Annotated in this window: 55 protein-coding genes and 2 pseudogenes (2 of these 57 cut by a window edge); 53 read left to right on the forward strand and 4 right to left on the reverse strand. The window is 31.0% G+C overall.

Annotation, left to right across the window (positions count from 1 at the left end):
* The 10 genes from B5X81_RS17025 to B5X81_RS27575 all read left to right on the forward strand — a co-directional run.
* On the forward strand, nt 1-1,048 hold the final stretch of the coding sequence (locus B5X81_RS17025) for an efflux RND transporter permease subunit (protein ID WP_079493345.1). 2,027 nt of this gene lie to the left of the window's left edge; 1,048 of the gene's 3,075 nt are visible here — the last part of the coding sequence; the start codon falls outside the window, past its left edge; its stop codon occupies nt 1,046-1,048.
* Nucleotides 1,049-1,360: 312 nt separating this feature from the next.
* Nucleotides 1,361-2,350 carry a helix-turn-helix domain-containing protein gene (locus B5X81_RS17030; RefSeq protein ID WP_079493688.1) on the forward strand — a complete coding sequence of 330 codons (990 nt, stop codon included), beginning with the start codon at nt 1,361-1,363 and terminating at the stop codon, nt 2,348-2,350.
* A gap of 160 nt (nt 2,351-2,510) precedes the next feature.
* Nucleotides 2,511-3,212 carry an ABC transporter ATP-binding protein gene (locus B5X81_RS17035; protein WP_079493346.1) on the forward strand — a complete coding sequence of 234 codons (702 nt, stop codon included), beginning with the start codon at nt 2,511-2,513 and terminating at the stop codon, nt 3,210-3,212.
* Nucleotides 3,172-4,125 carry a SufB/SufD family protein gene (locus B5X81_RS17040; RefSeq protein ID WP_170917479.1) on the forward strand — a complete coding sequence of 318 codons (954 nt, stop codon included), beginning with the start codon at nt 3,172-3,174 and terminating at the stop codon, nt 4,123-4,125. Before B5X81_RS17035 ends, B5X81_RS17040 begins: the two co-directional genes overlap by 41 nt.
* A gap of 45 nt (nt 4,126-4,170) precedes the next feature.
* The gene (locus tag B5X81_RS17045) at nt 4,171-4,620 is read left to right on the forward strand and encodes a Fur family transcriptional regulator (RefSeq protein WP_079493349.1); all 450 of its coding nucleotides are present in this window, start codon (nt 4,171-4,173) and stop codon (nt 4,618-4,620) included.
* A 172-nt stretch (nt 4,621-4,792) separates the two neighbouring features.
* Complete coding sequence (locus B5X81_RS17050; protein ID WP_079493351.1) at nt 4,793-6,166, forward strand: response regulator transcription factor; 1,374 nt, start codon at nt 4,793-4,795, stop codon at nt 6,164-6,166.
* Nucleotides 6,163-7,518: a LuxR family transcriptional regulator gene (locus B5X81_RS17055; RefSeq protein WP_079493352.1), complete on the forward strand. Its 1,356-nt coding sequence runs from the start codon at nt 6,163-6,165 to the stop codon at nt 7,516-7,518. Before B5X81_RS17050 ends, B5X81_RS17055 begins: the two co-directional genes overlap by 4 nt.
* Nucleotides 7,519-7,726: 208 nt before the next feature.
* Nucleotides 7,727-7,855 (forward strand): hypothetical protein, encoded by a 129-nt coding sequence (locus B5X81_RS28495; protein WP_280175287.1) that lies wholly within the window; start codon nt 7,727-7,729, stop codon nt 7,853-7,855.
* Nucleotides 7,856-7,920: 65 nt separating this feature from the next.
* Nucleotides 7,921-9,588 (forward strand): hypothetical protein, encoded by a 1,668-nt coding sequence (locus B5X81_RS17060; RefSeq protein ID WP_079493354.1) that lies wholly within the window; start codon nt 7,921-7,923, stop codon nt 9,586-9,588.
* A gap of 94 nt (nt 9,589-9,682) precedes the next feature.
* A complete protein-coding gene (locus B5X81_RS27575) occupies nt 9,683-9,880 on the forward strand; it encodes a DUF5320 domain-containing protein (protein ID WP_079493355.1) in 198 nt (65 codons plus the stop codon).
* Nucleotides 9,881-9,926: 46 nt separating this feature from the next.
* On the opposite strand, the gene hydE is transcribed toward B5X81_RS27575, so the two are convergent.
* A complete protein-coding gene (gene hydE / locus B5X81_RS17070) occupies nt 9,927-10,955 on the reverse strand; it encodes a [FeFe] hydrogenase H-cluster radical SAM maturase HydE (RefSeq protein ID WP_079493357.1) in 1,029 nt (342 codons plus the stop codon).
* Nucleotides 10,956-11,207: 252 nt separating this feature from the next.
* Here hydE and B5X81_RS17075 point away from each other — a divergent pair, with 252 nt between their 5' ends.
* Nucleotides 11,208-11,387 carry a DUF5320 domain-containing protein gene (locus B5X81_RS17075; protein WP_079493358.1) on the forward strand — a complete coding sequence of 60 codons (180 nt, stop codon included), beginning with the start codon at nt 11,208-11,210 and terminating at the stop codon, nt 11,385-11,387.
* Between the two features lie 32 nt (nt 11,388-11,419).
* Entirely contained in the window at nt 11,420-12,262 is an 843-nt protein-coding gene (locus tag B5X81_RS17080; protein ID WP_079493360.1) for a damage-control phosphatase ARMT1 family protein, read from the forward strand.
* 99 nt (nt 12,263-12,361) lie between these two features.
* On the opposite strand, the gene B5X81_RS17085 is transcribed toward B5X81_RS17080, so the two are convergent.
* Nucleotides 12,362-14,260, reverse strand: coding sequence for a 5'-nucleotidase C-terminal domain-containing protein (locus B5X81_RS17085; RefSeq protein ID WP_079493361.1), 1,899 nt, complete (start codon nt 14,258-14,260; stop codon nt 12,362-12,364).
* Between the two features lie 316 nt (nt 14,261-14,576).
* Between B5X81_RS17085 and B5X81_RS17090 the strand changes: the two genes are divergently transcribed.
* The 18 genes from B5X81_RS17090 to B5X81_RS17175 all read left to right on the forward strand — a co-directional run bounded on the left by B5X81_RS17090 (nt 14,577) and on the right by B5X81_RS17175 (nt 39,760).
* Nucleotides 14,577-15,569: a hypothetical protein gene (locus B5X81_RS17090; RefSeq protein ID WP_079493363.1), complete on the forward strand. Its 993-nt coding sequence runs from the start codon at nt 14,577-14,579 to the stop codon at nt 15,567-15,569.
* Between the two features lie 145 nt (nt 15,570-15,714).
* Nucleotides 15,715-18,081, forward strand: coding sequence for a DUF3160 domain-containing protein (locus B5X81_RS17095; protein ID WP_079493364.1), 2,367 nt, complete (start codon nt 15,715-15,717; stop codon nt 18,079-18,081).
* 86 nt (nt 18,082-18,167) lie between these two features.
* Nucleotides 18,168-19,196, forward strand: coding sequence for a CapA family protein (locus tag B5X81_RS17100; RefSeq protein ID WP_079493366.1), 1,029 nt, complete (start codon nt 18,168-18,170; stop codon nt 19,194-19,196).
* Nucleotides 19,197-19,533: 337 nt separating this feature from the next.
* On the forward strand, nt 19,534-20,598 hold the full coding sequence (locus B5X81_RS17105) for a mandelate racemase/muconate lactonizing enzyme family protein (protein ID WP_079493367.1): 1,065 nt from the start codon (nt 19,534-19,536) through the stop codon (nt 20,596-20,598).
* Between the two features lie 229 nt (nt 20,599-20,827).
* On the forward strand, nt 20,828-21,991 hold the full coding sequence (locus tag B5X81_RS17110; protein ID WP_079493369.1) for a DUF819 family protein: 1,164 nt from the start codon (nt 20,828-20,830) through the stop codon (nt 21,989-21,991).
* Between the two features lie 25 nt (nt 21,992-22,016).
* Complete coding sequence (locus tag B5X81_RS17115) at nt 22,017-24,110, forward strand: CocE/NonD family hydrolase (RefSeq protein ID WP_079493370.1); 2,094 nt, start codon at nt 22,017-22,019, stop codon at nt 24,108-24,110.
* Between the two features lie 408 nt (nt 24,111-24,518).
* A complete protein-coding gene (locus tag B5X81_RS17120; RefSeq protein WP_079493372.1) occupies nt 24,519-25,073 on the forward strand; it encodes a helix-turn-helix domain-containing protein in 555 nt (184 codons plus the stop codon).
* A 159-nt stretch (nt 25,074-25,232) separates the two neighbouring features.
* Nucleotides 25,233-26,975 carry an ABC transporter ATP-binding protein gene (locus tag B5X81_RS17125; RefSeq protein WP_079493373.1) on the forward strand — a complete coding sequence of 581 codons (1,743 nt, stop codon included), beginning with the start codon at nt 25,233-25,235 and terminating at the stop codon, nt 26,973-26,975.
* 1 nt (nt 26,976) lies between these two features.
* Complete coding sequence (locus B5X81_RS17130) at nt 26,977-28,701, forward strand: ABC transporter ATP-binding protein (RefSeq protein ID WP_079493375.1); 1,725 nt, start codon at nt 26,977-26,979, stop codon at nt 28,699-28,701.
* Between the two features lie 257 nt (nt 28,702-28,958).
* Complete coding sequence (locus B5X81_RS17135; protein ID WP_208985080.1) at nt 28,959-29,918, forward strand: helix-turn-helix domain-containing protein; 960 nt, start codon at nt 28,959-28,961, stop codon at nt 29,916-29,918.
* Nucleotides 29,919-30,252: 334 nt separating this feature from the next.
* Nucleotides 30,253-31,632, forward strand: coding sequence for an MATE family efflux transporter (locus tag B5X81_RS17140; RefSeq protein ID WP_079493378.1), 1,380 nt, complete (start codon nt 30,253-30,255; stop codon nt 31,630-31,632).
* A 45-nt stretch (nt 31,633-31,677) separates the two neighbouring features.
* Nucleotides 31,678-33,432 (forward strand): ABC transporter ATP-binding protein, encoded by a 1,755-nt coding sequence (locus B5X81_RS17145; protein WP_139380381.1) that lies wholly within the window; start codon nt 31,678-31,680, stop codon nt 33,430-33,432.
* Nucleotides 33,429-35,189: an ABC transporter ATP-binding protein gene (locus tag B5X81_RS17150; RefSeq protein WP_079493379.1), complete on the forward strand. Its 1,761-nt coding sequence runs from the start codon at nt 33,429-33,431 to the stop codon at nt 35,187-35,189. Before B5X81_RS17145 ends, B5X81_RS17150 begins: the two co-directional genes overlap by 4 nt.
* Before the next feature lie 240 nt (nt 35,190-35,429).
* The gene (locus tag B5X81_RS17155) at nt 35,430-35,909 is read left to right on the forward strand and encodes a helix-turn-helix domain-containing protein (RefSeq protein ID WP_079493381.1); all 480 of its coding nucleotides are present in this window, start codon (nt 35,430-35,432) and stop codon (nt 35,907-35,909) included.
* A 24-nt stretch (nt 35,910-35,933) separates the two neighbouring features.
* A complete protein-coding gene (locus B5X81_RS17160) occupies nt 35,934-38,384 on the forward strand; it encodes a heavy metal translocating P-type ATPase (protein WP_079493382.1) in 2,451 nt (816 codons plus the stop codon).
* Between the two features lie 11 nt (nt 38,385-38,395).
* Nucleotides 38,396-38,605 carry a heavy-metal-associated domain-containing protein gene (locus B5X81_RS17165; protein WP_079493384.1) on the forward strand — a complete coding sequence of 70 codons (210 nt, stop codon included), beginning with the start codon at nt 38,396-38,398 and terminating at the stop codon, nt 38,603-38,605.
* A 166-nt stretch (nt 38,606-38,771) separates the two neighbouring features.
* A complete protein-coding gene (locus tag B5X81_RS17170) occupies nt 38,772-39,059 on the forward strand; it encodes a DUF5320 domain-containing protein (RefSeq protein ID WP_079493385.1) in 288 nt (95 codons plus the stop codon).
* Nucleotides 39,060-39,391: 332 nt separating this feature from the next.
* Nucleotides 39,392-39,760, forward strand: coding sequence for a DUF134 domain-containing protein (locus B5X81_RS17175; RefSeq protein ID WP_079493387.1), 369 nt, complete (start codon nt 39,392-39,394; stop codon nt 39,758-39,760).
* A gap of 1 nt (nt 39,761) precedes the next feature.
* On the opposite strand, the gene B5X81_RS17180 is transcribed toward B5X81_RS17175, so the two are convergent.
* Nucleotides 39,762-40,196, reverse strand: coding sequence for a Fur family transcriptional regulator (locus B5X81_RS17180; protein ID WP_170917480.1), 435 nt, complete (start codon nt 40,194-40,196; stop codon nt 39,762-39,764).
* A 248-nt stretch (nt 40,197-40,444) separates the two neighbouring features.
* Here B5X81_RS17180 and B5X81_RS17185 point away from each other — a divergent pair, with 248 nt between their 5' ends.
* The 8 genes and pseudogenes from B5X81_RS17185 (at nt 40,445) to B5X81_RS17215 (ending at nt 47,241) form a co-directional block, all read left to right on the forward strand.
* Complete coding sequence (locus tag B5X81_RS17185) at nt 40,445-41,347, forward strand: metal ABC transporter solute-binding protein, Zn/Mn family (RefSeq protein ID WP_079493390.1); 903 nt, start codon at nt 40,445-40,447, stop codon at nt 41,345-41,347.
* A gap of 11 nt (nt 41,348-41,358) precedes the next feature.
* Entirely contained in the window at nt 41,359-42,126 is a 768-nt protein-coding gene (locus B5X81_RS17190; RefSeq protein ID WP_079493391.1) for a metal ABC transporter ATP-binding protein, read from the forward strand.
* Nucleotides 42,107-42,925, forward strand: a complete 819-nt coding sequence (locus tag B5X81_RS17195; protein WP_079493393.1) for a metal ABC transporter permease — start codon at nt 42,107-42,109, stop codon at nt 42,923-42,925. The genes B5X81_RS17190 and B5X81_RS17195 overlap by 20 nt, the downstream gene beginning before the upstream one ends.
* Before the next feature lie 60 nt (nt 42,926-42,985).
* Nucleotides 42,986-43,705, forward strand: a complete 720-nt coding sequence (locus tag B5X81_RS17200) for a permease (protein ID WP_244282143.1) — start codon at nt 42,986-42,988, stop codon at nt 43,703-43,705.
* Nucleotides 43,706-43,720: 15 nt separating this feature from the next.
* Nucleotides 43,721-44,068, forward strand: a pseudogene (locus tag B5X81_RS28175) (permease); the annotation flags it as partial.
* A gap of 10 nt (nt 44,069-44,078) precedes the next feature.
* Nucleotides 44,079-44,912, forward strand: a complete 834-nt coding sequence (locus tag B5X81_RS17205; RefSeq protein ID WP_079493394.1) for a TIGR03943 family putative permease subunit — start codon at nt 44,079-44,081, stop codon at nt 44,910-44,912.
* Nucleotides 44,913-45,131: 219 nt separating this feature from the next.
* Nucleotides 45,132-45,584, forward strand: coding sequence for a MarR family winged helix-turn-helix transcriptional regulator (locus B5X81_RS17210; RefSeq protein ID WP_079493396.1), 453 nt, complete (start codon nt 45,132-45,134; stop codon nt 45,582-45,584).
* Between the two features lie 280 nt (nt 45,585-45,864).
* Nucleotides 45,865-47,241: an MATE family efflux transporter gene (locus tag B5X81_RS17215; RefSeq protein WP_079493397.1), complete on the forward strand. Its 1,377-nt coding sequence runs from the start codon at nt 45,865-45,867 to the stop codon at nt 47,239-47,241.
* Between the two features lie 305 nt (nt 47,242-47,546).
* On the opposite strand, the gene B5X81_RS17225 is transcribed toward B5X81_RS17215, so the two are convergent.
* Nucleotides 47,547-47,816, reverse strand: a complete 270-nt coding sequence (locus B5X81_RS17225; RefSeq protein WP_079493400.1) for an ATP-binding cassette domain-containing protein — start codon at nt 47,814-47,816, stop codon at nt 47,547-47,549.
* A 320-nt stretch (nt 47,817-48,136) separates the two neighbouring features.
* Here B5X81_RS17225 and B5X81_RS17230 point away from each other — a divergent pair, with 320 nt between their 5' ends.
* The 15 genes and pseudogenes from B5X81_RS17230 to aroF form a co-directional block, all read left to right on the forward strand.
* Nucleotides 48,137-49,246, forward strand: coding sequence for an ABC transporter substrate-binding protein (locus B5X81_RS17230; protein WP_079493402.1), 1,110 nt, complete (start codon nt 48,137-48,139; stop codon nt 49,244-49,246).
* A 7-nt stretch (nt 49,247-49,253) separates the two neighbouring features.
* Complete coding sequence (locus B5X81_RS17235; RefSeq protein WP_079493403.1) at nt 49,254-50,264, forward strand: FecCD family ABC transporter permease; 1,011 nt, start codon at nt 49,254-49,256, stop codon at nt 50,262-50,264.
* On the forward strand, nt 50,261-51,007 hold the full coding sequence (locus B5X81_RS17240) for an ABC transporter ATP-binding protein (RefSeq protein WP_079493405.1): 747 nt from the start codon (nt 50,261-50,263) through the stop codon (nt 51,005-51,007). The genes B5X81_RS17235 and B5X81_RS17240 overlap by 4 nt, the downstream gene beginning before the upstream one ends.
* Nucleotides 51,008-51,019: 12 nt before the next feature.
* Nucleotides 51,020-52,033, forward strand: a complete 1,014-nt coding sequence (locus tag B5X81_RS17245) for a methyltransferase (RefSeq protein WP_079493406.1) — start codon at nt 51,020-51,022, stop codon at nt 52,031-52,033.
* A 30-nt stretch (nt 52,034-52,063) separates the two neighbouring features.
* The gene (locus B5X81_RS17250; protein WP_079493408.1) at nt 52,064-52,513 is read left to right on the forward strand and encodes a MarR family winged helix-turn-helix transcriptional regulator; all 450 of its coding nucleotides are present in this window, start codon (nt 52,064-52,066) and stop codon (nt 52,511-52,513) included.
* Nucleotides 52,514-52,798: 285 nt separating this feature from the next.
* Complete coding sequence (locus B5X81_RS27890; RefSeq protein ID WP_208985081.1) at nt 52,799-52,954, forward strand: hypothetical protein; 156 nt, start codon at nt 52,799-52,801, stop codon at nt 52,952-52,954.
* A gap of 30 nt (nt 52,955-52,984) precedes the next feature.
* A pseudogene (locus tag B5X81_RS28840) lies at nt 52,985-53,053 on the forward strand (hypothetical protein); the annotation flags it as partial.
* 6 nt (nt 53,054-53,059) lie between these two features.
* A complete protein-coding gene (locus tag B5X81_RS17260) occupies nt 53,060-53,251 on the forward strand; it encodes a hypothetical protein (protein WP_079493411.1) in 192 nt (63 codons plus the stop codon).
* Between the two features lie 71 nt (nt 53,252-53,322).
* Nucleotides 53,323-53,607, forward strand: a complete 285-nt coding sequence (locus tag B5X81_RS17265; RefSeq protein ID WP_079493412.1) for a DUF2325 domain-containing protein — start codon at nt 53,323-53,325, stop codon at nt 53,605-53,607.
* 87 nt (nt 53,608-53,694) lie between these two features.
* A complete protein-coding gene (locus tag B5X81_RS17270) occupies nt 53,695-54,090 on the forward strand; it encodes a transcriptional repressor (RefSeq protein WP_079493414.1) in 396 nt (131 codons plus the stop codon).
* 118 nt (nt 54,091-54,208) lie between these two features.
* Nucleotides 54,209-54,430: a FeoA family protein gene (locus B5X81_RS17275; protein WP_170917481.1), complete on the forward strand. Its 222-nt coding sequence runs from the start codon at nt 54,209-54,211 to the stop codon at nt 54,428-54,430.
* 84 nt (nt 54,431-54,514) lie between these two features.
* Nucleotides 54,515-54,739: a FeoA family protein gene (locus tag B5X81_RS17280; RefSeq protein WP_079493417.1), complete on the forward strand. Its 225-nt coding sequence runs from the start codon at nt 54,515-54,517 to the stop codon at nt 54,737-54,739.
* Nucleotides 54,740-54,795: 56 nt separating this feature from the next.
* The gene (feoB, locus tag B5X81_RS17285; protein ID WP_079493418.1) at nt 54,796-56,841 is read left to right on the forward strand and encodes a ferrous iron transport protein B; all 2,046 of its coding nucleotides are present in this window, start codon (nt 54,796-54,798) and stop codon (nt 56,839-56,841) included.
* A gap of 12 nt (nt 56,842-56,853) precedes the next feature.
* A complete protein-coding gene (locus B5X81_RS17290; protein ID WP_079493420.1) occupies nt 56,854-57,018 on the forward strand; it encodes a FeoB-associated Cys-rich membrane protein in 165 nt (54 codons plus the stop codon).
* A 639-nt stretch (nt 57,019-57,657) separates the two neighbouring features.
* Nucleotides 57,658-57,671: the start of a 3-deoxy-7-phosphoheptulonate synthase gene (gene aroF, locus B5X81_RS17300; protein ID WP_079493423.1), read on the forward strand. The gene runs 1,000 nt beyond the window's last position; the window shows 14 of its 1,014 coding nt (coding positions 1-14); it begins with the start codon at nt 57,658-57,660; the stop codon falls past the right edge of the window.

Genomic DNA, 57,671 nt, shown 5'->3' on the forward strand with positions numbered 1-57,671 from the left:
ATTGGAAAAAGTGGCTAAAATGATAGAGGCTGAAGCTAGAAAGATAGAGGGTACTAATAATTTAAGTGTAGATATGGCCGATGATACCTTCCAGTTTGAAGTACATGTTGATGATGATAAAGCCAGCAGTATGGGAATTTCAAAATATGATATTCAAAGACAAATCAATATAGGTTTATATGGAGCTACGGCTACGGTTTACAGAAGAGACGGTAAAGAATATGATATTAAGGTTAAAAGCAATATGAATAATATTAAGGATCTTCAAAACTTTGAAATAAAATCTTCAATAACTGGGGAAAAGGTGACCCTCAAGCAAATTGCAAATATAGACTTCGGACCTAAAAAGGATACTGTAAAGAGATATAAATGTAAAAAGACAGTTTCTGTAGAAGGCGGTGTTTTAGAAGGATATGATGCATCGGTAGTGGAAAATAGAATAGAAAATGAAATTCTTCCTAAGATAGATACCTTTGGTACAAAGATAACCTTTGATGGGGAAAGGGAGATGATTAAGGAGTACTTTACAATCGTGGCGATACTTGCGGTTATAGCTATATTTATAATATATATAATCCTTGTAGTCCAGTTTAATTCCTTTATTCAACCATTGGTTATTCTTGTGACAATACCACTGTCAATTATAGGTTCTGTTGTTGGATTGTTTATATTTGATAAGCCCCTATCCTTTATGGCATTTTTAGGTGTTGTTGCCCTTATAGGATTGGTTGTTAAGAATGGAATTCTTCTTATTGAATATATCAATGATTCAAGGAAGAAAGGACATTCTATAGATGAAGCATGTGTTGATGCAGTAGGTAAAAGATTTAATGCCATTATTTTAAGTGCTGCTACAACAGTAATGGGACTTGTGCCATTGGCTTTTTCCAAAAGCGAATTATTTCCACCTATGGCTATTTCCCTTATGTCAGGTCTTATAGTATCTACATTCCTGACCATGGTGATAATTCCTGTAATATACAGTCTTGTAGAAACCTTTATTGAAAAGCGTAGAAATAGAAAGATAGAAGTAGAAAATAGAGCTTAGAAACTTATGAAATATTAAAGAGATGACTTTTGTTTTGATCAAGAGTCATCTTTTTTAATATGTGGATTTTCTATTAAAGATAAGGAATATTGGGGATTAAAATATCTATGTTTTTGACATTTTGTTAATGTATAAATTAAGTTTTGCTATGGCAATCTATATAAATGTAAGAATTGACAAAGAAAGAAATAATAGATAAAATTATGGTAAATGATAATTATTATCAAAAACTTCTTCCTAGGTGTTTTAGTGGGTTTTAAAAAAGCTTATTTTTTTATTAGCTTTATTGTTATAAAAAGGAGCTATTATAAAATGAAAAAAGACATAATAGATAATTATTACAAATATATAGAAGATAGATATTGCTCTATGACATTGGATGAATTATTGGGAAAAAAATATATTGTTTCTGAAAAATTTGGCATTGGAAGCTTTTTAAGGATGAAAATAGAAGATGGTTTAGAAATAGCAAGGATGGAATTTGATCAAATGGAAATGGATATTGATAATAGAGGATATAGGGATGATGTTTTAGAAGTCGCCTATTGCTATAGTGGAAGTATAAAAATTACATCCCTGCCCGATAATAGGAAGTATGTACTTAAAGCAGGAGATATCTGTATTTATAAGATGCTTAATGATTTAGATTATTTTAAATTTGAATATGAAAATTGCAAAACTATATCTATTCATATGTATTTTAAAGCTATTAAAAGCGTTATAAGTCCATCCTGGGAAGATAAAGTTATAATAGATTGGCAGGAAAGTATCAATAATATATTTAAAGGAAATACAATAGTAATTGAAAAATCAAGCTACGATTTAAAGGAAATAGCTAGGCAAATAGATTATATATCCAGTAATAATGTAATGAGTTATATGAAGCTGAAATTAAAAACAATTGAATTTTTAGCCACCTTTCTTGAAGAAAAATTAAGGGGAGATAGTAGGAATTTAGAAAAACAAGAAAGTGAAATAGTATCTAAGTCAAAGGAGATAATAAATAGAAATCTTGCCTATCCCCCTTCAGTTAAAGAATTAGCCATGAAATTAAATATTAGTGTTTATAAATTACAAAAAGCCTTTAAAGAAATTACAGGGAATACAGTGTATAAATATATAAAAAAAGAAAAGCTTGAAAAAGCTAAATATTTATTGAAAAATACAAATATGTCAATTTTAGAAATTTCAATTGAAATAGGATATGAGAACCCAAGTAAATTTGCAAACTTGTTTAAACAATATAACCATATGACTCCTTTAAAATATAGGAAAATTCAAAATAGCATTGAAGAAAAATAACATAATTTTGTTTTTGGAGCTTTTTTTATTTATATTGGAGTAGAAAATGATAATCATTATCTCTTAAAATAATATTAAGATGTATAACAAAGCTTTATTATTGGAAATCTATAGATCGCCCATAGTAAAACTTAATTTATACTGAAGGGAGTGGGCTGAAATGAGTTTTTTGAGAATTAATAATTTATCTACCCAGGTAGATGGAAAAGATATTTTAAAAAAAATAAATTTAAAAATTGAAAAAGGAGAAACCCATGTATTATTAGGGGCTAATGCATCGGGAAAGTCTACATTACTTTATACATTAATGGGTTTTCCTAAATATAATGTTGTAGAGGGTAATATAGTTTTTAATGGAAAGAATATAACGGGCTTAGAAATAGAAGAAAGGGCGAGAATGGGAATTGCTGCGGTTTATCAGAATCCTCCTGCTATAAATGTAAAGCTATCTAAGCTTTTAGATAAGATATCTAAGAGAAAGATAGAGTTAGAAGGAACTAAGGAATTGATGGAAAGAGAGGTGAATATAGGTTTTTCTGGAGGAGAAAGAAAGCTGTCGGAGGTTATTCAGGTTATTAGCCTAAATCCAGAATTTATAATTTTAGATGAACTAGATGCGGGATTAGATATAAAAAATCTTGAGAGATTAAGCTCTATAATAAAGAAAGAATTAGATGGCAAATCAATTCTTTTAATTACCCACAGGGGAAGAGCACTTAGATTTTTCAAACCAGACTTTGCCCATGTTATGTTGAAAGGAGAAATTGTTTGTTCATCAAAAAATTGGCAGAAAATATGGAAAACAATTGAGGAGGATGGTTATGAAAGATGTAAAAGGTGCGAATTATACTCAAATAGATAATAAAGCTCAAATAGTTCAGCAAGAGAATGTTGTGATTTTAACTAGTCCCAAGGCCTATGAAAGGTTTGACTGGAGCAGAGAGCATTTTCCAACGAAGCCCTATGAGGGATATTTTATTTGGATTAAGAATTCTTTAGCAGATCCCTTAATTACTAATACTTTAATATGTTCTGAGCATGTCAGTCAAAGCACAATGAATTTAGTAGTAGTAGAGGAAGGCATAAGGGCAAAGATGTATAATACCTGTGCTGCTAAAAGGCAAAATTTATATGGAAAGCATGTGGGGCGTACAAAAACTATTGTAAAGAAAAATGCTATGCTTGAAATAAATCATTTACATAGCTGGGGGAAAGATGATCAAGTAAGTTCAAGCATGGAGCTTATTTTAGAAAAGGGTGCAGAAATATATCTTACGCAAAAATGTCAAAGGGCCCCTATGAAGCTAGTCCTTGAAAATCGTAATTATTTGGATGAAAAGGCTTCTTTGAATTATTCAACTACTATTTTGGCTAATGAAAGTAAAATAGAAATGTATGATGACACTTATTTAAATGGAAAAGATGCAAATGGTATATCAAGGGTAAAGGTTATTGCTAAAAAGAATACTGAAATAAATACGAAAAGTCGAATGTTTGCAAACGAGTCTGCAACAGGGCATTTGGATTGTATGGGACTTCTGTTATCCAATGATTCAAGTATTGTTGCTGTACCTGAGCTTATAAATAAGAATAAAGATGCTTCCCTTACCCATGAAGCTTCAGTGGGAAAAATTTCTGATGAGGTTTTAAATTATTTAAGGAGTAGGGGCCTGAGTGAGGATCAGGCTATAGATTTAGTAATAACAGGCTTTTTAGGAGAAGAAGAAAAAATAGTTATTGGAGATACTGTTATTTCCTCAAAGGTAAATATGTAAAGAAGCTTAGGACTTTAAGAAGATTGAGTGTAGAGAGGTGATTTGATGGACTTACAAGTAAATAATGCTATTAAGGAATTAATGGGAAAAAATGATGTGAGAATAACAAATCAGAGAAAAAGGGTTCTTGAAATTCTAATTGAGAATAAAGACAAGCATATTTCCGTTGAAGAAATTTATAGTCTTTCTAAGAAAAAGGGGAATGTTATTGCTCTCCCAACTATCTATAGAACTATGGATATTTTAGAGAGGATAGGTACAGTTATTAAGCATGATTTTGGTGATGGAGCTGCAAAATACGAGTTTTTTATGAAGGAAGAAGAAAACCATCATCATCTAATTTGTGAAAAATGTGGTAAAATTATAGAAATCTCTAATGCCCTACAAGATGATTTGGATGAGAGGATATTAAATGAAAATGGATTTTTGTGTGAAAAAAAACAGTTGAAAATTTATGGCTACTGCAAAGAATGCATAAATGTATTAAATGAATGATAGTAATTTTCTTTATAATAATCATTTCTAAAATCTAACCATTTGGTTAGATTGATTTTTTTGAAATAAAAAAGATGATATAATATTACTAATAAAAGTAGAATTTAGATTTAAATTATTATTAAAGATAGTTATTTTTATTATCATTATAGGATAATAAGGAGAGTAGTAGATGGGGAAAAAATTTTGGTATCTAGTTTTATCCTATGGATTATTTTTAGGATGGTTGTTATCATTTCTATATAATGGACCTGCCCTTAATATAATATTTAGAAGCAGCGAAGTAAACTGCAATCATTTAGCAATAGCATATATATTAACTCCTTCCATTGTCTTTTTCTATATAGGATTTTATAATATAAAGAGAAATTATAAATCTGCATTTATGAAATATAGCATCATACTGTGTTTTGCTGGCACAGTTCTTACTATTCTTATAAAGGATTATAATAATCCTATTCTTGCTTATATTATTGCAGGTATTATGGGGTGCTGTAGCGTACTCTTTATAACAGGCTGGGGATGCTATTTTGTAGAATTATTAAATATTAAGAATATGTATAAAAATATGGCATATGTGATTTGTTTAGGTTATATAATATTTAATATCAATCAAGAGTTGGATTACAGAGCTTTAGACACCTTGATTATGACTTCTCTTTTTATATGCTTATCTGGAGCCTATTGGGCTTCTTCAAGACTTATAGGAACGGCTGCAGAGAAAAAACAGGACTTTAATATTAAACTTCCTACTGATTTACTTGTTATGATGTGCTTTTTAATGTTCCTATTAAATATTGGAGGCGGAGTAGTTCAAACATTAATTAGTCCCTTAGTAGAAAAGAAATTTGGGAATATACATATTTTCGATATAAGTGTATATTTTTTTATAGCTGTAGTGATTTTTAAAATAAAAAAAAGATTTCAAACAGATATTATTATTACTCTCTCAATTGTGGTGATAGCCTGTGGCTATATGACATTAGTTATTTTTACAAAAAACCCTGTATTTGCTTATATTTTAATAATTTTAGGCTATGCTATTTTAGACATTTTTCTTTGGACATTGGTAGGAGAAATGGGATATATTTTTGGAAGACCTATAAAAATATTTCTTTTTATTATGTCATCTAATTTAATGGCAGTTTTTATGGGCAATCTTTTAGGAATGTTTTTAAAGAGTAAAAATGAACATATATATATATCAATATCTGTTTCATCCATAGGTGCTATTTTAGCATTCGCATTTTTACCTTTCATAAATAAATTGATGAAAAAGGGATTTGATGAGATGGAGGATATCAAGAACACAAGGCAAGCTATGGAAGGGGTAGTAACAGAAGATAAGGCAGTCAAATTACTCACAGTTAAGGAGCTTGAAATTTATAAGCTTATGCTCCTTGGTCTTAAAAACAAAGAAATAGCTAAAAAAGCAAATATTACTGATAATACATTAAAAGGACATGCCAGGAAAATTTATAAAAAATTAGGAGTGAAAAATAAAAAAGAGCTTCTTGCTAGTTTAAATAAGGAGGCTAATCTTTGATAAAATCATACATAAATATTTTTAAAATATATCCTTTTATTATATTAACCCTAGGATTTACATATGGAGCTACTATAGTATTTACTTTTTTTGGCCCAGTTTTGACTATAACAGTAGGGAAGCTTACTCCAACTTTAAGTATTATTGGTGTACTGGTCCATGTATTTAGTTTTTTTTTAAAACCAACTGAGCTAGAGAAGAATCAAAAGTTCTTTTATGTCTTTTTAGGAATAGTTATTCCACTTATTTTATTATTTTACACATTACCTTATTATTTTCAGATACTAACCATAATGCTTTATGCTTATATGATTGGCAGAATCGGTTGCTTTTGGACTTATATGGCTAATGCAGTTATTCCTAGTCACATAAGAGGTAGAACAATATCTTTATCCCTCTTTATTTCTTTTGTAATTTTATTTCTTCTCAATATTAGTTTTCCTTTATTAACTAACAGAGTGGCCCTAATATTTCCAGGGGTTATAAGTATTATAGTTGTTGTTTTCTATTCAAAAATAAATAGGAATCATAAAAACAATGTAGTAAGTTATAAAAATAAAGCCTACAGTAATATACATTCATATTATATATATGCTTTTCTTATAGTAATTTATATAGCGGGAGGTTTTTCCTATGCTGGAATATATCCTTCCTTTGAGCCATATATGCATATTGACAGGTATTATAATGTTCTTTTCTATTTATTAGCTATAATTACAGCGGGAATTGTTCTTGATAAGTACGGGAGAAAAATAAATTTTATGTTAGGAGTTGGGTTTTTAGGGATTTCATTTACATTTTTTATAATGCCTTCCTCTGTTATTACCTACTTTATTACACAAACCTTTTTACAATGTGGCTGGGCTTTTGTTAATGCCTTTGGATGGAGTTTTTCCTGGGATATGTCAGAGAGCTTAAAGAAAAATTATGTTTTTCCTAGAGGGATAGCAGCTATGCTTTTAGGAACAGCAATAGGAGCTTTTTTGTCCCAGACTATTGAAAAAATAGGTTTTGGACATTCTTCGGTATATGGTATAGTTACTTTTATACCCCTGTTTTTGGCAATCATGATTTTAGTTTTTTTTCCTGAGACGTTAAAAAGGGATAAGAGAAGGAAAATTGAATTTAATAAATTACAAGGAATAGAAGAATTAAAGATATTAACTCCAAGGGAATTAGAAGTATGCTATCATGTGATAAATGGATTTAATAATAAAAGAATAAGCAAAATTTTGTTTATTAGTGAAAATACAGTTAAAACTCATATCAGTAGGATTTATAGTAAATTATACATATCATCCAGAAGTGAATTAACGAGCTATATATATGAGATAATTCAATACCACCCCTAGTATACCACCCTTAAAAATCATACTTTTTTTAACTAAAAGTATGATTTTTTTTTATGCTTTTTTTGGTAAATTGATTATAAATTGAGGAATCGGGAGTTTTAATATTTCCTAAGTTATATTTGAAAGCAAAAAATTTGATTTACTAGCACAATAGGTTAATTAGATATGATTGTATAGATGAAATTTTTCTTAGAAGGGAAGGTGTGTGATGGATATTATGTTTTATGTAACTATTGTTCTATTAGGAATAATAATTTTATCTAGTGCAGGATATTTGATGCATTATTTTGTAAACAATAGAAAAAGTTCTAAAAATACGGATGGAAGGAAGATGTAGAAAGCATTGTGTATTTATTAAGTTTTAAAAATTTTAAATAAAAAACAAAAATAGGAGGTTATTCAGTGTTGAATTTAATGAGGAAAATATTTTTGATGGTCACAATATTAATGTTTATTTTTGTAAATTTTACTTATGGTGCAGTGAAGGTTTGCCCTGTTCCTGAGAATGATAGGGGATATATGATGGAGAATGTATTTAATAATTCTCATGTAACATACTCATATTCAAATCTTAATATTGGCGGAAGCTCAACAGGGATTACAGGTGGACAATATAATTCTAATTCAACAGAAAATATGATTCATAAAACTGCAGTTTTTGAACTCAATGTGGAAAAGGAAGGTATGGTTACCTTAGATGTAACTCCTGTAAATGGAGGGTATAATGTATCTTCAAATATTAATATATATTTTGTTTCTTCCGTATCTGGTGTTAAAAAATACTACAATCCCAATGTCAGTTCTATTTTAGAAGTAGGTAATGGTAATTGTAAAAGAGCCTTTTATGCATATCCAGGGAAATATTTTATTTCTGTAGGAGGGACTAATTATTCTCAAAACAGCATGACAACCAATCATAGAATATTCTTAGAATTTTCTATAAAGGCTATGCAGGAATTTTTTCAAGTTGAAAATAATAAGGATACAAGTCAATCAAATCTATATAAATTAAATTTTACAGATTCAGTAGTTATAAATGGCAATATCGGCATGAAAGCAATATGGGGGAGCAAATGGTATGTTGATAAAGAGGATGGATATATTTTTACGGCTCCAAGAACAGGAAAAATAAATGTATCTCTATATAATATAGATAGGGGTGGGCTTAAAATTTTTACTAAAAAGCAAAATTATATAGATGGTATCAAAAGCTTATCCAATGAGTGGAAGGATTATGTTAATTTAGTAGGAAGTCTTAGGGATCCAGGGAATATGGGATTATGTAATTTAAAAGTTAATCCTGGAGAAAGTGGCAGGGCAGTAGTAGATGTGGAAGCAGGGAAAAAGTATAGATTTAATATAAATAATAGTTTTCCATGTGAATATAAAGTTGTGCTTTCCTATATTGGAGGCAGTGTTATAGAAAAGGAAGAAGCTTCTCTTAATATAGAAGGAGATTATATAGTAAATGGCTATAATATGGTTCAGCATAAGGAATACAAAGGCCAAATGAGTCAAGAAGCGTCAGGAGTAAAAATGGTAGGAGATATCCACACTAATGGTAGGTTAGTAAACAATTATAGAGATGGAAATAGGATTGATACAGTAAATTCCTTTGATGTAAAAAATAAAACTGTATATGGATCCTTCACAGTATATGGAACAAATTATTGTGCTTATACAGGTCTTGCTGTAGAAAATATTGCAAGTGGAGGATATGTGACTACTCATCACAGTTGGGCAGGAAGTAAGGTTGTTAAGAATGGAACAAAAATATATAAAACCCTTTCTTTTACAGATGATACATGGAAGATGACTATTTCAACAGGAAATTATTATGGAAAACCAAAAAGCATCCTAATTGAAGAAAAATCTGGTTCCCTTTCGGAAGCTGCTAAAAAAGCAATTAACAGTCCACAAAAAATTATATTTTTCTTTGGAGATAATTATGGTGGTCCTTCTAATTATATGATCATACATGATTTATTTATTGAAGATAATGACAATAAAGTTGTATCTTTAATCAGTGATAATCACAATATGGATACAGCCAGTCATGATATATTTTAAAAATTTTGCACAATAATTATTGACATATACCCAAAACCTGTTATAATGTAATTGTAAATGGCATATACCCAAAATAAAAGGAGATGAATTTAGGATGCCAAGAAATGATGGAACAGGACCATTGGGTCAAGGACCTATGACGGGTAGAGCTTTAGGTAATTGTGGTGATGGAAAGACTGCTAATACAAGTTCAAGCATTAGAGGGTCTGGATTAGGAAGAGGATTAGGAAGAGGAAATGGAAGAGGACTAGGAAGATTTCTTAATAATGAAAAATTCAAAAATCAAAAATAAGGGAACGAATTTTAATTCGTTCCTTTATTTTTTAAAGACTCTGAAGTTATTTTATTGCATCTCCTCTATCTGAAGAGATTTTTCTTCCCATCATTTTTACATAGTTTTCAATTTCTTTTCTCTCATTTTCTATACTTTGTTCTTTAATAGAGGGGTTAGGGTATATTTCATAAAGTCTTCTATATTCAAAGGGCTGAACTTTTCTCATTATTACATTGGCACCTGTATAAAATGCATTTTCCCTATCCCTTACATTAGTTACTTCTAATGATGTAGTTGTAGGTAAGTGGGGTCTTTTTAATAAAATTCTGGTAATAGCAAGGGTTTTTAAGGTTAAATTAGTACTTCCAGTAGGGTTGTTTCTAAGTCTGGTTTGAGGATGTGAAATAAAAGGACCAATACCAGCCATGTCCACATCTAATTCTTTTAAAAGTAATATATCCTTTGCTATTGTGTTTAAAGTTTGACCAGGAATTCCAATCATAAATCCACTTCCTGTCTGATATCCTAATTCTTTAAGCCATTTTAAACATTGTGTTCTGTTTTTGAAGGTAGAATGGGGATGAAGATAATTGTATAATTCTTCATCGGCAGTTTCATGTTTTAAAAGAAATCTATCGGCCCCGTCTAATTTCCACTGTTTATAATCATCATATTCTCTTTCTCCAACACTTAAAGTGATTGCAATATCACCAAGCTTTTTAATTTCTCTAATGATATAAGATATTTTTCCTCTGTCATACCATGGGTCTTCACCGGATTGAAGGACCATTGTCTTATATCCGGCTTCGTATGCTCTTTTAGCATATTCAATTATTTCTTCAGGATTCATTCTATATCTTTCTAAAGATATATTTTGCCTATTTATTCCACAATATAAGCAGTCACATCGACAGTGATTTGAAAATTCGATTATAGCTCTTAAGTGTATCTCATCACCACAATATTTCTTTCTTATATTGTTTGCTTGCTGAAATAGATAATTATCGCAATTAGAATCGAGTACATTAACAATGTCTTCTATATTGGCATTGGAGCTTACAATCATTTTATCAATAGTTTTTTTAATATCCATTATAGATTTCTCCCCATATGTTATATATATAGTAAAAACAAACTAAATGGTTATTTCCTTTGTAATTATATCAAATTAGGAAATTATTGTCTATTGATCAAAGCTATTATAAATCATTTGTATGTTCCATAAAATGGGATAAAGATTATTGACATATACCCAAAACTCTGTTATTCTTATATTAGAGTATATGGCATATGACATTAATCATTACTATGTAAGCTATGGGGAATATAGGAAGGGGGTATTAATATGCCAAAATTTGATGGAACTGGTCCTAAGGGTGAAGGTCCAATGACAGGTCATGGAAGAGGATACTGTGTAGTTCCTTTAGAGGATGTTGAATCGCCAATGATTAGAAAACAACTTGATTCAGATTCTTCTCTAGAGGATGATAAAAAAATTACTTCAGATAAGGAAACTAATGAATAAATATGTGATATTTATATAGGGGAGAGATAAAGTTGGAGATACAGCTTGATTGTATACCTTGCTTTCTAAGACAGGTTTTAGAAGCATCTAGGATGAATACAAAGGATGAAGAAATACAAAAAGAAATACTGCTTGAGTCAATAAATATAATTGCAGAAATTGATAAATATAAAAGCGCACCAGAAGTAGGAAGAGACTTACATAGACTGGTGAAAAAATACACAAAAGTTGAAGACCCCTACAAAGAACTTAAAGAAAAATCCATAGAAACTGCTGAAAGGATTTATCCTGATATGAAGCATTTTCTATATAAACAAAAAGAGAGGCTGTATTGGGCTTTAAAAATTTCTTCAGTGGGAAATATAATGGACGCAGCAATTTATGGTGATAAAAGCATAAAAGAGAATTTCTTAGAAGAATTTGATAAGGAATTCAAGATATGTGAAATAGAAAAATTTCAAAAGTGCCTTAAAAATGCAAAAACTTTGTTGATTATAGGAGATAATGCAGGGGAGACAGTTTTTGACAGGGTTTTAATTGAAGAATTATTACAGCTTGATGTAATTTATGCAGTGAGAAGTAAGCCTATTATTAATGATACTACTACAAAAGAAGCTTATGATTCCCAATTACAATATAGTGCTAAAATTATATCAACGGGATGTGATGCTCCAGGGGTAATTTTAGATGAATGCAGTGAAGAATTTAAAGAAATATATGATACAGCTGATGTTATTATAAGTAAAGGTCAAGGAAATTATGAAACCCTATCCGATGAATCAAGGGGAATATTTTTTCTGCTTAAGGCAAAATGTCCTGTAATTGCTAAGGATATAGGAGTAATGGTAAATGATTATGTATTAATGCAAAAATAATTTATATATTAAGGGTCTGTTTCACATTTTATTGTGAGACAGACCCTCTTTACTTGAAATTACAAATATATTTCTAAAAAGAAAAATATAATAGTTTTTCTAATTTGCAGGTATTAATAATTCTTGTCCTGGATAAATTAAATGAGGATTTTTCAATTTATTTAATTCTGCAATTTTTTGATATGTAGTTTCAAATTTTTCTGCAATTTTCCAAAGCATATCATTAACTTGAACTGTATAGGTTTTTAAATTATTAGGTTGTTCTTGAGGCTCATTAGTTGCTTGTTGAGTTTCGTTTTCTACTTGTTCTACTTGATTATCAGCTTTCTCTATTTTTGAAGCTTTTGTTTCTTCAGTTTCAGTTGTTTGAATAGTTTCTTCTATAGTAGTAACTTTTTCATTTTCCGTAGCTTCTTCTACGGCTTCACTTACTTCAATGAGATAATCAACAGGCTCAGGGGTAATAGATTCAGCTTCCTTTATATTTTCCACAAGTAAATCTCTAACTGGAACATAGGTATTTACTATATTTTTTGCATTGGAAAAGTCATATTCATCTCCACCAGTTATCATAAAGTCATTAACGACAACTGTATAATATTTATCCATCTCAAGGGGAGTACCATCTTCTAAGGTTATAGAAGTTATTCTATTTCCAAATTCTTTGTTTCCATTATATTCAACCTTAAGACCCGAGAATTGTCCATCGGTAACCTTAGGATTTAATATACCGTGATCAATTGCTTTCTTTAAATCTTCACCTGGGAGTTCCATAGTTACAAGGGTATTATCAAAGGGGATTATTTCATACAAATCACCCATCGTAATATTTCCTTCTAACAAGGACGTTCTAAGACCTCCACCATTTTGTATAGCCACTTGGCAATTGGCTTCTTTTCTCATAATATCTGTAACCCATTTACCCAACAATGATACATTTGGCTTTGATCTGTCGTGGGTGAATTCACCAGCTGCTGTTCCTAAGGACTCATCTAAAATTGGGCCTAATTCCTTACTATATTCATCATATATTTTGGAAGCTCCTTCATCTGCTGCTATGTCATTTTTGATTTTATACACATCGTCAATTGCAGCAGTAATATCTTTTACTGTTTTATCTTCGTTTAATTCAATAGATATTTTTCCAAGGGAACGACCATTTTTATAAGCTTGAACAATTGGAACTTCATTCACATTGCCAACAACTGTTTCATGGCTGTGGGCAGATATAATTGCATCTAGGCCTTCTACGTTATTAGCTAAATCAACTGCATTTCCAGTAATTTCTTTTGTTTCTCTATCTTGGGAAGAATCAATATGGGTTAATGCTACTATAACATCAGGAGTACCTTCTTCTGCCTTTCCTTCTTCTAAGTAATCAACCCATGTTTGTGCAGCTGTCACTGGATCTCTAAATTCAAGGCCATCTACATTTTCAGCCTTTGTTAATGTAACGGTATCAGGATGAGCTAGACCTACAAAGGCAACTTTAATCTCTCCTTTTTCAACTATTAAATAAGGTTTTGCCCAATCTACAGGTTCATCTGTCTCAGTATCATAAATATTTGCAGCAAGAAAGTCAAATTCTCCATCTTTAGCCCATTTTTCTATATACTCTACGCCCCAGTCAAATTCATGATTACCTACGGCAGATGCAACTACGCCCATGGCTTTCATCATTTCTGATACGGGAGCTCCATATGTAAGGTTTGATGGAGCTGAACCCTGATAGTTGTCTCCTCCAGATACTATAATGGTATTGGGATTTTTCTCTGCAATTTCCTTAACATATCCTACAAGTTTTGCCATACCAATATTTTTGCCACCTTCGCTTACATCTTCTGCTAGGCTTCCGTGGAAGTCATTAAAGGTAATAATATCAACGGTATTAACTTCTTCGGCAAAAACAAAGGATGTACTCATTGTAAATAACATCATTGCTACTACTAACAAGCTTAGAAGTGATTTTCCTTTACGGACTTGCATAAATTTTCTCATTTCCTTCCCTCCATTAATAGATTTTATATTTTTGACATATCTAATAAATTCTATGATTTCTAAAAATATCCTTCTTATATTTATAAATTTTATTTTGTAAGTTTAATATAGATCTAAGGTGTTTTAAATATATCAAGAAATCTTAGACATGCCAGGATATTTATGACATAATATGTCTATAGAGGTAATAATAATTTAAACCTTTATAAGAAGAATTTAGCTTAAATTTTCTTCAGGTGGAGTAGAGTTTCCATCTGAAGCTTTGATGCTTTACTTTAGCAAAGAGAGTTCATTTTATTTAAAAGAGGTATATCATATGTTTAAAAAAAATAGGCTTGCTATTTTATTATTAATAATTATATTATTTTTTTTGTCTATTGGAGTATTGTTTGAGTATGAAGCTCAGATAAAGATAAGAAACAATGATATTGAATATACATGCTTCTTTGGGAAAATATTAAATTTTCATGTTTTGGGAATTAAAAATAGGTACTATCCTTCAAAAATAAAATTATTAGGTTTTTCAAAGGAAGCTGTAAATTTAGTTGGGGTTTTAAAATCAAAACATCAAAACAGTTTAATATTTACTTTAGGAAATCTTATTAAGCAGTATTCATTAAAGGGATCTTTAAAAACCTATAGATTTAAAAATGATGAAGCTATAGTAAGTACTTATATATCAGATATAGATAATGATGATAATGATGAACTTTTGATTATTACAGGAAAAAAGAAGGAGAAGTTTGGAGAAAAATTAATGATTTTTTCCTTTGATGATGGGCTAAAGAAAATCTATACAAAAGCCTTTAAGGATATGAATCCATGGAAAATACAGACTGCAGATGTAGATGGGGATGGAGAAAAGGAAATATCAATTGGAGTATATAAAGAATCTCAGTTTCATCCTGTAAAGTCTAAGAGACCATTTATATATAATTGGAATGGTGACAGTATATCTCCCAAGTGGAGGGGATCTAGGCTTTCAAGACCCTTTGAGGACTACATATTTTTAGATATAGATAATGATGGTCTTGATGAGCTTATTTCTATAGAGATATTCAAAAACGGTAAAAAAATTATAAATTCATATAAGTGGAAGGGCTTTGGGTTTGAAGGTATGGCAGAAAGTAAAGAGTACCAGGATATACTATTTTTTGATAATATTACGAATAAGGAAAATAAAAATAGCATTATAATTAAAGTGAAGAATGGAAGTAAATATGAATGGATATTAATGAACTATATTGATAAAAAAATCAAAGTAAAAAATAGATTTAGAGAGTATATACCAGTATTTAATATTGATTGAGGAAATTGCATAATTACTTTCAGTGAAAATTAATTACTATATACAGCATACAGCTTTAAGGTTTCTAGAGGAATACCATAAAGATTATGGAAGCTAGCCTAATTTTAATTATGCCATTATCTTAATTAGTTGAAAGGGGAAAATTATGAGGATAAGAAAAATTTCAATCTATTTTTTGTGTGTAGTTTATGTTTTTGTAACAGTGTTTGGAACTGTAGGCTGTGCTAATAATAAAGATACAGTAAGACAGAGATTAGAAGAGTTTGAAACAGAAAATATTAATTATGAAGCTGGAAAAATTGAAGAAGAAGCTTTAAATTCTGAAGAAAATAATGTAGATGAAGAAAGTGTAATTAGAGAAGAAGAGAAAGACAATGATGATTTTATCAAAGAAGAACGTGGGGAAAAAGGAGAATCAAAGCTGGGCTTGTTAAAATTCACATCACAAAAAGATAGAAAAGTAATTGATGTTCCATATGAAGCAATAAACATTGAGCCCAAGGCTAAATCATATACCGTAATGGAGGATTTATCAAATGTAATTAATGTGGATAGCTTTGGAGAGTTCAGCCCAGAGCAGAAAAAGCTTTTGGCAAAGAATGGCTTTGTAGTAAATCCTACAAAGGAGGAGCAGCTTTTTTATATTTATGAAAAAAATGAATATAAAAAAATACCTAGCTTTATAACAACTGATTCAGTTCTTCAGGTGTACCATATATTTTATGACTATTCCTTAAGGCTTCTTGAGAAAGAGAAGCTGTTGGGCTTTGTTGAAGAATTAACTGAAAGTATGCTTAATAAATCAATACTTCTATTTGATGAAATAAATAATGAAGAAATAAAAAATGCTCAGCTGAAAAACATAGCTTACTTTGGAGCAGCAGCTCTTTGTCTTGAAAAGGATCTACCGAAAGATATGCCAGAGGAAGCAAGGGAAATGGCTTTAGCAGAATATGAATTAATTAAAGAGCAGGCTGGCTTTAAAAAATCTAAAATATTTCCATATAAATTGGATTACAGTCAATATAAACCAAGGGGACATTATACAAGAAACGATGATTTTAAAAGATATTTTAAAGCTATGATGTGGTATGGACAGGCGCCATTTCCACTTTACAAGGTTGATGAAAATAATAATGAAGTAAGAAATATTGAGCAAACACTTCAGGCATTACTTATAACCTATAGTGTGTTTTTAAATAATGATAAAGAAGATGATATAACTTTATGGGAAAATATATATGATCCAACTGTATTTTATGTAGGAACAGCCGATGATCTTAATATATATCATTATAAGGATTTACTTATAAATGTTTATGGGGAAAATCCTGATATTAATCAATTAAATGATGGAGAAAAGCTAGATAAGCTATATTTGGAAGCAAAGGAATTACCTGAGCCCCAAATAAAGGCTAAATATACTGATGTGGATACTCCAGTAGGTAAGCAATTTAGATTAATGGGTCAAAGATATATTCCCGATTCAGAAATCATACAAAAGCTGGTAGAGCCTATAAATAGACCTATACCTTCTGGTTTAGACGTAATGGGAGTTTTAGGTTCTGACAGGGCATATGATATACAAATAAATCATTATCATGAAGATAAAAAGTCACCTAGATATATAGACATCTTTAATAAATTAAAGACAGAATTTAATGAATTAAATGAAGAAAAATGGCGTGGTAATATGTACTACGGCTGGCTTTGGACACTCAAGGGATTACTTAAAGAGTTTAAAGACGGATATCCTTCTTTTATGACAAATAAGGCATGGACAGATAAATCCTTAAGTACAGCACTAGGAAGCTGGGCCCAGCTTAAGCACGATACGATTTTATATGGAAAACAAAGTGGAGTAGAGTGTGGCGGTGGAGAAGAGCCACCTCAGGTTAAGGGATATGTTGAACCGAACATAGAGGTTTATAATAAGCTATTGTGGTTAACTAAATATTCAAGGGAAAACTTAAAGCAGAGAGATATGCTTATAGAAACTATGGAAAGTAAAATGCAAAGATTTGAAGACCTTCTTCAGTTTTTAATCAATTGTTCAGTAAAGGAACTTAATAATGAAGAACTTAATTCAGATGAATATTATCAGCTTTTAGTTTATGGAGGACTTTTAGAATATCTTACAAGCTCCTTTGCAGGAGATGGCATGAGGTGGTTTGAAATAACCTCTGAGACAGATAAAAATATGGCAGTAATAGCTGATATTCATACCATAGCTCCAAATGAATTTAGCGATGGAGGATATTTTGAAGTAGGAGTTGGTCCTGCATATGAGATTTATGTGGTGGTTCCCATAGGTGGAGAGCTATATCTTACCAGGGGAGCAGTATTTAGCTATTTTGAATTTGATTATACCCATAGGCTTACCGATGAAGAATGGCAAAAAACAATTAAAGAAAATATAATGCCCCAGCAGCCCGACTGGATGGACAGCTTCATAAAAAGAGGTAAGGAAGAAATTCCTGCTCCAGCAGAGCCATATAGTACAGGGTGTTAAAAAAGTTCTAAGTGCTATGTTGTAAGTTCTAAGATTTAGGTCGTATCTCTTGGGTAAGTAACAAAGATTTAAGGAGAAAATCAGCTATGAAAAAGCATTTTTTATTATTAATATTATTAATATTGATAATTGGAGTTGTACTGAAAGATTGTTACCCAAAAGAAGTAGTTTTATGTGCTGTGGGAGATATATTATTGGATAGAGGTGTTAGAGCACAGATTAAGAATGATTATGACTATCCCTATAGGAAAGTAAAAAATGTCCTTGGAGGAGCAGATATTACCTTTGGAAATTTAGAATGTCCCATAACCAATGATGGCACTCCTGCTTTGAAAAGACCATCACTTCTATTTAAGGCAGATCCTGAAAATGCAATTGCTATTAAAGAAGCTGGCTTTGATATATTAAATTTAGCTAATAATCATACTATGGACTATGGCAGTGAAGGTATTATAAATACAATGAAAACACTAAAAAAATACAATGTTGATTATATTGGAGGAGGACATGATTACAGGGAAGCCAGAAAACCCCTTTATATAAAAAAGAAAGGCTGCAAAATAGGATTTCTTGGGTATTCAATTTTTCCTCCAGAAGGATATATTAGCTTTAGCGATAGAGCCGATGTTGCAAAGGTTTATATTGAAACCCTAAAGGAAGAAGTAGAATCAGCCAAGAAAAATTGTGATTTTTTAGTTGTATCCTTTCATTGGGGAAAAGAATTTGAGTTTTATGCAGGGAAAATGCAAAAGGAGCTTGCCCATACAGTTGTAGATAGCGGAGGGGATTTGATACTAGGACACCATCCCCATGTGCTTCAAGGAATTGAAAAATATAAAAATCGTTTGATATTTTACAGTCTTGGGAATTTTGTTTTTGATAGACAAATTCCAAATGGGACAGATGAAACTATAATAGTTAAATTCAAAATAAAGAATAAAAAGATTCAAGAAGTAAATATAATTCCAATAAAAATAAAGAATTGTCAGCCCTATGTAGCAAAGGATATTCAAGCTGAGTATATATTGAATAGACTTAAAATGTATTCAGATGGAATGAATATAAAGATGAATATTAAAAAAGGCATAGGGGATATACAGTTTTACCAGCATTAAGATCACAAAAAAGGCTGCTAAAAGTAAAATCTTTTAGCAGCTTTTTTCGTGTGCCACAATCTCCAAGTGAATTTATGTTTATCACCATCAAATAGAATTTTATTCAAGGATTTTATAATTTTTGACATAGGAACTTCATCAGTAAGAGCATATTATTGGGGAAAAGTGAAGAATAGGATTAGACTATGATAGTAAATTCAAAATTTACAGAATTTTATTGACAAATTAATTAATATATATTACAATTATCTTTAATTATTTAAATATAACTTAATTAACAAATATTTAAATATGTCAGAAAATTAAAATAAATTCAATAGGCAAGGGAGGATTTAAATTGAAAATTACTAATGTAAAAGTTGAAAAAGTCCAATTGCAATTGTACAGCCCAATTAAAGTTGCATTTGGAGTCATTGAGCATGTATATACTGTGCTTGTGAAAATTGAAACTGATGAAGGAGTTTATGGAATTGGAGAAGGTTCCCCTTTAGAATTTGTTACAGGAGAGACTATAGACCATGTAATAGTATCTACAAAACTTTTTGGAAAGAAAATTATAGGTCATGATCCTCTGAATATCGAAAAGATCCACAATATAATGGATAGTACCATATCAAAAAATACTAGTTCAAAAGCAGCAATTGATATAGCTTTATATGATATTAAAGGAAAAATTATGAATGCTCCTTTATATAAAGTTTTAGGTGGGAATTCAAATAAATTTGATACGGATATTACTTTATGGATATCTTCTCCAGAGCAAATGGCAAAGCAAGCTAAAGAGAGAATCGAGCAAGGTTTTAAGATATTAAAAATAAAGGCTGGAATTAATCCCCAGCAGGATATTGAAGCCATTAAGCTAATTAGAGAAGCTGTAGGTTATGATATCAGATTAAGAATGGATGCTAATCAAGGATGGTCAGTTCCTGAAGCAGTTAAGGTTATGAAGGCTGTAGAAAAATATAAGGTTGAAGCTGTAGAGCAGCCATTACCCCATTGGGATATAGACAATATGGCATTAATAAGAAATAAAGTAGATATAGGAGTAATGGCTGATGAGAGTGTATTTTCTCCTGTAGATGCCATAAGAATAGTGAGAAATAAATGTGCTGATATAATAAACATCAAGCTAATGAAAAGTGGCGGATTATATAGGGGTGAGCAAATAAATGCCATAAGCGAGGCCGCCAATATAAAATGCATGGTTGGATGTATGCTTGAAAGTAAAGTTGGAATTACAGCAGCAGCTAGTTTAGTGGCAGCGAAGAAAAATATTACAGAGGCTGATATGGACAGCTTTTTGTATATTAAAGATTCAGATATAGATGGAGGTTTAATATTTGAAAAGGGTACAATTACTCTTCCAGAAGCACCTGGGCTGGGTATATCTATTGATTTTTAGGTTGATAGTTCCATATGTCTATTAATTATAAATTAAAATTTGAATCATAATATAGATATTCCAGTAAAACAGTTAATTTATACACATCAAAAATCCCCAAAAACATCGGATATTTTGATATGTATAAATTAAGTTTTACTATGGGAAATCTATATAGATATTCCAGCAAAACAGTTAATTTAATTCATTATAGAATTCAAAAAAATACTATTTACAGGGAGGACAAATTATGGATAATGTAATATTTTCAAGTTCAGGAAGTCTTATAGCAATTATAGCCCTTATTGTAGCTCTTAGTCTTTACCTTCAAAAATTTAAAGCTTTTAAAAGTATAGGCCCGGCTTTAACTGTAATAATATTTGGTATACTACTTTCAAATTTAAAAATTGTACCTACAATGGCCAATGTATATGTGGTTATATTTCAATATGCAATACCTCTATCCATGACAATGATGTTATTGAATGTTGATTTGAGTAAAATGCTTAAATTATCTAAGCAGCCTCTATTAGCTATGTTATTTGCTGTATTGAGTGTAGGGTTTGTTTCCCTTTTAACTGGATTTATTTTTGCTCCTAAATTGAATGAAGGATGGAAAATGGCAGGTATGTTTGTAGGGACTTATACTGGAGGAAGTTCAAACTTGACAGCCATTGGAACAGGATTAAATGCCAGTGCTGAAACCTTTGCAGCAGCCAATGCTGCCGATTATGTAATAGGTATGCCTACTTTGATATTTTTATTTGCAGCACCAGCAATACTTAAAAAGTCAAAGAAATTTCAAAAATTCTGGCCCTATTCTTTGAGTGAAGATGAATTACTTGGAGAAGGACATGAGGAATTGATGAGCGAAAAAGAATGGAGTATTAAAGATATTGCATGGTTATTTGCAATAGGATTTGTTGTTACAGAAATAGCCACTTTAATTTCAACAATGGCTCCAGGAACATTGCAAAGTGCAGTAAGAATACTTCTCATAACAACAATAGCAATTGCTTTAGCTCAAGTTAAACCTGTTAAGAAGATAAAGGGGAGTATAGATTTAGGTTTGTATGTGGCATTATTCTTTTTAGCTATTATAGGATTTATGGTTAATTTAAAAGATTTTTTTGGTTCTACTATGCTTATTTCATTATATATACTATCAGTAATAGTGTTTTCTTTACTTCTTCATTTAATATTATGCAGATTATTTAAAATTAAGTATCAATATGTTATTGTTTCAATAGTGGCTTCTATTGCCGATGGGTCCACCTCAGCTCTTGTAGCTGCTTCAGCCCAATGGAGGTCTTTAGTTAGTATAGGTGTTGTCTTAGGGGCCATTGGAAATGCCCTAGGTAATTATTTGGGAATATCAATAGCTTACCTTCTTAAAACTATTATTGGTGCATAATTAAGAAAAAGGATGTGTTCATTAAATGTTAGAGTACTCTCTTTATCAATCAGGAATTCATTGTGCAGATATAATATTTAAAGATGATTGTATAGAGCATATAAAAAAGGATGTTTTTAGCAATAAATGGCTGGAAAAGACTATATTAAAAAGTAAAGACATAACAAAATATGAAGAAATATATAAAATAAATCTTAAGGATTTGAATAGTAAACTTGATGAATTTAATAAAATTTTTAATATTGAAAAATTTCAAGTAGAGACTCCATGGGGAGCATTATATCAGAAATCTGAAATAAATAATAATATTTGGTGTGAAAGAAATAAAAAGTTCCCATTAGATATAGTTTTAGTGGAAAATGAGGTTGTGGGATTTATAGTAACCACTAGAGAAGTTTGTAATGTTTTAGTGAAAAAAGGTTATGAGGATTATACGCCTTTAAAATTGTGGAAAGAAAAGGAGGTATCTAATCCTCAATATGCAGTGGAATTTAAAGGTACATTTATGGTTCCTATGAGGGACGGTGTTAAATTAGCCACTGATGTTTGGCTTCCCCGAAATATAAATAAAAAGATTCCCACTATTTTTGTGAGAACCCCCTATGGTAAAAAGCTGTTTTCTCAGGCTCATTTTAAATATGTACAAAGAGGATATGCGGTAGTTATTCAAGATACAAGGGGGCGGGAAGATTCAGAAGGTAAATGGATACCTATGCACTTTGAAATTGAAGATGGCGATGATAGTATTAATTGGATTGTTAGCAATGATTGGTCGGATAAAAAAGTAGGAATGATAGGTGCTTCCTATGGAGGATATGTTCAATGGGCATCAGCAGCCAGTGGAAACAAACATTTAAAAGCCCTTGTAAGTATAGTTACTGCAGGAGGACCCTTTATTGATATGCCTAGAAAGGGTGGTACATTGGCTTCTGGTATGCTGGCTTGGGCCTTTGCAATGGCAGAAAAGAGATTTAAACCAGAAAATATGATTAGAGATGATTGGGATGAAATATTAAAAATAAGACCCTTAAAGGATATAACAAAAAAAGCCTTAAATACTGATGTATCATTTTGGAATTATTGGCTAAAGCATGATGAATACGATGAATTTTGGAGTAAGTCAAATTGGTTTAAACATAAAAATAAAATAAAAGTTCCGGCAATGGTGGTTTCCGGTTGGTTCGATGATAATGGAATGGGAACTACAGAGGCTTTGGATATAGTTAAAGAATATGAAAAGGGAAATAAGAAAGTATTTTTAGGTCCATGGATGCATAGTGCCAATACTACAAGGGATATTCATGGAGTAGGCTTTGGGAACAATGCCGTAAGATACGATTTGGATTACTATTATCTTGCCTGGTTTGATAAACATTTGAAAAATATCGACAATGGAATAGAAAAGGAAAAGGAAGTAGAATATTATACCCTAGGAGATAATAGGTGGAGAGAAGCTGAAAACTGGCTTCCAAAGGAAGTTAAACTTAAAAATCTATATCTAAGCAGCAGTGGAAATGCCAATAAATCAGATATAGATGGTAAGCTTATTTTTGAGAAGGTTCAAGCTGAGAATCATGATACTTATGTTTATGATCCAGAAAATCCAGCGCCACATTTAATAGACCTATCAGAAAATGAAGTAGGGGTTCCAGATAATTATATTAATGTAGAAAAAAGGTCAGATGTACTAGTTTATAGCACTGATAAGCTTAAAGAAGATATTACTATTGCAGGAGATATTCATGTTGAATTTTTTGCATCAAGTTCAGCAAGGGATACAGACTGGATTGTACGACTAACAGATGTGGATGAAGATGGAAATTCAATTAAACTTGTAGATGGAGTTTTAAGAGCTAAATTTAGAAATAGTTTTGATAAAATCGAATTATTAAAACCAAATAGAATAGAAAAATATATAATTAGAACTTCTAAAATTGGTAATACCTTTAGAAAAGGGCATAAAATACGGTTAACTATAACATCCAGTGCAGATAATTTTATATTTCCAAATTCAAATACGGGAAATGATTCATCAACTGATACTGAAGTTGTTAAGGCAACACAGAAGATATATCATGGTGGCAAGTATACATCACTAATCAAATTACCGGTATTGTAAATTAACTCGTTGCTTTAGTCCCCACAGGGGGAGTCTTAATATTTCTTTTTCGCTTATGCATAGATATACGCCAATAAAACTTTTAAGGGCGTATATCTATATGTAGTGAAACAAATTGAAAAGTTAATTTATACATCATAAAAGAATCTTTTAAAAACTATGAATAAGATTTTGATTAATTATTGTTGGATTGAACGTTCTTTTTATTAAAAAATATTGTAAGTTGTGATAAAATATTAATAGTCAATGGTATATAAATCTTAATTTTACATCCTTTGGAAATTTAAAATCTCTTGCATAATATATGGTAGATTTCTAGAGATTTTAAAAATGGATGTAGTAGGTAGTTTTTTATGATAGGTGAGGAAATTGCATATAGTAAAAATCCTTAATAGAAGGAGGGCGTAAATGATTGGAAGTAAAATCCGAAAAATAAGACAAGAAAAAGGACTTACCTTGAATCAAGTTGCTAATATAACGAATTTCACTGCCAGCTATTTATCTCAGATAGAGAGAAATATGACAGAACCTTCAATTTCTTCTCTAAGGAAAATAGCACAAGCCTTTAATGTACCAATATATTTTTTCTTAAGTGATGAGGACGAGGAAGAAAAATTTTTTATAAAGACTAAAGATAGAAAAATAATGAAACTTCCTAAAAGTAATATTTTCTATGAATTTTTAACTCCTATGCCAAATGAAATGGATTGGCAAATGAAGTTTGTATCTGGTTATTTTGAAATAAAGCCAAAAAAATCTGCCAGCAAAGATTTTTTTATACACAAGACCGATGAAGCAATAATAATATTAGAAGGAACAATGGAATTGATTTTAGGTGAAAAGCACTATTTTATGGAAAAGGGAGATTCTGTATATATCAAAGAGAATATTCCCCATAAAATGATTAATAATGGAAATAGTACAGTTAAAGGAATATTTATAATATCTCCTCCCGTATTTTAAGTTTAGGGAAAAGTGAGCTGTCTCAGAAGATGAGGAAGCTCTTTTTAATTTTTTGGAGCATTTTTTCTATGCTTTGGAGTAGAAAATGATAATCATTATCAAGTATAATAACATAAGTGACAATTATAAAGCTTATGCTTATTAGCGAGGAGGATTAAAATGAAGGAAAGATCAAATTTAAAATTTCTTCTGGAGGTATCTGGTAAAGAAAAAATCAAATTATACATTTCTGCTGTATTTAGTGTTATAAGCTCAGTGTTTTCTATAGCACCCTATATTTTAATGTATTATATAATTCTGGAGCTGTTTAAACCATCGGTAAATTATGAAGCAGTTAAATCAATGGCAGTAATTGTAGGAATAATTGTAGTGGCTAGAATGGCAATATTCTTAGCTTCAGGAGTATTTTCTCATATTGCGGCCTTTACAATACTTTACGAGCTTAGGATGAAGGCGGCTAAACATATGGCAAAACTAAATATGGGTTTTTTTAAAGGACATACCATTGGAGAGATTAAGAAAACCATAAATGAAGATATAGAAAAATTAGAAAATTTTATAGCCCATCAAATCCCAGATTTGGCTTCAGCGGCGGCAACTCCTGTTATAGTTATTGCTTATCTTTTTTATTTGGACTGGAAACTTGCATTGGTTTTGTTTATTCCAATTATTTTAGGCTTTATGTCACAAATGGCAATGTTCAAAGGGATGAAAGAAAGGATGGAGCATTATCATCATCTCCTTCAAAAGCTTAATTCCACCATTATACAATATATAAATGGAATGAATGTAATGAAGGCCTTTAATCTTTCTGCAAAATCCTTTAAAAATTATAAGGATTGTACAGAGGAATATTCAGATTATTGGGAAGAAATAACTAGAACAATGGTTCCCTTTTATAGTGTATTTTTGATTCTTATTGATTCGGGACTTTTATTTATAATTCCCATTGGAGGGATTATGTTTTTAAATGGAAGTATAGATGTTTCTACTTATATACTATTCTTAATTTTAAGTGCCACCTTCCTTAATTCATTTAAACAATTATTAGAATTTGGAGAAAGCTTTTCTCTTCTTTTAGAAGGAGCTGGAAATGTTAGGGATATTATAGAACAAATGCCCCAGAAAGAAGGGAATGAAGAAATAAATGAAAAAATTAAAGGGGAGATAGAATTTAATAATATTACCTTTAAATATGACAAGGAGGAAGTTATAAAAAATCTATCATTAACTGTAGGAGCAGGTAATATAGTGGCCCTTGTTGGACCATCGGGCTCGGGGAAAACCACCTTGGGGCAATTGGTAGGAAGATTTTGGGATGTTGATAAAGGCAATATTAAAATTGATGGTATAGATATAAGAGACTTCAAAATGAACAGTTTGATGGATAATGTATCCTTTGTATTTCAGGAGGTTTTCATGCTCCATGATACCATAGGGAAAAATATTAGAATGGGATCAGATAAGGAAATGGAGGAAATTATTGAGGCTGCAAAAAAAGCCCAGATACATGATTTTATAATGGGCTTGCCTAAGGGATATGATACCCTTCTTGGGGAAAATGGAATAAAGCTCAGCGGAGGGGAAAAGCAGAGGATATCCATTGCAAGGGCCATATTAAAGGATAGTCCCATTGTAATTCTAGATGAAGTAACTTCCTACTCCGATGTAGAAAACGAATCAAAAATACAAGAGGCACTTAGAACTCTATTAAAGGGTAAAACTGCCCTTATTATAGCCCATAGATTATATACCATAAAAAATGCAGATAAAATTGTTGTGCTTAAGGAAGGGGAAATTCTAGAACAGGGAACCCATGATTTCCTTATGAGGAAAAAGGGGCTATATAGACATCTTTGGGATATGTATGATTATGATTTGACTATGGAAAGGGGTGCATAATATGTTTTCAAATATAAGAGAATTATTAGGAGATGAAAGAAAAACCCTTCGAAAGCCCTTGATTTTATTAGCTCTAGATACTATATTTCATATGTTTTCCTATGCTATGCTGTATTTTGTTTTATTAGATTTGCTTGATAATGATTTGAGCATCTCAAAGATAAAAACCTATACAATAATTATGATAGTGGCCCTTATTATCAGAGCGTTAGTAAATTCAAAGGGGTATATGGGGATACAAATTAAAGGAGCTAGGGCTATTCAAAAAATGCGTATTTCATTAGGTGACCATATTAGAAATATAAATTTAGGATACTTTAATAAAAATAGTATAGGAAATTTATCTAATATAATGACAAATGATCTTCAAGACTTTGAACAAACGCTGACTCATAGTACCAGCGATTTAATAAAAACGGTTTTTCTGAGCCTATACCTTCTTGCAATAACCTTTGCAATTGATGTGCAGCTGGGGACTATTCAGGTTTTAGTAGTAATAATTGCATTTCCTATAATCTATTATGGGGGAAATAAGGTTACTAAAATAGGTAAACATAAAAAGGAAGTTATGAATCGGGTTATTTCAAGGTTGGTTGAATATTTAAGGGGAATGCAGGTGTTTAAGGCTCATAATCTGGCTGGAGAAAAGTTTGAGAGATTAGAAAAATCCTTTAAAGATTTAAAAAAGGAGAGCATAAGAACTGAAATTTCTATTGTGCCCTATGTATTATTATTTCAAATTATTGTAGATTTGAGCTTTCCCATATTATTACTTACTGCCGTAACAAAATTTGGCACTGGTACAATAGGAAAAAAAGAGCTTTTGACCTTTATTATAATAAATATAGCCCTTACAAATGTACTTAGGGGATTTGCAGCCCAATATGGAAAGCTTCGTTATTTAAAACTAGCATCTGAAAAGCTTATTAGTACTTACAACGAGAAGGAAATGAGCTATAAATATGAAGATGTAAATTTTGATAATTATGATATTGAATTTGAGGATGTAAGTTTTGAATATGAAGAGGGTGAAAATGTTATTAACAGCTTAAGCTTTAAGGCTAAGGAGGGAACCATGACTGCCCTTATTGGTCCTTCGGGGTCTGGTAAAACTACCGTTACAAGTCTTATAGCCAGATTCTGGGACATAGATAAGGGGAAAATAAAAATTGGGGGAAGGGATATAAGGAATATAAATCCCGATTCACTATTAAAACATGTAAGCATGGTTTTTCAGGATGTATATCTTTTAAATGATACAATATACAATAATATAAAGCTTGGGAATCCAAATGCCAGCAGGAAAGAAGTAATAAGAGCTGCTGAGATTGCCAACTGTCATGAATTTATAGAAAAGCTTGAAAAGGGGTACGATACAATTGTAAGTGAAGGGGGTTCCACTTTATCGGGGGGAGAAAAGCAAAGAATATCCATAGCAAGGGCTATACTTAAGGATGCTCCTATAGTATTATTGGATGAAGCTACTGCTTCCCTTGATGCAGACAATGAATTGGAAATTAGAAAATCAATTAAGGAACTTACAACAGATAAAACTGTAATAGTAATAGCCCATAGATTAAATACTATTAAGGATGCAGATCAGATTATTGTTTTAAATGAAGGAAAGGCCGAGGAAAAGGGAAATCACATGCAATTAATAAAGAATAGGAGGAGGTATTATAATATGTATAATGAAATGGAAAGGGCCAAAAGGTGGGCAATTTAATTTGACATATTATAATCCCTTTTATATAATAACAATGAAATGATAACCGATATCAATAATTAATGGTTATCATTTCATTGTTTGAAATTATAACTTAGAGTATATAAAAATGAAGGAGTTTTGTGATGTGCACCAATAAAGCTAATAGGAGAATATTCTTGTAATATTTCTAAGAAATACTATATAAATTCCAAGGCTTTTAGTTTTGAAGCAAAATAGATATTCTAAAGGAAGGTATAACAAGAATGCGGAATATAATGAGTGATTCATTCTATTTAAACAAGATGGCTGTATTATCAAATTACACCGAAGATTATTTTACGTATAAGCTTTTGCCTGAATACGGAGAAGGAACATTTACTATCTTTAAAATAATACCGGGATTTTATTTATCATTTAATAATTTTGTTATGAAAAATAAGATAATTAATTGTGATAAGAAATACGAATTGTTTTCACAAACCCGTATGAAAATTGATTATTGCTTAAAGGGTAAAGTGCTAGCTTATAATAGAAAAGGGAAGGTGTGCGTTTCCAATAAAGGAAAGACTTCATATTATACTGGTGTTGAAAATCTTTATACAGTAGAGCATTTTGATAAACAATATGAGAGTATTACACTATATGGATACATTAATGAAATTGCAAATGTTTTTGAAGAAATATTTAAAGTGAAGAAAAAAAGTTTTTTCGATTTTTGTAAGTTGGTTAATGAAGAAAAGGAATTTATAGTTATTAAAAGAGATACTACAGCTATACGTCTTGTTAATGAGATAAAGGAAGGTCTTAAGAATAAAGAAAATGAGAATACTAGACTTAGAGCTATTGAATTACTATTATATGAACTTAAAAATTTTAAAGGAAATAAGAGACGGAAAGAAGTCTATTATAGTAGGTCTACAATTGACAAGATTATAGATATTGAAAGGTATATAATTAATAATTTGGATCAAAAAATTACCATAAACAAACTTAGTAGCAAATTTGATATTTCTGTAGACATATTAAAGAAATGCTTTAAGCAGGTGTTTTCTACTAGTGTATATGCATATGTTAAAAAATCTAGAATGGAAAAGGGAAAAGAACTACTAAAAAATAGCGATAAGCTTATTACGGAAATAGCATTGATTTGTGGATATAACAACCATCATAGTTTTAGTAAAGCATTTAAGGGGCACTATAAAATTACACCAAGAGAAATGAGGAAATCAGGTTAGGCTTTCATATTTAATTAAGAAACTTGCATAATTAACATTATTAATTTTAAAATACAATATGCGGATAGCTCTCTTGGCTCTCTCCACTACATTTTGTATTTTAAAATTCTTCACATGTATTATGCAATTTCCTCAATTATATGAAGGCTTTTTTTATTTTTAAAATAAAATTTTAAAATCTTTATTTAAAACTCTTTTTGGAACCCTTTTACCCTTTTTGCGAAAGAAGCTAGTTGTTTTTTATGTTAAACTTATTGATAATGATAACCATTATTGAAATTCATCCCTATGGTATATAGAAGTAAGAAATATTTAGAAATGGAGGGTTAAAACTATGAATGATAGTAGAAAAGATTTATTGGAAATGAGCATGGGAAAACTCTTTATGAAGCTTGCTGTACCTGGCATGATAGGTATGCTGGCAGTAGGGTTATATAATATGGTTGATGCTATATTTGTTGGGCAGCTTGTAGGAGCTGCTGGAGTTGGAGCTATAACAATGGGATATAATATTGTTTTAGTAAATCAAGCAATTCTTACATTGTTTGCCACTGGAGCAATGTCACTTTTATCAAGGGCTATGGGTGAAAAGGATCAAAAAACAATTGATAAGCTATTTGGCAATGTGCTTATAGGCGTAAGTGTTTTATCGGTAATTCTTACAGCCATAGTATTAAGTGGCGCAACTAATATTCTTAAATTTCTTGGATCAAAGGGAGAAATATTGGTCTTAGGTGAAAGATATATAAAAATCATTGCATTAGGCTTCATATTTGGTGGGGTGGGACCTGCCCTTAATATGTTAATTCGTGGTGAAGGTAATATGAAATCTGCTATGAAGATTGTATTTGCAGGTATGATAATAAATATAATTCTAGACCCAATTTTTATTAGTGTATTTGACATGGGTATAGAAGGTGCGGCAATAGCTACTGTCATTAGCCAATTAATATATTTGTTAGGGGATATAATATATTTCAAATCAGGTAAAAGTGTTATTAAGCTAACAAAAAGAAGCTTTAAACTATCCCTTGATATTATGCCGCGAATATTGTCAGTTGGTTTTTCAGGTATGCTTATGCAAGTAATGTCTGCTGTTCAATTGGCTATTTTACTGAGATTAATGTCTTCCTATGGAGGCAACAATAGTATTATTATTCTAAGCTGTGCTCAGAGAATACTGATGTTCGCTTTTATACCTATGTGGGGAATCGGGCAAGGATTACAGCCTATATTAGGAGCCAATTATGGTGCAAAGCAATTTGATCGTGTTAAAAGAGCATTTTTATCCTTTACAAAGATAGCAATAGGAATATCAGGTGGATTATGGATTTCTTTCATGCTGTTTCCTAAATTTATATTAAGTTGGTTTATAACAGATCCTATATTGGTTCAATTTGGAGTAAATAATTTCAAGATATATTTATGTGTATTTGTGCTGTATGGGTTTATGATAACATCTATTACACTCTTCCAAGCTCTTGGTAAAGCAGGTAAGGCTGCAATAGTAGTTATGGGAAGACAAATATTATTTTTTATTCCAATAGCTTTAATTTTACCAAGGTTTATAGGTGAATTAGGTGTATGGTTAGCGCTACCTCTTGGAGATTTGTTGGTAATTATACTTTCTTCTATTTTCGTTATAGGAGAGTTTTCAGCTTTAAATAATAAAAGTAAAAGTTATATAAATGGTAAGTTGAAAGAAGAATTTTAAAAGCATAGTAAAGTTTTGTTATGCTAATTCAAGGAAGGTGAAAAAATGGGAGAAATAATGAAAATCTTTTCTTATGCAAAGGATTATAAAAATAAGACCTATATATCAGTTGTACTTTCAACAATAAGTGTTTTTGTGGGAATAATACCCTATTATTTAGTATATAAAATTATCATGGCATTTGTAGGAGATACCCATGTGACAATTAATTATATACTGATGATATCAGGGTTTATTCTAATTAGTTTGCTTCTTAAATCCTTGTTATTTTTTATGGCAATGGCTGCTTCCCATGATGCTGCCTATGATACTCTTATGGGAATGAGAAAAAAGTTAGCTGATAAAATGATAAAAATGCCAATGGGTGAAATAAACAAAAAGAGTTCAGGAAATTTTAAAAACATTTTTGTAGACTTAATAGAAGAAATGGAATTAATTTTAGCCCATATGATACCAGAAGGTATATCTAATTTAGTTGTTCCCTTAGTAGTTTTAGTATATCTATTTATTCTTGATTGGAGAATGGCATTATTATCATTAGGTACTATTCCCCTTGGAATGGTTATGTATAAACTTATGTTGCGTGGAGCTGGTGAAAAGATTAAGCAGTATTTTAAAGCATCCAATGAAATGAACTCAAATATTATTGAATATATAGGTGGTATGGAAGTAATTAAAATATTTAATCAGACTACGACTTCCTTTGAAAAGTATACGAATTCAGTTAAGAATTACAAAAAATTTACCCTTGATTGGTATAAACAATCATGGATATATATGACTGGTTTTTTTACTATTGTACCTTGCACCATGTTATTTGTAGCACCCTTTGGAGCATTATTTTATACTAAGGGGACTCTTTCTTTAGGCACATATGTTTTATGTATGCTATTATCTATTGGATTAGGTGCTCCTTTAACTCGATTAGCAGAATTTGTTGAATTTACTCATATGTTAACTGAAAAAAGTAAAATTATTGAGGATTTGTTTGATAGTAAAGAGATAGTTGAAAAAGATATGTACAAAATACCTGAAAATTATGATATTTCCTTTAACAATGTTACCTTTGCCTATGATAAACAGGATGTTTTAAAGGGTGTTAGCTTTAAGGCTAAGGAAAATACAGTAACAGCCCTTGTTGGAGAATCTGGTTCAGGTAAGTCAACCTTAGCAAAAATATTAGTTAGATTCTGGGATGTAGAAAAAGGCGGAATTAGAATTGGTGATGTCAATATAAAAGATATTCCCTTTGAAAAATTAATGGATTATATAAGTTATGTTTCCCAGGATATATATCTTTTTAATACTTCAATTATGGAAAATATACGTATGGGTAAGCCTAATGCAACAGATGAAGAGGTAATACAGGTGGCAAAATTAGCTCAGTGCCATGATTTTATTATAGAGTTTGGAGATAAATACCATACCAGTGTAGGGGATACAGGTAATAAGCTTTCAGGAGGACAAAAGCAAAGAATATCAATTGCAAGGGCACTGCTAAAGGACGCACCCATTATAATTCTTGATGAAGCAACTGCCTTTACTGATCCTGAAAATGAAGATAAAATACAAGAAGCATTAAACAGTTTAACAGGTGGTAAGACTATTATTGTAATAGCCCATAGATTGTCTACTATAACAGATGCAAACAATATAATTGTAATGGATAAGGGCAAAATATCAGCTCAAGGAACTCACGATAAGCTCCTTAAAAAATCAAAAATTTATAGCTCCATGTGGGAAGCCCATACAAAAGCTATGGACTGGGATATTAAAGTAAAGGAGAATAAGATATCATGATTAGAATCATTAGGAGAATGTTAAAGCTTGCAGATGAGTTTGCAGTTAATATAAAAAAAGCAATGGTATGTGGGTTCTTTTTAGGTGTATTTAGAAACATGCCTATTTTTGCTATCCTTTATATTTTATTTAAAATAGTAAATGGAACTATTAATACAAATACCGCTTTTATAAGCGGACTTATAATTGTAGTAGGCTTAATTGGACAGTATGTTTTTAAGTATCTTGTTTACATTTTGCAAAGTGGAACTGGTTATAAAATTTTCGAAAGAGAAAGAATAAAGATCGGAGATAGATTTAAAAGATTTCCCATGGGCTTTTTCAGTGATGGTAATATGGGTAAAATTTCGGCAGTAATAACATCGGATTTAACTTTTGTAGAAATGTGGAGTATGGACTCAATAGATAAAGTGGTTACTGCATATGTTAACATAATTATCGGTTGTATTTTTCTGTTGATATTGGATTACCGTTTAGCTTTAGTATCAATAATAGTAACTATTTTAGCGATGATGGTATTGAGAAAATTACAGGTTATTGGAAAAAAGCAATCCTACATAAGGCAAAGTGAGCAATCTAAAATGGTTTCTGCTGTTCTTGAATATGTACAGGGAATATCCGTAATAAAAGCATTTAATATGAGTGGAGACAAATCAAGGGCGACTAAGGAAGCCTTTGAAAAATTTAGAGATATTTCTTTAACGATGGAAAAGAGATTTATGCCTTCCATGTTTCTATTTGAATCATTTTTTTCAGTTGGTATTGCTGGCACGATATTTTTAGCAGCAAGCTTAACATTAAATGGAAGTCTTGACATGTCTATAATGCTAATGATGTTCATATTCATTTTTGAGTTGTATTTGCCATTAAAAGCTCTGGGGGTTTTAACTGCTAAACTTAGAATTATGGAGGCTGGTCTTAATAGATATGAAGCATTAAAGGATATAGAGATAATTGATGAAGATGGAAGAGATATTAGCCTTAATAAATTTGACATTGAGTTTAAGGATGTAAGCTTTGCTTATGAGGAGAAGAATGTATTGAAGGATATTAGCTTCAAGGTTCCTGAGCGCAGCATGACTGCTCTAGTAGGAGCTTCAGGTTGTGGTAAAACTACAATAGCCAACCTTATTGGGAGATTTTGGGATGTACAAAAAGGAGAGGTATTAGTAGGAGGAATTAATGTAAAAGAAATGACCTGTGATAGCCTTCTTAAAAATATCAGCATGGTATTTCAAAATGTATATTTATTTAACGATACAATTTTAAATAATATAAAATTTGGGAAGCCGGATGCTACCGATGAAGAAATAGAAGAAGCAGCTCGAAAAGCAAAATGCTATGATTTTATTATGGAGCTTGAAGATGGATTCGATACCATAGTTGGAGAAGGGGGCTCAACATTATCAGGAGGAGAAAAACAAAGGATTTCAATAGCTAGAGCCATTTTAAAGGATGCACCTATTATTCTTTTAGATGAAGCAACTGCAAGCGTTGATCCTGATAATGAAAATCAAATCCAAATGGCTATAAATGAGCTTGTCAAAGATAAAACCCTTGTTGTAATAGCCCATAGATTGTCTACTATACGTAGTGCCGATCAAATACTAGTTGTTGATGATGGTAAATTAATTCAAAGTGGAACCCATGAAGATCTTATACAAGAGGAGGGGCAATACAATGATTTTTGGAAGAGAAGGATGAAGGCTAGAGGTTGGAAGATTAATAGTAATGTAAAATATCAAGTAGAAATCTAGAAAAATTTTTGTTGATTTTCAGAATCATACTTTTATATAGTCTGTATAGTGTTTTGTCAAAATATTATATAGGCTTTTTTAATTGAGCAAATTACATAGTTACCTTCTGTAACTACAAATGCGTAGTAAGACACTTTGCTTTTCGATATACCCAAAACGGAATAATAATGGACAAAAATAAACAAAAATACTTGAAAATCATTATCAATATGGTATAATAAAAGAAAAAAAGGAGATTCCATGGAAGAAAAATATTATACAATTGGAGAAGTTGCTAGCAAATTGGAAGTACATACAAAAACAGTAAGAAGATACATCTATAATGGTAAAATACAAGCTTTGAAGGTGGGTGGTCAGTGGAGAATTTATCAAGGTGCACTTGATAAGTATTATGAAAGCTCCAAGTATCCAAGTGATAAAGAAACCGTTAGCCAGGATGACTTTTGCATTTTCATGGATGGACAAAATAGGACAACTAATGACAAACTTCAAGTATGTAGTATTATTGATTATTATGTAGATCAGCAAGAGGAAGCAAAGCCAATAGCTTATGAAATCACCGATGTAATAATGTCTATGGAGGGACAGGATAAATATCGTTTTAATTATGTATATGATGCAGCAGAAAAGAGAGTACGGTTTGTATTATGGGGGAATGGTGCTTTTATGGAAGCAGTAGCTAAGCGTTTAAAAAAATTTGATGGAAAATTAGAACCATAAAGCATAAAGAGAGAAGGGTAAAGTATGCATGTAAAAACAACATATCGAATTGATGGTATGACTTGCGTGGCTTGTTCAGCAGCAGTAGAGCGTGTAACTAAAAAAATAGATGGAGTTTCATCGGTCAGTGTAAATCTGAACATGAAGAAAATGCAGATTGAATATGATGATGAAAAAGTAAATAGGGATAAGATTTTTGAAAAAATAGAGAAAGCTGGTTTTGTACCTTCTGAGGATATTGAAGAAAAGAAAGTTACCATACCTATTCTGGGTATGGAGTGTGCAGCCTGTGCTAAAGCAGTTGAAAAAGCTATTGGAAAATTGGAAGGTATATTGGAGGTTACTGTAAATGGACTTGCCAATAAAGCCTATGTAAAATATGATGTTAAAAAAATTAGATTATCTGAAATTAAAAGAGCAATAGTAAAGGCAGGATATGAGCCTAAGGAAATTGAACGCAATATAGACAATGAAGTAGAAGATTCAGGACGCTTAGAGGAAAATAGGATGTGGCTTAGATTTAGAATAGCAATAGGATTTGTTATTCCCCTTCTTTATGTTTCAATGGGCCATATGATAGGTCTTCCTATTCCCAAATTTATAGATCCTATGACAGCTCCCCTCAACTTTGCAATTGCACAATTTATTTTACTGGCTCCAATTACTATTGTTGGAAGACATTTTTATACTAGAGGCTTTAAAACCCTTTTTACTGGTCATCCTAATATGGATTCCCTTATTGCAGTGGGTACATCGGCTGCAATATTGTATGGAATAGTTGCAACCTATAGGATTGCAATTGGGGAAGTACATTATGTAAGGGATTTATACATAGAATCTGCAGGAACAATTATTGCCCTTATTATGCTGGGTAAGTCTTTAGAGCATCGGTCTAAGGGAAAGGCATCGGAAGCTATAAAAAAGCTCATGGGACTTAGACCGAAGGAAGCTGTGGTTTTACATGGTGAAGAAGAAATCATTATACCTATAGATGAGGTGGAAGTAGGGGATATTGTTTTAGTTAAGCCAGGTGAAAAAATACCCGTTGATGGAAGGGTAATAGAAGGATATAGTGCCGTTGATGAATCTATGATTAGTGGAGAAAGTATACCTGTTGAAAAGAAAATTGGAAGTCATGTAGTTGGAGCAAGTATTAATAAAAATGGTCTTTTAAAAGTTAAAACTACAAAGGTGGGACAAGAAACAGCACTGGCTAAAATTATAGAGCTGGTTGAACAGGCCCAAGGTTCTAAAGCTCCTATTGCCAAACTGGCAGATATTATAGCGGGGTATTTTGTACCTACTGTAATTACTATTGCAGTTTTGTCAGGACTGGCATGGTATTTAGCAACAAAGGATTTAGAGCTTACACTTAAAGTATTTATTTCTGTGTTGGTTATAGCTTGTCCTTGTGCACTAGGGCTAGCTACTCCAACTGCTATTATGGTTGGAACTGGTAAAGGAGCAGATGAAGGAATATTGATAAAGAGTGGTGTAGCCCTGGAAAGAGCCCATAAAATAGATGCCATAGTTTTTGATAAAACAGGAACAATTACGGAAGGTAAGCCGAGGGTTACAGATTTTATTACTAAGGGACATGACAAATTAGATATATTGAAATGGATTGCTTCAGCGGAAAAGGGTTCTGAGCATCCCTTGGGTGAGGCTATAGTTCAAAGAGCCCAATCAGAAAATATTGGACTATCTAAAGTGAAGAATTTTGGTATTATTTCAGGACAAGGTATTAAAGCACAAGTGGAACAACATGACCTTTTATTGGGAAATGAGAAGATGATGAGTGATTTTAACATTCAGGGATGTGATTTTGAAAAGGGTTACGAATTAGCAGCCCAAGGAAAAACACCTATGTTTATTTCAGTTGATGGAAAGTATGTAGGTATAGTGGCAGTGGCCGATACAGTTAAGTCAGACAGTAAGTCCGCTATAGAGCATTTAAAAAATATGGGTATCAAGGTAGCTATGATTACTGGTGACCATCAAAAAACAGCAGAGGCTATAGCTAAGCAAGTAGATATAGATTGGGTTATATCTGAGGTTTTACCAGAGGATAAATCCAGAGAAGTAAAGGCTCTTCAAGAAAAGGGATATAGGGTAGCTATGGTTGGAGATGGAATTAATGATGCACCAGCTTTGGCCCAGGCAGATATTGGTATAGCCATAGGCTCTGGAACAGATGTGGCTATGGAATCAGCAGATATAGTATTGATGAAGGACAGCATAGTTGACGTGGTGAAGGCTATTGAACTCAGTCATGCAACTATTAGAAACATCAAACAAAATCTATTCTGGGCCTTTGGATACAATACCCTTGGAATCCCAATAGCAGCGGGAGTACTCCATATATTCGGAGGTCCCCTTCTTAATCCTATGATTGGAGCTGCAGCAATGTCCTTTAGTTCAGTATCAGTTGTTAGTAATGCCCTTAGATTAAAGAATTTTAAATCAACTTTATAGGAGGAAATAAAATGGAAAAAATCATTAAAATAGAAGGTATGAGTTGTCAGCACTGTGAGAACAGAGTTAGAAAATCTTTAGAATCTTTAGGCAATGTGGAAATCATCGAAATCAGTGCAGAGAAAGATGAAGCTAAGATTAAAGTGTCAGAAAAGATTATAATAGACCAAGTTAAAGAAGCAATTGAAGATGCAGGATATGATGTTATTGATATTATATAGGTAGAATTCAAATAAAGAGCCTTCAGACTAGTATATAACACTGGTTTGTGGGCTTTTTGTTTTGTGAAAAAGAAGAAATAAAAAAAGTTATTGACATATACCCAAAACATGCTATAATATAATTATAAAGGGTATATACCCAAAACAAAAAAGAGGAGGAATTGCAATGCCAAGAAATGATGGAACAGGACCACTTGGGAATGGACCTATGACAGGTAGAGGCTTAGGACTATGTAATGATGGTAAAGCTTTTGGCTTTGGATTAGGTAGAAGAGGAAGAGGATTAGGATGTAGAAGGGGCTTTGGAAGAGGCTTTGGAAGATTTTTTTACGATATTAATCAAAATCCTCAAAACCAAAAGGCCATACTTGAAAAACAAAAGGAAATTTTAGAGCTAGAATTAAAGGATATAAATGATACATTAAAAAATTATTCAGAAGATGATGAAAAATAAAGAGGGGAGTTTACTTCCTTCCTTTATTTTGTTAATATAAAACTTAAATACGATTACTAAATTTATATATAGAAAAATCCTAAAAGAGTTTATATTTAAGAAACTTGCATAATTAACATTATTAATTTTAAAGTACAATATGTAGATAACTTACTTGACTCCCTCTACTGCATTTTGTATTTTAAAATTCTTCACATGTATTATGCAATTTCCTCATTTATCAAAAAAATAGACATGTTATGGTTTTAAAGTTTAAAGAAGCCATAATAGAGGGTATTATAATTATAAGGCTGAAAGTAAATATTTTAATTTATACTAGAGGAGGAAGAAAAATGCCTAGACCTAAAAAATGGAGAAGAGTTTGCAAAGTTCCAGAGATAAAGGCATATGGTCCAGTGGATAGAGATAGCATTGACAATTTAGATTCTGTTATTTTAACAGTAGAAGAATTAGAAACAATAAGATTAATAGATTTAGAGGGAATGAATCAGGTGGAATGTGCTGAATTAATGGGAGTTGCCCGTTCAACTGTGCAAAGAATATATAATGATGCCAGAAAAAAAATTGCAAAAGGCATTATAGAAGGTAGAACACTAAAAATAGAGGGTGGTAATTATAAAGTTTGTAATACAGATTTAGATATGGAAAGATGCAATAATTGTTTTAGAAAAAGGCATAGACACGGAAGAAAATACGATTAATCTATTTATCTTTAGAATTTTGACAGTCAATACAATATCCATATAATTCAAGCTTATGATCCGTTAAATCAAATTTTTTATCCTTAGATAATTCTATTAAGGTGTTGATAGGGCAAAATTCTATTATTTCAGTTCTTCCGCAGTTTTTGCATATTATGTGGTGGTGATGTTTATCGCAGCATCTCAATTTATATAGAGCTGTACCTTCATCGGTTATAAATTTATATAGAAGGTTTAAATTTTCTAATACTTCCAGATTTCTATAGACTGTGGACATATTAGTTTTGGAATAAATTTTTTTAGATTCATCAAATAGATATTCAACTGAAATTAAATTATTATGATTTAGAGACAATACTTCTAAAATTGCCTTTCTTTGTTCAGTAATCTTGTATCCATTAGATTTTAGCTTATCCATTATATTTTCTAATTTCATAAAAGTCACTCCAACCAAAATTCCCCAAGTCATTCTCTTTTCCTTTTATCAATTTTCTTAATTGCATATCCTATATATTATCATACAATAAATAATACATAGATACAACTTTTAGAGAAATTAAAAAGCTATAAAAGGCTTTTATTTTTTGAAATTTATGGCAACAATCCTATTGACATTAGAAATATATATGATAAAATTTAAATTGAAAATGCAAATGCAAATGATTTGCAATAAGGAGGAGAAGTATGAATTTAAGAAAAAATATTTTATACATATTGATAATAATCATGCTCTTTATTAGTGGTTGTGGAGCTGAAAATCAAGACGGAACGAAAACTGATGCAGATGGCAGTGAAAAGATAGCAGTAGCGGTTTCTATAGTACCCCAGGAAACCTTTGTAAAGGCAGTTGCCGGAGATTTAGTAGAAGTTATAACTATGGTTCCTCCGGGGAATAGTCCTTCCAATTATCAGCCTACTCCTAAACAAATGAGTAAATTTAGTGAGTCAGAAATTTATTTTTCCATTGGAGTTCCCACGGAAGAAGCTAATATATTACCAAGAATCAAGGATTTAAATAGAGATATAAAAATAGTTTCTTTAGATGATAAGGTAAGTGAAGTTTATCCCCATAGATTTTTTCAGGGACAAGAGGGAAAAGGAAACAAAGATCCCCATATTTGGCTTTCTCCCAAACGTGTTAAGATCATGGTGGAAACCATAAAGGAAGAATTAATATTATTAGACCCTGATAATAGAGAAATTTATGAAGAAAATGCATTGAAATATATATCTGAGCTTGATGAAATAGATAATGAAATCAAAGAAGCGTTAAAGGAGCATAAAGGACAGTCTTTTATTATATATCACCCTGCCTTTGGATATTTTGCCGATGATTATGGATTGAAAATGCTGGCAATAGAAGACCATGGGAAAAAGGCAACGGCTTTAAAGGTGCAGGAGGTTATAGAATTTGCCAAAAGGGAAGATATCAAATTTGTCTTTTATCAGGAGGAATTTGACAGTGGTCAGGCCGAGATTATTTCTGATGAAATTGAAGGGGAGGCCATTAAGGTAGCTCCTTTAGCCCCAAATTATATAGAAAATTTACTTCATATAGCCAATAAGTTTAAAGACACACTAAAATAGGAGAGGTTTGGATGTACGATATTAATATAGAAAACTTAAGCGTTTATTATGGCCCTGTGTGTGCCCTTCAAAATATTAATTTAAAGGTTAAAAGTAATGAGATTTTGGGGATAATGGGGCCAAATGGTGGAGGGAAAACCACATTACTTAAAACAATATTAAAAATAATAAAGCCTACAGAGGGGAAAGTTTCTATAAAGGGGGACAGTTCCATTGGATATGTCCCTCAGTTTACAGTTTTTAATAGAAGCTTTCCCATTAATGTTTTAGATGTGGTTCTTATGGGGAAATTATCAAGAAAAATTAAGTGGTTTCAAAAATACTCTTTTAAAGATAAAAAAGATGCAGAAGAACTTATAAATAAATTAGGTTTATTAGAATTAAAAAACAGACAAATTGGACAATTGTCGGGGGGACAATTGCAAAAAGTCCTTATAGCTAGGGCTTTGATTACAGACCCTAAAATTCTTATACTAGATGAACCCACTGCAAACTTAGACACTAAAGCAAAAAAGGAAATCCATGAAATGTTAAAAAAACTTAGTGAAAATAAAACCATACTTATTGTTACCCATGAGATGAAGGATATATTTCCATATATAGATACTGCTGCATATGTAAATAAAACTTTACATTATTACGAAAATCCTCAAAAGTTAAAGAGTGAAATTTTTGAAAAAACATATGGATATAGTATTGGTACCATCAATAAAGAAAAAGTAATAGATAAAAAAATTACAGGCCATAAGGAGGATGAAGATGATCAAAGGATTATTTAAATATGCATTTATGCAAAATGCATTTATGGCTGCTATTTTAGCTAGTATTGTATGTGGAATAATTGGAACAATTATTACTCAAAAAAAATTAGTTAGTATGAGTGGAGGAATAGCCCATGCTTCCTTTGGAGGAATTGGGTTAGGATATTTATTAGGTATTGAGCCTATAATAGGAGGGCTTTTATTTTCTGTTTTGGCTTCTTTAGGGATATCCACTATAAAAAGAAAAACTAATACATATTCAGATACATTGATAGGTATATTCTGGTCCTTTGGAATGGCACTTGGGATATTATTTATTGCACTAACTCCAGGATATCCTCCCGATATGACTTCATATTTATTTGGTGATATACTTACAGTTTCGTCACTATATGTAAAGATAATGGCAGTATTGAGTTTTATAATCATTTTTTCTATTGCAAGCATTTTTAATTATTGGAGAGGATATTTGTTTGATGAAGAATTTATGGAAACATTAGGGGTAAATACTTTAGCCCTAGAGTATATTTTATTTGTACTTATATCTTTAAGCATAGTCATTCTTATAAAAGTTGTGGGAATAATATTAGTAATAGCCCTGTTGACGATACCTCCGGCAATATCTAAATTATTCACATATAATCTCAAAAAGATGATGCTTCTATCTACTTTAGTAGGGGCTGTTTTTAGTATTATGGGATTATTTATATCCTATCAATATAATATTCCTTCAGGGGCAACTATTATACTATTATCTGTAATAGGATATTTTATTGCCAGCTTTATTTCTAAAATGATAGATAAGAGAATTGAATAATACACATATCCTTGGCTTTACTTTAGCAGAAGGAGTTAACTGTAAAGGAGTATTGAAGGAATGATTTCAAAACCTATTATGAATAAAGTTGAAAATGCAATCATATTTTTATTAAGTATCTTGATTACAACAATAATTATATTCAATATAATTATTAACTTTGAAGACGCCATTTCTCTAATTGTTAAAAATGACTATTTAGAAGGTTTTGCTATAGTTTTTTTAAGTATAATATTAGAAGCTATACCCTTTGTAATGATAGGTGCTTTTATATCATCAATAATTCAAATATTTGTATCAGAAAAAACTATAGCAAAAATCATTCTTAAAAGCAGATTTGTAGGACTTGTTATTGCTTCTTTAATGGGTCTTATTTTTCCGGTATGTGAATGTGCTATAGTACCTATAATGAGGAGATTACTTAAAAAAGGAGTTCCTCTTTACATAGCTGTAACCTTCATGCTGGCAGTTCCCATAGTAAATCCTGTAGTGTTGGCTTCTACCTATTATGCTTTTTCTGGGGAAGTTTATATGGTATTTTTAAGAGGTCTTTTGGGGTTTGTAAGTGCTATTTTAATAGGACATATTGTAGGAATTATACAGTATAAAGATAACCCATTAAAGAATAATGACCTACCTGAGCATATAGATTCTGACTGTGGACATAAACTCCATCACCATCATAGCTGTAGTTGTGGACATGATCATCATGCAAAGGATAGTAGGAATAGTATTTTTTCAAAAACGGGTAGTATAATAGAGCATACAAGCTTAGAATGATACTCTGTTGGTAAGTTTCTAGTAATTGGAGCCTTTTTATCTGCATTAATGCAAACCTTTATATCTAGAGGTTATATTTTATCAATAGGGCAAGGAAAAATATCTTCTACTATAGTTATGATGATTTTAGCATTCGTGCTTTCATTATGCTCAGAAGCTGATGCGTTTATAGCCAGAACCTTTGTCGGTCAATTTACCATTGGTTCTATAGTTGGTTTCTTAATATTAGGTCCAATGATAGATATAAAAAATACTCTCATGCTGAGCAGCTCATTTAAAATGAAATTTGTAATAAGATTAATGACAATTATATCTTTAGTATGTTTTATTATGGCTATGCTAGTAAATATTATTGAGATTTAGAGGTGAAAAAATGAGAAAATTTAATATAAATGAGTTTATATGGTTTATAATACTTGTTTCCTTTACCTATTATATTTACCAGCTATTTGATACTGGGAGAATAAATATATATTTACATCCGAAGATGTTTAAATATGTACTTTTTTCTTTGATTATTTTCACGTTGCTTTCTATATTTCAGATTAGAAAAATATTTTCTCAAAATAGAACTAAAAAAATAAAAGCTGGTTTTATTATTTTCATAATTCCATTGTTTTTAGGATTTGCATTAAATCCAGATAGTTTAAGTACACAGATATTATCTAATAAAGGAGTAAATATAACAAATAATGATTTGAATAATGGAGTAGCAGTAGGTGATGAATTAACTAAGCTTCAACAGTCAGATTATTATAATGAAGAAGATAATAGTGATTTAGAAGATAATGAAGTGAAAGAAGAATTTATTAATGAGAATTATTTCAACAACAAAAACTATGATACTAATTCAAAAAAATTCAAATATACTTTAATGGAATCATATGAAAATTTAGATGAAATGATTGGACAAGAGATAGAACTATCGGGTTTTGTGTATAGAGAACCAGATTCTTCTAAAAACAGATTCGTAATTTCTAGATTATTGATGATTTGCTGTGCTGCTGATGCCCAAGTGGTAGGATTATTATGTGAGTGGGATGATGCTAAAGGACTTGAAGATAATCAATGGATTAAAATTACTGGCGTATTTGATTCAACTACTTATTATAATAAATATACGAACGAGGAAAATCCCATGGCATTAATTAAAGTGACTAATATAGAGCATATAGACCCTCCTGATAGTCAATATATATATCCATAATATCAAATGATTTAAAGGGCCCCACAGGCATGGGAATGGACTGTTATTTTTATATGGATGAAGCGATGATACTTTCAGATTATGTATTTATATTAAGAGGGAAGCCTCTATCTGTTAAAGAGAAAATTGTTACAAATATTATAAGATAAAAGTGAATGTTTATAGTTTGCATAGTAAAAAGTACTTGACAAACATGTATACCTGGTATACGATTTGTGTATGAAAGAAAATATAAAGAAGAATATAATTGAAAAATATGCAACTCTTACTGAAAAAATAGCTAAAAGCGGGAACCAGTCAAAACACTTTGAAACTGATGTGGAGATATATAGAAGTGAAATACATATTATAAGTGTAATAGGTCATAATGATGATATTCATATATCGGAAATTGCAAGAAAATTTGGGGTTACAAAAGGGGCCATATCAAAGACAATAAAAAAACTTGAAAAGAAAGGATTAGTTGAAAAGGCAATAGATAAAACCAATAATACTAGAACATTGGTTAAATTAACAGAGAAAGGTCTAAAAGCTCATTATGCCCATGAAAAATATCATAATGAATATGATAAAGATATGTTTTCATATTTAGAAAGCTTAAATGAACGTGAGTTAGAGATTTTAGATACTTTTTTAGAAAAAGCTAATCAAATGGCGGAAAGACACATATAATAGTCCGCTATTTATTAGTTAACAACGTATACCCAGTATACGTTTTGGAAAGGAAGTGGTTCACCATTTATTTAAAAATTAATTTATAGAATAGAATAGCTCTACGATAAGTAGGGTTAAATAAAACATCGACAATGAAAATGAAAATCATATTCATGAGTAGGAAGTAGAAGCTAATATTATGAAACTAAAAAAGAAATGTAAATGAAAAAATAAAATTTCTAGTATTTTATGACATTCAGTGTAGAAAGAAGAATTAGTAAAAAAGGAGAGATATAATATGGATGAAAAAATTAGAATTATGAGTGAAGAAAGAATTTCAAAAGCATTATTGAAATTCGCTATACCTGCGATTATAGGATTACTTATAACTGCTATATATAATTTTGTAGATGCTATATTTGTTGGAGGGTTAGGAACCAGTGCAATGGGAGCAGCAGCCATAGCCTTTCCTATATCAATGGTCATTGTGGGACTTGGCTTGACATTGGGAAGCGGTGCCTCTTCTTATATTTCTAGACTTTTAGGAAAAGAAGATATGGAGCTAGCAAATAGAACTGCTTCAACAGCAGTTTTTTCGAGTATATTTTTAGGAATAATCGTGATAGTGCCCTCCTTAATTTTCTTACAGCCATTATTACGGTCTTTTGGAGCCACAGATACTATATTGCCCTTTGCAAAGGATTATTCTTATATTTTTATTGGTGGTTCAATATTTAGCGTTATAAACATAACCATGAACAATATAGTGAGAGCTGAAGGGGCTGCTAAAATTAGTATGAAAGCATTGATGGTAGGAGCAATTCTCAATATAATTCTAGATCCAATATTTATATATAGCTTTGGGTTGGGAATAAAGGGAGCTGCTATAGCCACAGTGATATCACAAGTGGTAAGTATGATTTTATTATTAACTTTTTTTTCTAGTGATAAAAGTAGCATCAAAATATCAGCGAAGTATTTCACTTTATCTAAAGAAATAATGTTAGAAATACTAAAAATAGGAATGCCAAGTCTTGTTTTTCAGATATTATCCAGTGCTTCCATGGGACTAATAAATTCGGCTGCTGTTCCTTATGGTGATGCGGCAGTAGCTGCTATGGGGATTGTCAATAGAATATTTGCTATAGGAAGCTATGTTATATTCGGATTTTCAAAGGGGTTTCAGCCTATTGCAGGATATAACTATGGTGCAAAAAAATATAGTCGGTTGAAGGAATTAATAAATATTTCTCTTAGATGGACAACTGGTTTTTGCTTGAGCTTAGCAGTGATTCAAATTATATTTGCAAGTCCAATAGTATCAATATTTAGTGATGACCCATTAGTTCTTAAAATAGGGGCTAGAGCTTTAAGGGCTTATAGTATGATGTTTCCATTCTTTGGATTCCAAATGATATATATGACATTATTTTTAGCATTAGGAAAAGCTAGAGAAGGTGGAGTGTTGAGTCTAGGAAGACAGGGCATGTTCTTGATACCAACTGTGCTTATCTTGCCACGAATAATAGGATTAGATGGAGTTCTTTTTTCTCAAGCAATAGCAGATTTCTTGACAACATTACTAACGGTGTTCTTTTCTGTTAAGCTAAATGACAAAATTAGTAGCTTGTTAGAAGCAATTCCAACAAATGCTAATATAAAAAAAATTGGATAAAGTAAAAAGTATTATCAATTACTAAGGAGTTTGGTAGGAGATTTCAAGAAAAAGTTTATTTGTTATTTATTGTGTCATATAGACGGACAAAAATAGCTAATTAAAATGGCAAAAATCTATAGGAATGGAAAAGTCAAATTTAAATACTGCTGGTGTATTTGTCTGGTCTATAATAGCTGTTGTTATATCTGGTACATTTGATACCATAATAAAGCTAACAAAAAGAGCATCATAAGTGACACATAAATAATATATAATAAAAGCCATTTTATCATTTGATAAAATGGCTTTCTTAAAATTGAACTTCAAGCATTTCTACTAAAGGCTATCTCATTAATAGAATTTATAGGGATTACTACTGGAACACCTTCTTCATCAATTATTACCTTTGTATATACGCCGTATACAGAGTGTATCATTTTTGAAGTTATGACGGAAATAGGTTTGCCCCATGCATAAATGCCTCCTTTGCCATCCAATACAATAATATTATCTGCATATCTAGCTGCAAGGTTAAGATCATGAAGTACTATAAGAGATGTAATTTTTCTTTCCCTTGTAATGGAATGTATCAATTTAATAATTTCTAAAGGAGCATATATCTTGCCTGTTGGATAAAAACAGCATATCTTTATTTATGAACAATTCTTAAAGAAGCTTCTATTTTAACTAAAAACAGTTTTAAAGATAAACAACTTTAAGGTTTAATAAATTTCAAATGAAAAATGTAGAAGAATTCATTATTTTATTTGAAATTTATTTTGAATGTTATTATTGTTTATCTATAAATAACGCTTTACACTATAAAGTATTTATGTTAAAATCTTCGATGAGAATGTTTCTCATTTTTTTATAATATAATGTATGCCTGGCATACAAAGGGAGGTTTATAAAAGTGAAAAAGATTTTGATAATTTTTTTAGTTATGGTAATTACAGTTGGAGCTTATGGCTGTGGTCAAAAGGAGATTGTTTCAAAACATGATGCTCCGGAAGTTGAAGAAAAAGTAGCATTGGATGAAGGACAAAGAGAAATAGTGGATTTAGGTGGTAATGTTGTTAAATTGCCGTCAGCTGAAAAATTGAATCGTGTCGTTATTATTTCACCACCAATTGCATCAATTCAATATAGTGTACTTAAGGATACAAGCAAAATAGTTGCTGTGCATCCATTTACATTCAAAAATGCTAATCCTCAGATAATAAAAAATATCTTCAAAAATTTTAATGACATTGATACTAGCTTTATAAAGGAATTTAATATAAGCACAGAATCTGTTTTAAATCTTAAGCCCGATATAATTTTTTATTATGGACAGCAGGAAAAAAAAGGTTTAGAGAGCTTAAAGATTCCTATGGTGGATTTTATGAAGCCCAAGGATAGAGATCCAGTTGCAATTACTACTGAATGGGAAAGATTGATTAGGGATATTTATGAAGTTAAAGACGGAAAAACAATAAAAGAAGAATGGGAAAAGGTAAATCAGGAATTAAGCACTTCTTTAGAAAAAATAGGTGAAGATAAATTAAAAGGATTAATGATATTTAACAATAATAGCAACAAGATAATTGTTAGCGGTAATAATACATATGGAGATTATTGTATGGAAATGAGTGGATTAGTTAATGTAGCAGATAGCATTGTTGGAAAGAAAGAAGTTAGTATAGAACAAATTTATCAGTTCAATCCAGATATAATCTATGTATTTATGGGAGAGCCTGCTTCAAATTACATAAAGAGTATTGATGGACAGGATTGGTCAAAGGTCAATGCTGTTAAAGAAAATAGAGTATATGATGTTCCAGAGGGAATATTTTCATGGGGAGCACCTAATGCTGATTCGCCTTTAATGATACATTGGATGGTCACAAAAAATTACCCGTCATATTTTAATGAAGATAAATTAATGAATACCATTAAGGAGTATTATGATAGTCATTATAATATGACTTTAACAGACGAAATGATTGATTCTATTGTTAAACCAAATAAAGAAAGAGAGTAATTATAATATGAAGGACAAGAATCTTAAAAGATATTACATAATTCTTAGTATCATATTAATACTTCTCATATTTACTTCTTTAGCAGTTGGTAAGTTTGAGATTTCAAAACGAGATTTATTAGGGATATTAAAGAATACTTTGTCCAATAGACTTTCTATGGATGATATCGAAACATTTGTTATTTTTTCTGTAAGGCTTCCTCGGATTCTCATGGCAATACTCGTTGGTAGTGGACTTGCTGTAACAGGAGTAGGCATGCAGGCAATTTTTAAGAATCCCTTAGTTAGTCCCAGGATATTAGGTGTATCAGCTGGAGCTAGCTTTGGTGTTGCACTTGGTATTTTAATTAATAATAACATTGTTTTTATACAGCTTATGGCATTCCTGTGGGGGATTGTCGCTGTATTACTTACCTATACAATTGGTAAAAGCAATAAATCATCTTCCGTTATTATGCTGGTTTTGGCAGGCATAATTGTAAGTGCAGTTTTTACATCATTACTATCATTGGTGCAGTATAGTGCCGATGTAGATACGGAACTGCCATCCATTATTTATTGGCTTATGGGAAGTTTATCTGGAATAGAGATGAGAGATGTAAAAGCGGCTTTTTTACCTATTGTGTTTTCTATTGGATTGTTGTTTATGATGAGATGGAAGCTTAATATGCTATCATTGTCAGATGAAGAAGCTGAGGCACTTGGACTTAATGTTAAGCTTTATAGAATATTGGTTATTATATCTGCTACTATTATCTCGGCTACAGCTGTATCCATGTGTGGAATGATTGGATGGGTAGGGCTTATCACACCCCATATTGGAAGAATGATTGTGGGGACTGATAATGAAAAGCTAATTCCTATTTCCATTATTATTGGAGGAATTTATTTGTTGTTAATAGATGACCTTTGCAGATTGATGTATAGCTCTGAGATACCATTATCTGTATTAACTGCTTTAATTGGAGCACCGGTTTTTGGATTGCTTTTAAAAAAGACAGGAGGGAATTGGACATGATTTTTAAGGTAGAAAATGGACATTTTTATTACAATGACATACCTGTTTTAAAAAATATAAACTTTGTAATAGAAAAAGGGGAATTAATGACAATACTTGGGCCAAATGGAGTAGGGAAAACTACTTTAGTCAAGTGTATGCTTGGCTTTTTAGAATGGACTAAAGGGGATACCCTTATAGATGACTGTACTATAAAAGACTATTCTAGAAGTCAGCTGTGGAAAAGGATAGGATATGTACCTCAAATGAAAACTCTACCATTTTCCTATACGGTGGAATCATTAGTACTCATGGGACGGAACCCTTATATAAACTTTTTTTCAAGACCTAAGGAAGAGGACTATTATCATGTACATAAGATATTAAAAGCTTTTGGACTTGAACATTTGAAAAAGAAACGAATAAATAGATTAAGCGGTGGGGAAATACAAATGATCTTGATAGCAAGAGCATTAGTTTCAGAGCCTGAAATGCTGATTCTTGATGAACCAGAACTGAATTTAGACTTAGCAAATCAAGTGAGAATTTTTGATGTATTGATTGGGCTGGTTAAATCTAAAGGAATTAGTTGTATTGTTAATACACATCATCCTATGAATGCTGTGAGATATGGACAAAAATCTCTATTATTAATGAAGAATTTTAAATATATTTATGGAAATGTTAATAATGTTTTAAATAAGAAAAATCTATCCACAACCTTTGAGCTTTCAAAAGATTGGTTTGATTTTAAAATTAGTTAGGAGGGGATTATCATGTTAAATAAAAAAGACTGCAGCCCAAATTATTTTTATAAAATGGTTCAAAATTATAAGGAAGCCCAACTGTTATTTGCTGCAATAGAGCTAGATATATTTACTTACTTAGGAGAATTTAAAGATTACAAGGCTGTAGCTTTAGAAACAGGTTATAATGAAAGAAATCTAAAGTTCTTTTTAAATAGCTTAGTGGCAATTGGCTTGATAGAAAAGAAAGGTGATATTTACAGAAATACGCCTATAGTGGATCGCTATTTAAATAAAGAAAGAGAAGTATATTTAGGTGGATATATTGTATTTAGAGAAAAAATGACACAACTTTTAAATGTAGTAGAACGTGTTAAGAAAGGCCCAATTGACTATGTTGTAAAAAATAATAAAGGCGTTGAGGTTTATGACTTTTATAAGTTAGCAAAGCTATCAATTAAAGAAATGTATACAGGAAGAGTCCAGTCGTTATTAGAGATTTCAAAATCCTTATTTATTAAAGACAAAGCTTTAAAGATATTGGACTTAGGGGGAGGTTCTGGTACTCTGGCAATAGAGTTTATCAAAAATTATCCTGATTCTACAGGTGTGATTTTTGAGCATCCCTCGGTTTCTAGACTACCTAAGGAATTAGTTAAAGAAATGGAATTTGAGGATCGTATAAAAGTTTTATCAGGAGACTTTACTATTGATGACATAGGAAAGGATTATGATTTTATAATAGCTTCTGGGGTATTGGATTTTGCTAAGGATAGTTTATCTCATATGGTGAAGAAGCTATATGATGCTTTAAATGTTTCAGGATATCTTTACATTGTCTCCCATGATGTTAATGAAGAGCATACGGCACCAAAGCAATCCATAGTTGGATGGTTATCTAGTCATTTAGATGGCTTAGATATTTTGCTTGATAAGAATAGTATTACTAATGCCTTAGAGACAGGTGGTTTTGTAGAAATAGAGAGGGATAATATACAAGGAATCATGGATAATCTACAGGGTGAGATTTATATTAAAGGTTGAAAATCCTATTAAATTTAATATAATTATTATATGAAGGATAAAACTCGTGAAATAATGGGAGAATTTTTAGAATTAATTGAAGTAGTAGCCAATGGGAAAAGAAAGATTTTGGATTTTGGAGATGATATGGTCTTTTACAGGGGTGAAATCCATATGATTAAAGTAATTGGCGATCATTCAGGTATTTATATATCTGAGCTGGCTAGGCACTTTAATATTACCCGTGCAGTTGTATCAAAGACCATAATTAAGTTAGAAAGGAATGGTTTTGTACGTAAAGAAGAAGATCCATCTGATAGGAAGCGGGTATGTTTGTATCTTACTGAGCGAGGCAAAGAAGCCTACGAAGCTCATAATACCTTTCATCTTGTAAATGATAAAAATATATATCAATTTTTAGAGGGATTAGAGGATGATGATCTGGATATAGTTAAGGCTTTTATGGTAAAAGTAAATGAAATGGTAAAGAATCATTTCTAATAACAGGTACAGTTTTGAAAAAAAGAGCTGCCTAAAGTGATTTTGAAATCACTTTAGGCAGCTCTTTTTCTATTTTAATGATAAAAACATATTCAAGATAGGGATTATGGGTAAAGAAAAAAATTCCTTATGGGATCAAAAGAATTCTTTAAAGAGTGGCAAATGATAATCGGTATCATTTAAACTGTTCAAGAGGAGGTGTTAGCTATAAGAAATTTCATTGTAGAAAAGGTTATATCGAAATTCATTATATTTTTATGCATAACGTTGATAGCTTTTATATTGATGAATATCTTCCACGCTATTAAGGACAGAGATTTTCCAGTTGTTGTTGCATTTATTGTGTTATCAGCTATAATCTTCTCGATTTGTAGTATTGCTGCAGAAGTAATAGTCGTGAGAATAAATAAAAGACTTTTGGAGAGTAATGAAGTATTATGAGTAAAAAAAATCTGTTTAGCATTATTCTTAATAATCATAATTATATTTACAGCTTTATTAGCTCCTTATATTGCTCCAAACGATCCCTATGAGAACAATATAAATATGAGATTTAAAAAAAGTAGCAGTACATATCCTTTAGGAACTGATAAAATAGCATTAGGAATATTTGATATTTTCATGGCCTTTCCAGCCTTTATTTATATTATGGTTTTAATTGGGATTTTAGGTAATGGAAAGCTTAACCTTATTATTTTAATGACTGTATCCACATGGGTAATATTCATATCTTCTTGACAATGAATATATATATGATAAAATATAAATAATAATGATAATCGTTATCAAATAGAAAGGAGTGAAATATTGTGAGTGTAGTTATAATAGGTGGACACGAGAGAATGGAAAGAATTTATAAGGATGCAGGTAAAAAACATGGATGTCGAGTAAAGGTTTTTACCAAGATGAAGGGAGATTTAATGAAAAGAATAGGTAATCCCGATTATATAGTTACTTTTACAGATGTTGTATCCCATAAATTAGTAAATACAACAATGAAAATTTCTAAGAAAAAAAACATACCCAATTTAAGATTGCATAATAGCAGCCTTACTACTTTGGAAAATGCTTTAATAGAAATGAAATGTAGTTAATAATTGAGATAATTGCATAGGATAATATTATCCTCAATTAGACTAAGAATTTGAATTTCAAAAGAAAAATTAAAGAGAGTGAACAATATGTCAACATTAGTAAATAGTTATAGTCCATCCAAAAGTAATATGATAGTATATAAAATCTTCAAATATAATCCTTTTAAAACCTTCGATACTAGGGAGCTTTTAACAAAAATAAATAAAGAGAAACAAGTTATGAGTAAAAGAACAGTATTTAGAGCAATTAATAAGCTGGTTGAAGCTGAAAAGATATATTGTTGTACTATTAACAAGGGAACAAGGAGATTCCAACTATTAAGTAATAACTACTATTTAATGATATGTGAAAAATGTGGAGCTAAAATATTTGGAGAAATAGAAGATTCTAATATTATTAGTGCAATACATAAAAGGAATACTGACGTATTTATAAAAAAAATGATTATAGAAATTAATGGAATTTGCAAAAAATGTCGTTAAAAATATAATAAATAGTATTGATAATAATGTATAACTAATATATAATATAAAATAGCAATGATAATCAATATCAATAATTATGTTTTATAATTCACATAATCATGTGGGAGGGATTTATATGCCATTAGCTATGACTGGTCCAGGCCAAGAGGTTGTATTGAAAGCTATTAACTGGGGACCTAAGATGAAAAAGAGATTACAAGATATGGGATTAACCCCTGGAGTTAAGGTTAGTGTTATATCAAATAATAATAATGGTGCATTTATACTAGATGTAAGAGGATCAAGATTAGTTTTAGGAGGAATGGTGGCTCACCAGATATTAGTAGATATTGCTTAGAATATGATATCAAATAATCTTCGGGCTAAAACCCGAAGTATTTTATGGATATAATTAAATCGTATATGTTTAGGAGGTAATTTTATGGAAAAAACTTTAAAAGCCTTAAAGCCGGGACAAAGTGGTAAAATAGCAATGATAAAATGTAAAGGGGCTGTAAGAAGACGTCTTATGGATATGGGTGTGGTTAAGGGGACAGAAGTTTATGTTGAAAAGATAGCACCATTAGGAGATCCAATTGAAGTTAAAGTAAAGGGATATAATTTGTCTTTAAGGAAAGAAGACGCTAAAAATATTATAATGGAATAATTTTTTTTGATTAGTTAATGATAATGAATCTCATGTTCAAATAAGGGGGAATAAATATGTCTAAAAGTATTACGATAGCTTTAGCCGGTAATCCCAATAGCGGTAAAACAACACTTTTCAATGGATTAACAGGAGCTAGGCATTCTGTTGGTAATTGGCCAGGGGTTACTGTAGAGAAAAAGGAAGGGAAATTTAAGCATAAAAATATTGATGTAATAGCTGTTGATTTACCGGGTACATATAGTCTATCACCCTATTCAATAGAAGAAATGATAGCTAGAAATTATATAGTAGAGGAATCGCCGGAGGTTGTTATAAATATTGTTGATGCTTCTAATATTGAGAGAAATCTCTACCTTTCAATGCAGTTAATTGAGCTTGGTATTCCTGTTGTTATAGCATTAAACATGATGGATATTGCCGAAAGAAGAGGTCATAAAATTGACCATAATAAATTATCCAAGTCATTAGGTGTAGCGGTTGTGCCTATAGTGGCAACTAAAAATAAGGGAATAAAAGAATTATTAGATGCTGCTGTTGATGTAGCCAAGGGAAAAATTAAATATAGTCCTTTTAAAGTAAATTATGGAAAAGAAATTGAAAATAAAATTGAAAAGACAATGTCTATGATTAAAGATAGATCAGGTGTTTCAAAATATAATCTCAGATGGCTTGCTGTAAAGGTTATAGAAGAAGATGAAGCTGTGTTGGAGCTTCTTGGTATGAAGGATAAATTTGAATCAGATGATGAAATAGCAGTTTCAGATGAAAATGCTTCTGAAGAGGATTTTGAGGCGATTATTGCTGATAAAAGATACACTTATATTACTAATATCCTTTCTAATGTAGTCAAGAAGCCAAAGAATAACGTGTTAACAACATCAGATAAAATTGATAAAGTGCTTACAAATAGATTATTAGGACTTCCTATTTTTGCAGGACTTATGTATATTGTTTTTTGGTTTACGTTTAATATCGGTAATATATTTCTTGATATGATAGATGGATGGTTTGGAGCCCTTGGAGAATCAGTAGGAGCGACACTTGAGGCAGCAGGTACTGCTGGCTGGCTTCAGTCTCTTATTGTAGACGGTATAATTGGAGGTGTAGGTGGAGTATTAGTATTTCTACCTAATATTGTATTTCTATTCATTGCCATAGCTTTACTTGAAGATAGTGGATATATGGCTAGGGTTGCATTTATAATGGATAGGGCAATGAGAAAAATAGGGCTTAGCGGTAAAGCATTTATACCTATGTTAATGGGTTTTGGTTGTACAGTTCCAGCAATTATGGGTACAAGAACCCTTGAAGATGAAAAAGATAGATTAGCAACAATGCTTGTGGCACCCTTTATGTCCTGTGGTGCAAGGCTGCCAATTTATATATTGTTTGCCGGTGTATTTTTCCCTGGGAATGAAGGGACTGTTGTTTGGTCATTATATGTTCTAGGTATAATAGTTGCTATTATAATGGCACTTGTGTTTAAGAAAACTATTTTTAAAGGGCAATCATCACCCTTTATTATGGAGCTTCCTTCATATAGAATACCGACTTTAAAGGTAACAGGAGCTCTTGTTTGGGAGAGGGTTAAAGGATATATTTTAAGGGCAGGTACTATTATATTTGCTGCTTCCATTGTTATTTGGTTTATATTGAATTTCAATTTTACCGGAATGGCTGAAATGGGTGATAGTATAGGAGCTTCCATTGGAAGAGTTATGGGACCTATATTTAAACCATTAGGCTTTGGTTCCTGGGAAGCAACATTATCACTTATTACAGGATTATTAGCTAAAGAAGTTGTTGTAAGCAGTATGGCTGTTATATATGGATTAGGAGAAGCAGTAGGAGAAGCAGCTATGGAAGGTGATGTTGCAGGATTCGTAGGAGCTCTTAAGGGTGTAGGTTTTACAGGCCTTAGTGCCTATGCATTTATGGTTTTCTCACTGCTTTATACTCCTTGTATTGCAGTTATAGGTGCTTTCAAAAAAGAAACTAACTCATGGAGATGGACCAGTTTTTTAGTTGGATATCAATTTATATTGGCATGGGTAGCTGCTATGCTAGTATTCCAAATAGGTTCTTTATTTGGACTTTAAGGAGATGATTTTATGGGAGGTATAATTACCTTTGTTCTTGCAGCATTGGTATTGGGGTATGGAGGCTATGCCCTTGTAAAAGGTCTCAAAAGAGAAGTAAAAGGTGAAGGGTGCTCAGGTTGCAGTGGATGTAGTCTTTCGAAAAATTGTAAATCCCGCAATATACATGATATATAAAAATAAGCAGCTTTAAGGCGTCTTAGAGCTGCTTATTTTTATGCTCAAAATTTTTATCATAATAAAGTCACTTTCTTTAATAGATTTTGTATTTATTAAGGGAAGTGATTTTTTAAAATTAGAATAAAAAAACAAATTATTGCTAATATTAACCCTTAAATAGAAGTATATTTATTCGATTGTATGAATTATTAAAAAATTTTATATAATAAAATATTTTATATATTTTCAAAAAAATCATTGACTTATGATATCTATCTGATATAATCAGTTTCAACATAAAAAATTCTTAATAATAAATTTTGGAGGCAAAAAAGATGGAAAATCTTATTAGAAAGGAAAATGCAAAACAATTTTATAGCTTTTATTACTTTAGCTGGGGCTATTTCTTTTACTTTTATTTTAGCGCTAGTTATTTGTTTTGCAAAAGAATATGTAAAAACCTTTCTAATGAGTATAAGGTGAATAAATTTTTACCCAATAATATAAAGGCATACAGTGTAAGTTGATTATACCTTTATAAATCAAATATTTGGTAAACCAAGAAGGCTCATTATAAGAGTCTTCTTTTTTATTTTAAAAAATAAATAGATAATTCCAAATACTAATATTATTTATCAAAAGAAGGGAGATTTTAATATGATGATTGTTAT

It is taken from the genome of Maledivibacter halophilus, assembly GCF_900167445.1.
Classification (GTDB): domain Bacteria; phylum Bacillota; class Clostridia; order Peptostreptococcales; family Caminicellaceae; genus Maledivibacter; species Maledivibacter halophilus.

What these genes read in the sequence shown, in the direction of transcription:
- B5X81_RS17030 (WP_079493688.1), top strand. Translation starts at nt 1,361, where the DNA reads ATGAAAAAAGACATAATAGATAATTATTACAAATATATAGAAGATAGA.
- B5X81_RS17035 (WP_079493346.1), top strand. Translation starts at nt 2,511, where the DNA reads ATGAGTTTTTTGAGAATTAATAATTTATCTACCCAGGTAGATGGAAAA.
- B5X81_RS17040 (WP_170917479.1), top strand. Translation starts at nt 3,172, where the DNA reads ATGAAAGATGTAAAAGGTGCGAATTATACTCAAATAGATAATAAAGCT.
- B5X81_RS17045 (WP_079493349.1), top strand. Translation starts at nt 4,171, where the DNA reads ATGGACTTACAAGTAAATAATGCTATTAAGGAATTAATGGGAAAAAAT.
- B5X81_RS17050 (WP_079493351.1), top strand. Translation starts at nt 4,793, where the DNA reads ATGGGGAAAAAATTTTGGTATCTAGTTTTATCCTATGGATTATTTTTA.
- B5X81_RS28495 (WP_280175287.1), top strand. Translation starts at nt 7,727, where the DNA reads ATGGATATTATGTTTTATGTAACTATTGTTCTATTAGGAATAATAATT.
- B5X81_RS27575 (WP_079493355.1), top strand. Translation starts at nt 9,683, where the DNA reads ATGCCAAGAAATGATGGAACAGGACCATTGGGTCAAGGACCTATGACG.
- hydE (WP_079493357.1), bottom strand. Translation starts at nt 10,955, where the DNA reads ATGGATATTAAAAAAACTATTGATAAAATGATTGTAAGCTCCAATGCC.
- B5X81_RS17075 (WP_079493358.1), top strand. Translation starts at nt 11,208, where the DNA reads ATGCCAAAATTTGATGGAACTGGTCCTAAGGGTGAAGGTCCAATGACA.
- B5X81_RS17085 (WP_079493361.1), bottom strand. Translation starts at nt 14,260, where the DNA reads ATGAGAAAATTTATGCAAGTCCGTAAAGGAAAATCACTTCTAAGCTTG.
- B5X81_RS17090 (WP_079493363.1), top strand. Translation starts at nt 14,577, where the DNA reads ATGTTTAAAAAAAATAGGCTTGCTATTTTATTATTAATAATTATATTA.
- B5X81_RS17095 (WP_079493364.1), top strand. Translation starts at nt 15,715, where the DNA reads ATGAGGATAAGAAAAATTTCAATCTATTTTTTGTGTGTAGTTTATGTT.
- B5X81_RS17100 (WP_079493366.1), top strand. Translation starts at nt 18,168, where the DNA reads ATGAAAAAGCATTTTTTATTATTAATATTATTAATATTGATAATTGGA.
- B5X81_RS17110 (WP_079493369.1), top strand. Translation starts at nt 20,828, where the DNA reads ATGGATAATGTAATATTTTCAAGTTCAGGAAGTCTTATAGCAATTATA.
- B5X81_RS17115 (WP_079493370.1), top strand. Translation starts at nt 22,017, where the DNA reads ATGTTAGAGTACTCTCTTTATCAATCAGGAATTCATTGTGCAGATATA.
- B5X81_RS17120 (WP_079493372.1), top strand. Translation starts at nt 24,519, where the DNA reads ATGATTGGAAGTAAAATCCGAAAAATAAGACAAGAAAAAGGACTTACC.
- B5X81_RS17125 (WP_079493373.1), top strand. Translation starts at nt 25,233, where the DNA reads ATGAAGGAAAGATCAAATTTAAAATTTCTTCTGGAGGTATCTGGTAAA.
- B5X81_RS17130 (WP_079493375.1), top strand. Translation starts at nt 26,977, where the DNA reads ATGTTTTCAAATATAAGAGAATTATTAGGAGATGAAAGAAAAACCCTT.
- B5X81_RS17135 (WP_208985080.1), top strand. Translation starts at nt 28,959, where the DNA reads ATGAGTGATTCATTCTATTTAAACAAGATGGCTGTATTATCAAATTAC.
- B5X81_RS17140 (WP_079493378.1), top strand. Translation starts at nt 30,253, where the DNA reads ATGAATGATAGTAGAAAAGATTTATTGGAAATGAGCATGGGAAAACTC.
- B5X81_RS17145 (WP_139380381.1), top strand. Translation starts at nt 31,678, where the DNA reads ATGGGAGAAATAATGAAAATCTTTTCTTATGCAAAGGATTATAAAAAT.
- B5X81_RS17150 (WP_079493379.1), top strand. Translation starts at nt 33,429, where the DNA reads ATGATTAGAATCATTAGGAGAATGTTAAAGCTTGCAGATGAGTTTGCA.
- B5X81_RS17155 (WP_079493381.1), top strand. Translation starts at nt 35,430, where the DNA reads ATGGAAGAAAAATATTATACAATTGGAGAAGTTGCTAGCAAATTGGAA.
- B5X81_RS17160 (WP_079493382.1), top strand. Translation starts at nt 35,934, where the DNA reads ATGCATGTAAAAACAACATATCGAATTGATGGTATGACTTGCGTGGCT.
- B5X81_RS17165 (WP_079493384.1), top strand. Translation starts at nt 38,396, where the DNA reads ATGGAAAAAATCATTAAAATAGAAGGTATGAGTTGTCAGCACTGTGAG.
- B5X81_RS17170 (WP_079493385.1), top strand. Translation starts at nt 38,772, where the DNA reads ATGCCAAGAAATGATGGAACAGGACCACTTGGGAATGGACCTATGACA.
- B5X81_RS17175 (WP_079493387.1), top strand. Translation starts at nt 39,392, where the DNA reads ATGCCTAGACCTAAAAAATGGAGAAGAGTTTGCAAAGTTCCAGAGATA.
- B5X81_RS17180 (WP_170917480.1), bottom strand. Translation starts at nt 40,196, where the DNA reads ATGAAATTAGAAAATATAATGGATAAGCTAAAATCTAATGGATACAAG.
- B5X81_RS17185 (WP_079493390.1), top strand. Translation starts at nt 40,445, where the DNA reads ATGAATTTAAGAAAAAATATTTTATACATATTGATAATAATCATGCTC.
- B5X81_RS17190 (WP_079493391.1), top strand. Translation starts at nt 41,359, where the DNA reads ATGTACGATATTAATATAGAAAACTTAAGCGTTTATTATGGCCCTGTG.
- B5X81_RS17195 (WP_079493393.1), top strand. Translation starts at nt 42,107, where the DNA reads ATGATCAAAGGATTATTTAAATATGCATTTATGCAAAATGCATTTATG.
- B5X81_RS17200 (WP_244282143.1), top strand. Translation starts at nt 42,986, where the DNA reads ATGATTTCAAAACCTATTATGAATAAAGTTGAAAATGCAATCATATTT.
- B5X81_RS17205 (WP_079493394.1), top strand. Translation starts at nt 44,079, where the DNA reads ATGAGAAAATTTAATATAAATGAGTTTATATGGTTTATAATACTTGTT.
- B5X81_RS17210 (WP_079493396.1), top strand. Translation starts at nt 45,132, where the DNA reads ATGAAAGAAAATATAAAGAAGAATATAATTGAAAAATATGCAACTCTT.
- B5X81_RS17215 (WP_079493397.1), top strand. Translation starts at nt 45,865, where the DNA reads ATGGATGAAAAAATTAGAATTATGAGTGAAGAAAGAATTTCAAAAGCA.
- B5X81_RS17235 (WP_079493403.1), top strand. Translation starts at nt 49,254, where the DNA reads ATGAAGGACAAGAATCTTAAAAGATATTACATAATTCTTAGTATCATA.
- B5X81_RS17240 (WP_079493405.1), top strand. Translation starts at nt 50,261, where the DNA reads ATGATTTTTAAGGTAGAAAATGGACATTTTTATTACAATGACATACCT.
- B5X81_RS17245 (WP_079493406.1), top strand. Translation starts at nt 51,020, where the DNA reads ATGTTAAATAAAAAAGACTGCAGCCCAAATTATTTTTATAAAATGGTT.
- B5X81_RS17250 (WP_079493408.1), top strand. Translation starts at nt 52,064, where the DNA reads ATGAAGGATAAAACTCGTGAAATAATGGGAGAATTTTTAGAATTAATT.
- B5X81_RS27890 (WP_208985081.1), top strand. Translation starts at nt 52,799, where the DNA reads ATGAATATCTTCCACGCTATTAAGGACAGAGATTTTCCAGTTGTTGTT.
- B5X81_RS17260 (WP_079493411.1), top strand. Translation starts at nt 53,060, where the DNA reads ATGAGATTTAAAAAAAGTAGCAGTACATATCCTTTAGGAACTGATAAA.
- B5X81_RS17270 (WP_079493414.1), top strand. Translation starts at nt 53,695, where the DNA reads ATGTCAACATTAGTAAATAGTTATAGTCCATCCAAAAGTAATATGATA.
- B5X81_RS17275 (WP_170917481.1), top strand. Translation starts at nt 54,209, where the DNA reads ATGCCATTAGCTATGACTGGTCCAGGCCAAGAGGTTGTATTGAAAGCT.
- B5X81_RS17280 (WP_079493417.1), top strand. Translation starts at nt 54,515, where the DNA reads ATGGAAAAAACTTTAAAAGCCTTAAAGCCGGGACAAAGTGGTAAAATA.
- feoB (WP_079493418.1), top strand. Translation starts at nt 54,796, where the DNA reads ATGTCTAAAAGTATTACGATAGCTTTAGCCGGTAATCCCAATAGCGGT.
- B5X81_RS17290 (WP_079493420.1), top strand. Translation starts at nt 56,854, where the DNA reads ATGGGAGGTATAATTACCTTTGTTCTTGCAGCATTGGTATTGGGGTAT.